The 57,671-nt window shown below is 57.7% G+C and carries 47 protein-coding genes (1 of these 47 running past the window's edge); 8 read left to right on the top strand and 39 right to left on the bottom strand.

Features of this window, described 5'->3' with window-relative positions:
- The first annotated feature begins 42 nt into the window (after nt 1-42).
- Nucleotides 43-384, top strand: coding sequence for a hypothetical protein (locus VAE57_RS00005; RefSeq protein ID WP_322819865.1), 342 nt, complete (start codon nt 43-45; stop codon nt 382-384).
- On the opposite strand, the gene VAE57_RS00010 is transcribed toward VAE57_RS00005, so the two are convergent.
- The gene (locus VAE57_RS00010) at nt 379-720 is read right to left on the bottom strand and encodes a cupin domain-containing protein (protein ID WP_322819866.1); all 342 of its coding nucleotides are present in this window, start codon (nt 718-720) and stop codon (nt 379-381) included. The genes VAE57_RS00005 and VAE57_RS00010 overlap by 6 nt on opposite strands.
- A gap of 293 nt (nt 721-1,013) precedes the next feature.
- Here VAE57_RS00010 and VAE57_RS00015 point away from each other — a divergent pair, with 293 nt between their 5' ends.
- The 3 genes from VAE57_RS00015 (at nt 1,014) to VAE57_RS00025 (ending at nt 3,401) form a co-directional block, all read left to right on the top strand.
- Nucleotides 1,014-2,420: a glucose-6-phosphate isomerase gene (locus VAE57_RS00015; RefSeq protein ID WP_322819867.1), complete on the top strand. Its 1,407-nt coding sequence runs from the start codon at nt 1,014-1,016 to the stop codon at nt 2,418-2,420.
- 70 nt (nt 2,421-2,490) lie between these two features.
- A complete protein-coding gene (locus tag VAE57_RS00020; protein ID WP_322819868.1) occupies nt 2,491-2,877 on the top strand; it encodes a hypothetical protein in 387 nt (128 codons plus the stop codon).
- Complete coding sequence (locus VAE57_RS00025; protein WP_322819869.1) at nt 2,874-3,401, top strand: adenylyltransferase/cytidyltransferase family protein; 528 nt, start codon at nt 2,874-2,876, stop codon at nt 3,399-3,401. The genes VAE57_RS00020 and VAE57_RS00025 overlap by 4 nt, the downstream gene beginning before the upstream one ends.
- 651 nt (nt 3,402-4,052) lie before the next feature.
- Here the strand turns inward: VAE57_RS00025 and VAE57_RS00030 are convergent.
- The 21 genes from VAE57_RS00030 to VAE57_RS00130 all read right to left on the bottom strand — a co-directional run bounded on the left by VAE57_RS00030 (nt 4,053) and on the right by VAE57_RS00130 (nt 33,910).
- Nucleotides 4,053-6,167 carry a WD40 repeat domain-containing protein gene (locus VAE57_RS00030; RefSeq protein ID WP_322819870.1) on the bottom strand — a complete coding sequence of 705 codons (2,115 nt, stop codon included), beginning with the start codon at nt 6,165-6,167 and terminating at the stop codon, nt 4,053-4,055.
- 235 nt (nt 6,168-6,402) lie between these two features.
- Nucleotides 6,403-9,510: a DUF6519 domain-containing protein gene (locus tag VAE57_RS00035; RefSeq protein WP_322819871.1), complete on the bottom strand. Its 3,108-nt coding sequence runs from the start codon at nt 9,508-9,510 to the stop codon at nt 6,403-6,405.
- 49 nt (nt 9,511-9,559) lie between these two features.
- Complete coding sequence (locus tag VAE57_RS00040) at nt 9,560-11,692, bottom strand: hypothetical protein (RefSeq protein ID WP_322819872.1); 2,133 nt, start codon at nt 11,690-11,692, stop codon at nt 9,560-9,562.
- Between the two features lie 16 nt (nt 11,693-11,708).
- Nucleotides 11,709-14,228: a putative baseplate assembly protein gene (locus tag VAE57_RS00045; RefSeq protein ID WP_322819873.1), complete on the bottom strand. Its 2,520-nt coding sequence runs from the start codon at nt 14,226-14,228 to the stop codon at nt 11,709-11,711.
- Nucleotides 14,225-16,735, bottom strand: a complete 2,511-nt coding sequence (locus VAE57_RS00050) for a putative baseplate assembly protein (RefSeq protein ID WP_322819874.1) — start codon at nt 16,733-16,735, stop codon at nt 14,225-14,227. Before VAE57_RS00050 ends, VAE57_RS00045 begins: the two co-directional genes overlap by 4 nt.
- A 2-nt stretch (nt 16,736-16,737) precedes the next feature.
- A complete protein-coding gene (locus VAE57_RS00055; RefSeq protein WP_322819875.1) occupies nt 16,738-17,088 on the bottom strand; it encodes a GPW/gp25 family protein in 351 nt (116 codons plus the stop codon).
- Nucleotides 17,088-17,408, bottom strand: a complete 321-nt coding sequence (locus VAE57_RS00060; RefSeq protein ID WP_322819876.1) for a hypothetical protein — start codon at nt 17,406-17,408, stop codon at nt 17,088-17,090. Before VAE57_RS00060 ends, VAE57_RS00055 begins: the two co-directional genes overlap by 1 nt.
- Entirely contained in the window at nt 17,408-17,893 is a 486-nt protein-coding gene (locus VAE57_RS00065) for a phage baseplate assembly protein V (RefSeq protein WP_012258034.1), read from the bottom strand. The genes VAE57_RS00060 and VAE57_RS00065 overlap by 1 nt, the downstream gene beginning before the upstream one ends.
- A complete protein-coding gene (locus VAE57_RS00070; protein WP_322819877.1) occupies nt 17,890-19,017 on the bottom strand; it encodes a hypothetical protein in 1,128 nt (375 codons plus the stop codon). Before VAE57_RS00070 ends, VAE57_RS00065 begins: the two co-directional genes overlap by 4 nt.
- Before the next feature lie 5 nt (nt 19,018-19,022).
- Nucleotides 19,023-19,319 (bottom strand): hypothetical protein, encoded by a 297-nt coding sequence (locus VAE57_RS00075; protein WP_322819878.1) that lies wholly within the window; start codon nt 19,317-19,319, stop codon nt 19,023-19,025.
- A gap of 11 nt (nt 19,320-19,330) precedes the next feature.
- Entirely contained in the window at nt 19,331-19,963 is a 633-nt protein-coding gene (locus VAE57_RS00080) for a hypothetical protein (protein WP_322819879.1), read from the bottom strand.
- 14 nt (nt 19,964-19,977) lie between these two features.
- A complete protein-coding gene (locus tag VAE57_RS00085; protein ID WP_322819880.1) occupies nt 19,978-20,925 on the bottom strand; it encodes a DUF4157 domain-containing protein in 948 nt (315 codons plus the stop codon).
- Nucleotides 20,926-20,939: 14 nt separating this feature from the next.
- Nucleotides 20,940-25,214 carry a DNA/RNA non-specific endonuclease gene (locus VAE57_RS00090; RefSeq protein WP_322819881.1) on the bottom strand — a complete coding sequence of 1,425 codons (4,275 nt, stop codon included), beginning with the start codon at nt 25,212-25,214 and terminating at the stop codon, nt 20,940-20,942.
- The gene (locus VAE57_RS00095) at nt 25,211-25,462 is read right to left on the bottom strand and encodes a hypothetical protein (RefSeq protein ID WP_322819882.1); all 252 of its coding nucleotides are present in this window, start codon (nt 25,460-25,462) and stop codon (nt 25,211-25,213) included. The genes VAE57_RS00090 and VAE57_RS00095 overlap by 4 nt, the downstream gene beginning before the upstream one ends.
- A 27-nt stretch (nt 25,463-25,489) precedes the next feature.
- On the bottom strand, nt 25,490-27,445 hold the full coding sequence (locus tag VAE57_RS00100; protein ID WP_322819883.1) for an ATP-binding protein: 1,956 nt from the start codon (nt 27,443-27,445) through the stop codon (nt 25,490-25,492).
- On the bottom strand, nt 27,442-28,749 hold the full coding sequence (locus VAE57_RS00105; protein WP_322819884.1) for a DUF4255 domain-containing protein: 1,308 nt from the start codon (nt 28,747-28,749) through the stop codon (nt 27,442-27,444). Before VAE57_RS00105 ends, VAE57_RS00100 begins: the two co-directional genes overlap by 4 nt.
- A complete protein-coding gene (locus VAE57_RS00110; protein WP_322819885.1) occupies nt 28,746-29,528 on the bottom strand; it encodes a hypothetical protein in 783 nt (260 codons plus the stop codon). Before VAE57_RS00110 ends, VAE57_RS00105 begins: the two co-directional genes overlap by 4 nt.
- 3 nt (nt 29,529-29,531) lie before the next feature.
- Nucleotides 29,532-30,161: a hypothetical protein gene (locus VAE57_RS00115; protein ID WP_322819886.1), complete on the bottom strand. Its 630-nt coding sequence runs from the start codon at nt 30,159-30,161 to the stop codon at nt 29,532-29,534.
- A 50-nt stretch (nt 30,162-30,211) separates the two neighbouring features.
- Nucleotides 30,212-30,736 (bottom strand): phage tail protein, encoded by a 525-nt coding sequence (locus VAE57_RS00120; protein WP_322819887.1) that lies wholly within the window; start codon nt 30,734-30,736, stop codon nt 30,212-30,214.
- Nucleotides 30,737-30,809: 73 nt separating this feature from the next.
- A complete protein-coding gene (locus VAE57_RS00125) occupies nt 30,810-32,390 on the bottom strand; it encodes a phage tail sheath family protein (RefSeq protein ID WP_322819888.1) in 1,581 nt (526 codons plus the stop codon).
- Between the two features lie 716 nt (nt 32,391-33,106).
- Nucleotides 33,107-33,910, bottom strand: a complete 804-nt coding sequence (locus VAE57_RS00130) for an alpha/beta hydrolase (protein ID WP_322819889.1) — start codon at nt 33,908-33,910, stop codon at nt 33,107-33,109.
- A 1,067-nt stretch (nt 33,911-34,977) separates the two neighbouring features.
- On the opposite strand from VAE57_RS00130, the gene VAE57_RS00135 reads away from it, so the two are divergent.
- The 3 genes from VAE57_RS00135 to VAE57_RS00145 all read left to right on the top strand — a co-directional run bounded on the left by VAE57_RS00135 (nt 34,978) and on the right by VAE57_RS00145 (nt 37,149).
- Complete coding sequence (locus VAE57_RS00135; protein ID WP_322819890.1) at nt 34,978-35,625, top strand: AP2/ERF family transcription factor; 648 nt, start codon at nt 34,978-34,980, stop codon at nt 35,623-35,625.
- Between the two features lie 481 nt (nt 35,626-36,106).
- Entirely contained in the window at nt 36,107-36,742 is a 636-nt protein-coding gene (locus tag VAE57_RS00140) for a cupin domain-containing protein (RefSeq protein ID WP_322819891.1), read from the top strand.
- A gap of 5 nt (nt 36,743-36,747) precedes the next feature.
- Entirely contained in the window at nt 36,748-37,149 is a 402-nt protein-coding gene (locus VAE57_RS00145; RefSeq protein ID WP_322819892.1) for a hypothetical protein, read from the top strand.
- A 725-nt stretch (nt 37,150-37,874) separates the two neighbouring features.
- Here the strand turns inward: VAE57_RS00145 and VAE57_RS00150 are convergent.
- The 6 genes from VAE57_RS00150 to VAE57_RS00175 all read right to left on the bottom strand — a co-directional run bounded on the left by VAE57_RS00150 (nt 37,875) and on the right by VAE57_RS00175 (nt 42,919).
- Entirely contained in the window at nt 37,875-38,735 is an 861-nt protein-coding gene (locus VAE57_RS00150) for a DUF2085 domain-containing protein (RefSeq protein ID WP_322819893.1), read from the bottom strand.
- A 209-nt stretch (nt 38,736-38,944) separates the two neighbouring features.
- Nucleotides 38,945-39,442, bottom strand: a complete 498-nt coding sequence (locus tag VAE57_RS00155; RefSeq protein WP_322819894.1) for a metallophosphoesterase family protein — start codon at nt 39,440-39,442, stop codon at nt 38,945-38,947.
- Nucleotides 39,443-39,445: 3 nt separating this feature from the next.
- Nucleotides 39,446-39,871: a low molecular weight phosphatase family protein gene (locus tag VAE57_RS00160; RefSeq protein WP_322819895.1), complete on the bottom strand. Its 426-nt coding sequence runs from the start codon at nt 39,869-39,871 to the stop codon at nt 39,446-39,448.
- Complete coding sequence (locus VAE57_RS00165) at nt 39,868-40,968, bottom strand: C45 family peptidase (protein ID WP_322819896.1); 1,101 nt, start codon at nt 40,966-40,968, stop codon at nt 39,868-39,870. The genes VAE57_RS00160 and VAE57_RS00165 overlap by 4 nt, the downstream gene beginning before the upstream one ends.
- Nucleotides 40,965-41,936: a GNAT family N-acetyltransferase gene (locus VAE57_RS00170; RefSeq protein WP_322819897.1), complete on the bottom strand. Its 972-nt coding sequence runs from the start codon at nt 41,934-41,936 to the stop codon at nt 40,965-40,967. Before VAE57_RS00170 ends, VAE57_RS00165 begins: the two co-directional genes overlap by 4 nt.
- Nucleotides 41,933-42,919 (bottom strand): GNAT family N-acetyltransferase, encoded by a 987-nt coding sequence (locus VAE57_RS00175; protein WP_322819898.1) that lies wholly within the window; start codon nt 42,917-42,919, stop codon nt 41,933-41,935. Before VAE57_RS00175 ends, VAE57_RS00170 begins: the two co-directional genes overlap by 4 nt.
- Before the next feature lie 1,587 nt (nt 42,920-44,506).
- On the opposite strand from VAE57_RS00175, the gene VAE57_RS00180 reads away from it, so the two are divergent.
- Nucleotides 44,507-45,190 carry an HAD family hydrolase gene (locus VAE57_RS00180; protein ID WP_322819899.1) on the top strand — a complete coding sequence of 228 codons (684 nt, stop codon included), beginning with the start codon at nt 44,507-44,509 and terminating at the stop codon, nt 45,188-45,190.
- A 541-nt stretch (nt 45,191-45,731) separates the two neighbouring features.
- Here the strand turns inward: VAE57_RS00180 and VAE57_RS00185 are convergent.
- The 11 genes from VAE57_RS00185 to VAE57_RS00235 all read right to left on the bottom strand — a co-directional run.
- Nucleotides 45,732-46,097, bottom strand: a complete 366-nt coding sequence (locus tag VAE57_RS00185) for a cytochrome C oxidase subunit IV family protein (RefSeq protein ID WP_322819900.1) — start codon at nt 46,095-46,097, stop codon at nt 45,732-45,734.
- Between the two features lie 9 nt (nt 46,098-46,106).
- Nucleotides 46,107-46,883 carry a cytochrome c oxidase subunit 3 gene (locus tag VAE57_RS00190; RefSeq protein WP_322819901.1) on the bottom strand — a complete coding sequence of 259 codons (777 nt, stop codon included), beginning with the start codon at nt 46,881-46,883 and terminating at the stop codon, nt 46,107-46,109.
- A gap of 81 nt (nt 46,884-46,964) precedes the next feature.
- Nucleotides 46,965-48,623 carry a cytochrome c oxidase subunit I gene (ctaD, locus tag VAE57_RS00195; protein ID WP_322819902.1) on the bottom strand — a complete coding sequence of 553 codons (1,659 nt, stop codon included), beginning with the start codon at nt 48,621-48,623 and terminating at the stop codon, nt 46,965-46,967.
- Nucleotides 48,624-48,626: 3 nt separating this feature from the next.
- Nucleotides 48,627-49,619, bottom strand: a complete 993-nt coding sequence (gene coxB / locus VAE57_RS00200; protein ID WP_322819903.1) for a cytochrome c oxidase subunit II — start codon at nt 49,617-49,619, stop codon at nt 48,627-48,629.
- A gap of 46 nt (nt 49,620-49,665) precedes the next feature.
- Nucleotides 49,666-50,505 carry an SCO family protein gene (locus VAE57_RS00205; protein WP_322819904.1) on the bottom strand — a complete coding sequence of 280 codons (840 nt, stop codon included), beginning with the start codon at nt 50,503-50,505 and terminating at the stop codon, nt 49,666-49,668.
- Nucleotides 50,506-50,538: 33 nt separating this feature from the next.
- The gene (locus VAE57_RS00210; RefSeq protein ID WP_322819905.1) at nt 50,539-50,943 is read right to left on the bottom strand and encodes a hypothetical protein; all 405 of its coding nucleotides are present in this window, start codon (nt 50,941-50,943) and stop codon (nt 50,539-50,541) included.
- Between the two features lie 13 nt (nt 50,944-50,956).
- A complete protein-coding gene (locus tag VAE57_RS00215) occupies nt 50,957-51,619 on the bottom strand; it encodes a cytochrome c3 family protein (protein WP_322819906.1) in 663 nt (220 codons plus the stop codon).
- 24 nt (nt 51,620-51,643) lie between these two features.
- Nucleotides 51,644-52,249, bottom strand: coding sequence for a cytochrome c (locus VAE57_RS00220; protein WP_322819907.1), 606 nt, complete (start codon nt 52,247-52,249; stop codon nt 51,644-51,646).
- Nucleotides 52,250-52,299: 50 nt separating this feature from the next.
- Nucleotides 52,300-55,422: a TAT-variant-translocated molybdopterin oxidoreductase gene (locus VAE57_RS00225; protein ID WP_322819908.1), complete on the bottom strand. Its 3,123-nt coding sequence runs from the start codon at nt 55,420-55,422 to the stop codon at nt 52,300-52,302.
- A 391-nt stretch (nt 55,423-55,813) separates the two neighbouring features.
- Nucleotides 55,814-57,214 (bottom strand): (Fe-S)-binding protein, encoded by a 1,401-nt coding sequence (locus VAE57_RS00230; RefSeq protein ID WP_322819909.1) that lies wholly within the window; start codon nt 57,212-57,214, stop codon nt 55,814-55,816.
- 19 nt (nt 57,215-57,233) lie between these two features.
- Nucleotides 57,234-57,671: the 3' portion of an FAD-binding oxidoreductase gene (locus tag VAE57_RS00235; protein ID WP_322819910.1), read on the bottom strand. It continues 2,196 nt past the right edge of the window; only the last 438 of its 2,634 coding nucleotides appear in the window; the start codon falls outside the window, past its right edge; its stop codon occupies nt 57,234-57,236.

Consider the following 57,671-nt stretch of genomic DNA (forward strand, 5'->3'; position numbering starts at 1 on the left):
TGAAGAGTATCACCAGTAAACAGATTGCCAGGGAGTGAACTCATGCAATGGTTGCGCAGACTCTTTGGGGGGCGGAGCGAAGAGGCACCGTTTATGCTGCTCCATGTGCGCTGTCAGCGCTGCGGCGCAGCGGTACAGGTGCGGATTAATCTCTACAACGATCTGTCGGCAGAGTACGATGACCGCGAGGAGATTAGTGGCTACTGGATACGTAAAGAGATGATGGACGACCGCTGTTTTCGTCTGATGACGGCGGAGTTGCGCTTCGACCGCCAACGCCGCCTGTTGAGTCAGGATATTGTTGGCGGTCAGGTAATTACGGCAGAGGAGTATGCCGCAGCTCGCCAGGCCAGTAACGAGCGCATGCAAAACTCTTCATCATGATCCGGCTTCAGCCTGTCGCTGCAAAAAGTCGGCTCGTATCGGATGGAAGAGATCGAAGAAGACGGAATCTTCTTCCATAATCGCTTCGTGTTCGACCCCACCGGGAATGTGGACAATCTCGAGCGGACCGAGTTCACGCCATTCCTCACCTACTCGAAACCGTAAACGACCACTGATGACAAGCGTCATCTGTTCGTGGGGATGACTGTGGGCTGGAGCAACTGCGCCCTTTGGCGCATCAACCCGCACTGCCATTAATTCCTGACCGGCAAATGGGCGGAGATTCATCAAGCCGATGGCAAAACTTTTGATGTCTGCGCTCTGAATGGCGTGCATAGCGACTCCTTCAGGTGATGAAATGCTATCGTTTGGGGATGACCGGGACTGCGTGTTTGTTGAATCATCTTATCGCTACCTGCACGGAAACGCAAGGGAGTGATTGTTAGTGCCTCACACAGCACGTTTCCGAGCCAAAGCCCGTCTATAGCACCATGCAGATGAGTGTTATACTGTGTGCGCAATAACAATCGGCGCTGATAGGCTCATTGTGCTCACATGCAAGTAACGGCACTGCTTCGCTTCTGCGTTTGCAGAAGTTGCGTACACACCGATTAGTGAAGGAGTTGAGTATGCGCTATGAGGATACCGCGTGGCGGGAGAAGCAACGCATTCGGCTCGATGTAAATAATGTGTTTGGAACGCATGGTTTGACCCCGGCTGAACTTGAAGCAGAAGCTCCACGCGCCGCAGCAGCGATTGCTGCCGTCCAGGAACGACGGGCCGATCTTGGCTGGCCGTTACTGCCCGATCAAGACGTAACGCCGTTTGAGCAGTTTGCTGTTGCCCACCGTGATCGGATTGACACCTTCGTCGTGCTGGGCATTGGTGGTTCGGCGCTGGGGAACATCGCAGTACAGACGGCAATCAACGGACCGTTTTATAACCTGTTACCACGCGAGCAACGTGGCTGGCCGCGGCTGCTGGTACTCGATAATTCGGACCCGGAATTGAATGCAGGTGCGCTACGGATGCTCGATCTCCGGCGGACGATGTTCAACGTCATTAGCAAGAGCGGCACTACCGCCGAGACGATGGCATCGTTTCTCTACTTTCGCCAGGCGCTGGTTGAGGCAGTCGGCGAAGACCGGCTCGGTGATCATATCGTGTTGACGACCGATCCCAGCAGTGGGTTTCTGCGCCAGATTGGGCAGCGTGAGGGATGGACAATGTTCGATCTCCCGCCAAAAGTCGGTGGCCGCTTCTCGGTATTGACCTCTGTCGGGTTATTGTCGGCGGCGATGACAGGGGTGAATATTCGTGAGCTACTGGCCGGTGCCGCCTACGGTGGCGAACTGGCCGCCAACCCCGATCCGTTGCGGAACCCGGCAGCCCTTGGCGCACTCATCAACTACCTCTGCTTCCGCAAGGGCAAGCCAATTGTGGTGATGATGCCGTATGCGAACCGGCTCCGTGATGTCGCCGACTGGTTTGCGCAATTGTGGGCTGAGAGCCTGGGTAAGGCGGTAGATCGTCAGGGTAGGCCGGCACGGGTCGGGCAGACACCGGTCAAGGCTTTGGGCGCAACCGATCAGCATTCGCAGGTTCAACTCTATATGGAAGGGCCGTATGACAAGCTGATCAATTTCGTCGCCGTTGAACAGTACGCCGAGACAGCCCCCATTCCAACGGCATACGCCGATCTGGAAGGCGTGAGCTATCTGGGTGGTCATACAATGGCCGAGCTGATCCAGGCCGAACAACAGGCTACTGCGATTGCACTGAGTGAGGCCGGTCAACCAAACATCACGCATATCTTCCCGGAGATCAATGCCTTTACGCTCGGTCAGTTCTTTATGCTGATGGAGATGCAGACGGCGATAGCCGGTGAGCTGTACGATATCAACGCATTCGATCAACCCGGAGTTGAGGCCGGGAAGATTAACACATACGCACTGTTGGGTCGGCGTGGTTTTGAGGAGCGGCGAGCGGCGATTGCTGCCCGTGCGCAGGCGCTTGATTCGCGGTGGGTCGTGTAAACATTGTGGGTACAGGCACTAACCGGTGAGGCGTCGTTGTCGATGTCTCACCGGCAACAGGGTGGCAACGATGGCAAAGTTCTTTCCGGCGCCACTGTGGGTATCGTCAGCGGTTTGTGTGGTGATCGGGTTGATCGGCGGGAGCGCATTTTGGTGGGCTTCACGAGCGTGGAGTATTTTCATTGCCGCATTTCTGTGGGCACTGATCGGCACGGTTGGAACGGTGATCGGGCGCAGCATCGGCGAGCGGCTGCGCTACGGTGACTGGCGGCACGCCGGTCGGCTGGTACCAATCCAGACGATCGCGCCGATGGGTGGATTTCTGGCAACTGCCCTCTTCGTCGGCGCACCACTGACGGGCGAGCAGATCGGTCTGTTGGTATGTGCGGTATTGGTTGTGATGGTCTTGTGCTGGCTGGGTTTACCGCTTACGTCACCGTTTCGTGAACGACGATGAACATCTACCCGCTACATGAACTGATCGCATTACGTGCTACCTGGCGGGCCGGTGGCTTGAAAGTAGTGTTCACGAACGGCGTCTTTGATCTGCTCCATATAGGACACGTTCACTATCTGACAGCAGCCCGTGCGCTTGGTGATCGGCTGATCGTTGCCATCAACAGCGACGAGTCAACCCGTCAATTGAAGGGTTCGCTGCGCCCTATCGTCCCGGAGGCAGAGCGGGCAACGATTGTGGCCGCGCTGCGCTGCGTTGATGCAGTGACCATCTTCAACGAGCGCACGGCGGAGGCCGTGGTAGCCGCGTTAGCGCCCGATCTGTACGTGAAGGGGGGCGATTACGGGCAGGGAACTACCTTTGACGCCACCCGCCTACCTGAAGCGCGGGTTGTGCAGGCGCTGGGAGGCGAGGTGCAGATTCTGCCGTTTAGCGAGGGGTACGCAACCACGCGGCTGATTGAGCGGATCGTTGAGCGCTACGGGGAAGGAGGGAACACGGATGGACGCGGGGCTGGCGGATGAACGCGGATGTAGCGTCCAGGTTGCCACCTTATACCACCACAGCGGTGCGGATCGGTGAGCGCTACAGGGGGAGGGGGGGACACGGATGGACGCGGGGCTGGCGGATGAACGCGGATTACCTTTACCCAAGTTATATCACCACAGAGGCACGGAGAACACTGGTACAGATGCTGCTGTTGATCATGGTACACCATAACCATCCCGGCGTGCAATACCAACCCGTGCTGGTGCAGTACGTCAGCAGCGTGACAGGGAGAGTTGTGGGAACCCTGCGATGGAGCATACGCGGAGCGCTCGTAACGCCAGTAGTAGAGAGCTTCAATCGATCTGGCAGTGGTCAGCAATCACGCGATCCGGTAAGCCTCTACTTCGCTGTGTACCGTGTTGCAAATAAAGCTGGCCGGCGGGTCGATCTTCTCCCGATTGGCAGTGGCAGTGCAGGCTGGTCTGGCCGGCGCGAAGGCGTAGGACAACGGGGGAAGGTTAGGAACCCGCCCCTACTCTCCTGCGCCCACGGGGGTTGCCGGGTGTGCTCGTTATCTGTTGGGCTGACTGTCTGAATACCGTTACCCATCTGCGACGGAAACGGTTTGCAAGCCGCACGCTACCGTTTACCAGCTATATGGACAGACATCCACCTCACCACAACCTCTACGGCTTGCCGGGACAGGTGGCGTGATACGGTATATCTGGCCCCAGGTACTGCACCCATTCCTCGGTCAGGTTGCGCGGCACGCGATTGCAGGCTTCAGCAAGCAGATCTTCGGGGTGCCAGGGCCAGACAAGAACGGTACCACTGTCATCATCGCCATCGCCGCTCACTACCCAGCGCCCGTCCGGGCTGAAGGCTGCAACCCATACCGGACTGGTAGACGTGATACGAGCAACTTCGCGCCCGGTGGTAATCTCCCACACATGCACGATGAAACCATCCACACTAAGTGTGTAGTTACCGTCCATATTTACAGCAACGTTGGTCACAACATTTTCATTGGTCAACTTCAGTAGCTCATCTCCGGTGGCAACATCCCAAACCCGCACAGTTTTATCATAACTACTACTGACGATGCGACGCCCATCTGGGCTAAACGCAACGTTAGTTACGCTGTGGTCATGGGACATTCTGGCAATCATTTCATCGGTGGCCGCGTCCCATACCCTCACCACGCCATCCCAGCCACCACTGACTACATAACGCCCGTCAGGGCTGAAGGCGATATGATTGACATCAGGCTCATGAGACATGCGAGTTATTTCACGGCCGGTGGCCGCATCCCACACCCGCACTTCACCATAATCATTCGCACTGGCTACCCAACGCCCGTCGGGACTGAACAGAGCGGCTTCTATCGAATGCTCGTGGTTCATTTGAGCAATGGTATGTCCGGTCGTCACTTCCCACACCCGCATTATGCCATCGAAAGCCCCACTGACGACCCACCGTCCGTCTGGGCTGAAGGCAACGGTAGACACCCAGCTATCATGGAGCAGACGGGAGATCTCCTGCCCTGTTGTCACATCCCACACCTGGACAGCACCTTCCTCACTCCCACTGACGACATACCGTCCATCTGGGCTGAAGGAAAGCGTAGTCACCTTGATTTCGTTGGGCATGCGCATAACTCGTCCGGTCTGTAGCTCCGATACCTGGGCAATTTGATCACTGCGACGGGCAATGTATTGCCCGTCTGGGCTGAAAGCAACGGTTGTTACCCTGCTCTGGTGGGAGACTCTGGCAATCGCAGAAGTACCTGACATATCCCATACCTGGACGGTACCATCCAGGCCGCCGATAACCAGCCGGCGTCCGTCTGAACTGAATGCAGCAGCATTCACCAAAGTATTGCTCATTGTGCTCAATACTATGTCTCCGGTCAAGGCATCCCAAACCTGAATGACCTCTCTGCCAGCGCTGACCACATATTGCCCATCCGGGCTGAAGGCAGCTATCGTCACCTTGTTAGCAAAATCCACACGAGTAACTTCGCGACCGGTCGCTGCTTCCCACACCCGCGCAGAGCCTTGTATGCAGAAGGTAGGAACTACCACTCGCTCTGTCCGCGTCCAATGATCGCAGCCTGCACTAACCACGTAAGTACCGTCGGGACTGAAGGCAACGGTATAGACATCGTGGGTTACGCGAGCGATCTCTTGTCCGGTCTCCGCATCCCAGACCAGAGCTGAAGCCCGACCCAGTAAACCAGAACTCCCACTCACCACCCAGCTCCGGTCGGGATGGAAGATAACAGAATTCACGCTATAATTGACAGTTGTCCTGGAAACCTCACGCCCGGTAGCCGTATCCCATACACGCGCTGTACCATCAAGACTTCCACTGATCACCCAGCGCGCATCCGAACTGAACATGACATCGCTTACCGTAGAGTCGTGGCTCATACGAACCAACTCACGACGCCTTGCCACGTCCCACACGCGAACGGTGTGATCATTACTCACGCTCACTACCCAGCGTCCATCCGGGCTGAATACCACGGTTGTCACCTCGTCATTGTGCGACATCCGTGCTATTTCTCGTCCCGTCGCTGCATCCCACACCCGGATAGTAGTATCTTTACTTCCTGTCGCTATCAGGCGCCCGTCTGCACTGAAGTCAATAGCAGTCACCCGGTCTTCGTGCTGCATGCGCACTACTTCTTGCCCTGTGGTCACATCCCAGAGATGGGCAGTGCCATCCCAACTCCCGCTCACAACCTGGTGTCCGTCGGGGCAGAAGGCGACAGCGATGAGGCTGTCATCGTGCTGCATGCGAGCTATCTCAGCAGGCAGAAAGCTCAATCCTCCTCGCACCATTTGATCGGCTTCTTGGCACGATCCCAGGTTTGTCACCAGCGAAAGGCTGGTGGGTTGTTGCAGACACGCCCCCACCCCAGCCCGCCCCCGCTGGGGGCGGGTGTGGACGGTTCAGGGAGGGTCAGTAGTGTGTAGTGTACAGGTGGGGAATGCGCCGGAAATGTTTATGTCCCCTACGCACGCATCGCCCTTATACGATTTGTATCTGGAGATTGGCGACCCGTTCGCTGAGGCGAGCGATGTCGAAGAGGGTTGCCTGTCCAGGACCTTGATTGCCAAGGTAGGTGGCCACATCGGCGAGACACCAGCCGAGGGGGGCAATAGCTGAACCGACGGCAGTGGTTGGGGGTGTGCGAGTGCGCGGGGCAGCCATGGCAGTGAAAGTATTGGCTTGCATGATCAGGTTGCGGCTGAGGGTGATGTTGAATACTCCTTCGATGATATTGCTATCGAGTAAGAGGCGAGCATAGATGTTTTCGGGTAGCACGGGGTTGTTTTGATCGGTCAATGGCTGCAATGTGTTAAGCAGGGCAGCACCGATGGTGAGGGCGACCAGATGATTGCTGCGCAGGTGGACTGTGCCCATGAAGGAGGTGTTGATTTGCAGACGTGATCCGCCCGGTTCGTTGGGCTGGCGATCAAACGCACGTAGCCGTCCGGCGAGTTCGGCGATCTGTTCGCGTGACGCCGGCATGCCGTAGAGGCTGATGACTCCGGCAATGCGGTTGTGTTCAAGCAGGATCATGTCGTCTTCGCCGAGAAGGTCGGCGACGAGGCCGAGATTTTCGCCGCTGAATAGCCGACGCTGGTGGAGCATGAGCGCGGTGCCGGGGCGGGATTTCACCGCCGATAGGCGCAGATCGAGCAGAATGTCGAAGAGTGTGGCCGTATCCGCCCGGAGCGCCTGTAACGCCGTGGTCAGTTTCGTGAACTGCACTATTTCGCCAAACGACAGGAAGTTCATGCGTTCAGAGACTTGGGCCGCTATGATACGGGCGTTTTGCTGACGCCGTTCGGGATCGAGGCGGGCCAGCTCTTCGGCAATGTTGCGGGCCGGTTCACGCCACTCCGGGAGCATAAGCCGATTTTCATCAGCGAAGAGATCGGCGAGTAGCGCCAGTTCCGCTTTCGCAAACAGATCGCGGAGTGGCGGGAAGGTTCGCTCAGGCATCGCTGCGACGAAGGTGTTGCCGCTCAGGCGAACTGTATCGCTATCAACAATGCTTAACAGTGCGCTACCACCGGGTTCATTATCTTGTCCGCTCACAGTCACGGTCATGCCGCTGAACTGGTTGTCGGTGATGATCAGGTAGGGGCAGCGGGTAAACGAGAGCGCAGCCGTTCCCGGTTCGGGGATGAAGGTAACGGTGATGGCAAGGTTGTGGAGGACGATGGAGTCAATCCCGATAAACTCCAGCGGTGCGGTCAGGCGCAGATCGGTGGCGAAGCTGCAACCTTTTAGCTCAAGCTGTAGGGGACGATCATTGAGCGAGGGATCGAGACGGAATCCACCAACTTCGTGCACGCCAGGACGCAGGCAGAAGGCGAGACGGCGTTCGTCGCGGGCCAGCAGTTCTTTGAGGGCGGTGTTAAGGTCGGGAAAGTCGCCGTCAACGCCAATGGTGACGCAACACCCGCCCCGGCTCTGCCGTTCGAGGCTGGCATTGAAGAAGATGCGGGGGAGTATCGGCTCGCCGGTATTATCGACAAACGGCTTGCCGTCGATCTCGACCAGAAATGCTTCGACCCGTTGACTCTGGGCGGTCGGGCCGAGTCGCCATCGGCACGAGTAGATGCCGTTTTCGCCGGTGGTAACGTCAATGCTGGTGCCGGTCACGCTCCCGGCTGTGAGCTGGCCAGCTGCGGTTGGTGGTACCAGTTGAAAGCGTACTCGGGCATTGTTTACCGGTTGCTGCCCGTTGGTGACGGCAACCTGTAACGGTTGTGGGAGTAGTTCGCCCGGTAGAGCGGATTGACCGTCACCGCCTGCACCGTAGTAGTGGATCGATTCGGTGAGCGGGGGAAAGAGCCGCCGACAATCTCCGCGCTTTGTCCAGGTTGTGCCGCTGAATGCGAGCAGTGCCAGTCGGCAATAGGCGTGGTGGACGCCGTGCGGTCGTTGGGGGATCGGCTGTTGAGCGGTGTCACGTGGCCATTCGATGTCGCCGGTGGCAACCCGCGCCGGAATAAGCCAGTAATCACCGGGACGAAAGGTGCCCGCTTTGAGCCGAATCTGCACACCTTGTTCAAGTTCAGTCCAGGCGGCAGCATTGGTGGTCACAATCACTTCGCCGTCGGGCATGTCCCAGCGCCGCACTTTGGGATTGTGCGTGAAAGCAGTGTAGGCAACAGTCTGACCGGCAGGATCGATGGTGATGACCTGACCTTCGACCTGGACGATTTTCACCAGTAGCCCTGACTCCCCCCGCCGCTCGCGATCGTCGTCGGTGAGTTCGACCCATTGGTTGGGCGCCAGCCCTAACACTTCATCGCGACCGGTACTGCTTACGGTAAGGCGGTTGGGATTGAGTGTATCCTGTCCGCTCCAACCAACCACGACAGAACCATTTTCGCGCGACCATTTGAGAGCAATGCGGGTCGTAGAGACAATGCGATGAACTTCAACCCGGTAGAGCTGGTTTTCTAAACCGCGATAACCGGCTGTGGCCGGCACGATGCAGGGGTCGGTCACCGTTGGATCGGGTTCGGCACGGGCTGCGAGCTGACCGGTACTACCGGCCAGCAAGGCTTCCCAGGCGGACGTGGTGGATGCACACGAAAGTGACGTTCCCAGGTCACCAAGGCGCAGGAGTTTGACCTGCGCCATGACGCGCAGGCGGGTGGTGGTATCGGGGCCGCCCAGGGCCACTTCGCGCAACGCAGGGTCTTCAAGCGCGGTGATGTGTCGCTCCCAGACATCGAGGTAGGCAAGGTAGGTGCCGGCAGGTAGCGCGGTGTCGGCAGGCAGGCCGGCCAGTTCGGACAGGCCGGCAACCGGTAAGTCGGGTTGTTCGGTGATCGGAACGGTCTGTTCGTTTTCAACCCGGATGCCGGCAACGTAGTAACGACCGGCGGTCACGGCGAGTGTACCGCCTGTTATCACTATATCAAAGCCGGCCTGCCCCTGGGGGCCGCCGCACAGACCTATCAGATCGCGCCGGACAGTGCGGTCATCATCAAGATCGATGGCAATCTGTTCATTCCAATCGGCATCGAGCGCGACCCGCCCCTGCTGATTGAGTACACCACTGTAGTGTTTGGTGCGGTTGAACGTCCAACGGGTAAAATCACCGCGCATAGGAGACTCCTTGTCGAAAAGAGAAGACAGTGCCGTTACACCGTATCTGCTATGTTGCTAACCAGACACCGGCAGCGAGACCAACGCGCAGGTATTCGTGCAACGCCTGGCGGAGATTTGCGAGGCGGAAGGCTTGCTGGATGAGGTAAAACGCCCCCATTTCGTTGCCGTCTTCAGCCCCACGGGTAATGGCGTCGGAGCAGGTGCGAGCGAGTTGCATGTAGGCCGGATGGCCAAAGCGTGTACTGGTGAATGATGGTGTGACTGAGAGAATGATCGTCTGGCGCTGGGCTGCAGATAGGGCTGAGACGGGGAGGCCCCGATCAGCCGCGGCGGCGGCGAGGGCCAGATCGGGCTGGCAGCGAAAACGGCGGGGGGCGCGCGATCCCGGCGCCAGGAAGCTGAACCGGCTGCAACCGATCTGGCGACGGGCGGCGATGACGCGACCCAGCATGATGCTTTCGGAAATGAGGTCGATCTGGCGCACCCGCACTTCGCCGTGTACCGTGCAGCGAATAAAGCTGGCCGGCGGGCCGATCTTCTCCCCATTGGCACCGGCAGCGCAGGCTGGGCTGGCCGGCGCGAAGGCGTCGAGGATTGTATCGTGGGCAAGCAGTCCATCAGAATCTTCCGCCAGATATACCGCACCGCTGATGCTGCGGTTGAGTTCGATCCGCAGATCGGGGTTGGGAGCGGCAGCCTGAATGGCGGGTCGGGTGGGGAATTGGGGGGCGCCGGTGCTATCGAGGTGCCAGCCGGGAACGAGGGTGCAATGGAGTATTTCCAGGCGTTCGAGGGCGCCGGCGGCGATGTCGATCCCGCCTGCGATCCAGCAGCCGTTGATTCTGAGGGTGGCTTTGTTGCCGTTGCCGATGATGCGGAGCGGGTTGGTGAGGTGGATGAGTGGGCGCTGGCCGTCGGCGGCCTGAATGACGAGGGTGCGACCGGGCGTCGTGGCGATGGTGAGGTCTTCGCGATAGGTGGCGCTGTCGAGGATGGTGATGACGCCAAGCGATGCCGATGAGGAACTCCAGGCGGTGAGTGCTGCGGTGAGGGTAGTGGCGTCGGCACTGCGCCGTTGGGCGACGGTGGCGGCAAAATCGCTGGGGGTTGGATTGATGAGGGTGGTGCGACGGGTGTAGGGGCCGCCGCCGATGTCGGCAACGAAGCCGTAGGTGTAGTTGACCAGCAGGTCGGTCGGTACGGTGCCACCGGGGAAGGTGAGCCGACCGAGTTGCGGGTCGACGGCGACTTGAAACGGGGCAGATGGCCGACGCCAGTCGCTGAGGTCGCAGATGAGGATTTGGGAGGGTGGGACGGGCACGAGGCTGCCGGTGCCGTCGGGTACCAGTATTTGAAAAGCGGGCCGGGCGGCGGGCAGGTAGGCACTTTCGCTGATGCTGCCCTGACGGAGCGCGGCGAGGTCGTCGTGGAGGGCGCGGCGAGGCAGGGGCACCGGTAGATCGGGTTCTTCGGCGAGGTGGGTGATTTCGATTTCGGTACGGGGCCGGTTGAAGAGGGGAATGTCGTTACCGAGGGGACTAAACCAGTAGCGACCATCGGGTGGGTCGGTGACCGGTCGCGGTGTGACGCCCTGGATGACGTAGGGTTGGATGCGCCATACGAAGAGGCCGAGGTTGGGGATGTTGTAGCGACCGCGACCGTTTTCGATCCGGCGGACTTCGGCGGTACGGTTGAGGGTTTCGAGCGGGCCACCGTTCAATTCAAGTCGGTTGGCGTCGCGTAAGGACGCCGTCGCCGGGCTATCCAGCCGGATATGGTTGAGATGCTGGGTGGTTGCCAGGTGGGTGAAGTATTCGACGACCCGACACGGCCAGCCGGTGACATCACGAGCGAGTTGTTCGAGGACGGGTGCTGTCCCTTTGCGGCGGCGGTAGCGCAGGGTATTGGCGACATAGGCACGCAGGCTGACATCGGTGACGGCGGTTAATTCACGGAGTGAGCGCACACCGAGGAGGTCGCCGATGTAGGGAATGACCCACGCGGCACAGGTTTCGATGAACCAATCGTCGTAGAGAGCGCCGATGTCGGTTTCGATCCGGGCCAGTTCGTCGCCGATGATGGTCAACAGCGCACGCAACGGTTCACCCTGTGCGGCATCACGAATGCGGTAGACAGCCGGCAACAGCTCGTATACGCGATCACGCGGATGGGTGGACATAGCAAGCCTTTCCCAACTACGGCAGAGCTGCCTCGATCAGTGTCAGGTTGATCCCGTTTGGATCGAGCACGAGCAGTTCGGCAGGCGCAATGGTGGCCCCGATCTGACGGGCAGGTCGGGCAACGAGGAGTGACGGATGGGGACCGGTGCGCCCGCTGGCATACGCCAGTTCGTCGAGGTCAACGGCGATAACGCCCGCAATTGACTGTATGCACGCAATGACTTCAGCGGCGGTCACCGGCTGAGCGAACTCGCGTGCGGCGAAGGAGAAGGTGGTGGTGAGCGCAGTTTCAATTGCCAGCCGGACATCATCGGCGCGATAGCGCCGGTCGTAGCGGACAGTGGCCGTGAGTCGGAAGGTGAGAGAGCTGAAACCGGCCAGTTCCATCAGTACCGCCGGATCACGAACGGCATCGATAGCGAGACGCAGGTTGGTCAAGAGTGGATCGGTCGCCGCCGGTGAATCGCCGCCGGCAGTCGCCACCGTCAGGTGGATGATCATCTGTTCACCGTGACGAAACGCGGTGGCCTGTGCTTTGCCGATTCCGGCGAAGGCATTGGCGAAATCGGTAACATCTTGCAGCGAGACGATGCGGTCGAGGGTCAGGACGGTCTGCGGGGCATTCTGGCGCGCACCGTCAAGGGTCTCCGGGTCTTCAGCACCGGTCGCCGCAAGGGGATTGGTGACGCTCCGTACACCGGGCGGGCGGGTCTTGAACAGGGTGAGTGCGCCTGCGTCTACTTCACCGGCCAGGCCGATCCCAAACCGATAGGTGGCGACAATGTTTTCCTGGCCGGTAGGTAAGCGAGCGCCGTGTACGCCGTCGCCGAACAGAACAGTTGCAGTACCGCTGTCGTCGATGCGCACGACATAGGATTGTTCATCAGGATCGGCAAGGTAGAGTGAAGGTACTTCTGTCCACAGTACGCCATTGACGCGCACCGTCAGGGTGGAAGCCGTACCGGTAGGAGTCGTCGCCGACACATAGGTCAAGGGTGACTTCTTGAGCCGGAACTGTTGATGGGAGCGGCTGCCGTCACCGCTGCCGATTGGCGCAGCAGTGGTTTCGCCGTGGGTGGCAGCGACCACGTTGGCGTAGATGACGGTGGTTGAGCGGATCAGGCTGATCGCATCCAGCCCTTTATCCTGTAACACGATGGTGGTGAAGTCGGCAGCGGGATGGACTGCTTCGACGAATACTACAGCAACGGTGGAATGTTCGTCGGTGAGGCTGCGCTTGCCACTGACGATGAGTGGTTGGCCGGGTTTGAGATCGCTAACGATACCGGCCACGTCGAGGTACTTGCCGGTCACCGGGGTCACGATTGGCTCGGCGGCGACGGCCAGTAACTCGCTTTCGGCCAGTACCAGTGTGGAGCGCCGGGTGAAGCGGTTGAGGTTTTCGGTCGTATCAACGGTTAGGCGCGTGACCTGACCGGAGAGGGCAAAATTGGCGACCCCAACCGATTCATTGCGGGTCACGCGGTAGAGTTCAGCGTAGCCGGGAGTGAGCAGGGTGATCCAGCTTCCCGGTACGATTTTTGGGTATGCGGCATCGAGTTCGAGCTGAGGGTTGCGGCTGTCGATGGCAAACCCCGGCCATTCGGTGGGCAGCGAGCTGGCCGAGCCGGCGTATTGGGCTTTAACATCCGCCGGCATTAGGCGCCAGTCAGGCGCGTTAAACCCGAAGAGGTGGGCCACACGGCGCAGGGCAAAGACCTGCGGTTGCGCAGCCGGGCGCATGGGCGGTCGATCCGAACCCAGGCCGGGTTCCCAGGTTACTACGGTGTAGCCGCCGTTGGGGTCGGGGTAGGGGGTTACCGACAGCACACGCCGGAGATCCCAACGCTCGTTGCCGGGATCACGCTCGCGTTCGCTGCCCACCAGGAGTAGATAGTCACCCGGTTGCAGGCGCGTATCAATACCGGCCAGATAGAGCGTTCGTGAACCTTTATCGAGCTGCTGCGGTTGGGTAGGTCGCGGACGCAGCAGATTCCAGGCTTTCCGAGCAACAAAGTCGCCAGTCGTCTCGAAGGTCTGAGGTAGCTCGCCCTGCTTTACCGGAATACTCTGCACCTGGGTTCCGGCAGGGATGAGGGTCTGGGCCGGTGCCGCAGGCGAGTCGTCGAGAGTGAAGGCGAGATAGGTCGAGGCAGCGACGCCGGGTTTGAGTTCATACCCGATAGCACGGGCCAGATATAAGACCGACTGGCGTTCGGTGGCCGTGCGGAGAAAGCCCTCGTTTGCAATCCGTTCCTGGTAGAAGGTGAGGACATCGGCCAGCATGGCGGCGGCATCGAGCAGTGCCAGTGTGGGATCGGCAGAATCGCGGGTGGTCAACATTGCGAGCGGACGGCGTCCGTCGGCAAGCGGTTGTTGGGCGAGACGGGCGATCATGCGACGGAGAAAGGATTGGTGGGTTCCCAACCGATAGTGGAGGGCAGGCTGCGCAGGCGGATTGGTATGCGGTGATGGGAACACGAGCCGTTCGTCACAACCGCACGGTGCGTTGGATGCGAGATGATCACTGCTCATTGGCCACCCTCCATAATGAACTCGATACGTCCGTGCTCAGGCCGGTTTGGATCGGTATCGCAACGAATAATCTCGCGGCGACCGACATCGATCTGGCCTTTAGTCAGTTCGCCACGGGAAGCCTGTCCCCAACGCTGAAAGCGGGTCGGTTTGCCAGGGCCGCCAGCGGTGTCGATCCAGCGCACACCCGGAATAGCCATCGCTGCGGCCACGATCTGGCTCAGATAGAGCGGTTGACCGAAGGTGAAGTTATCGGGATGGAAAAAGTTGCGCGGACTGAAGCGCTCAAGCAGGGCGGCTTTGACATTCGCTGCGAAGTAGCCGGGTTCCACACAGACGATGAAGGCCAGATCGAGGGCGACATAGATCGGTCCATCAATCTCGATATCCTGTCCGGCCATGCGGTAGCGTTCGAGAAATGCGCACAGGTCGGTTTCAAAACCGGCATCCACCGGCAAGCCACCACGCCGATCAACGGTGATAAAGATCGTATACCAGCTTCCCGTCCAGCGCCGGGTAGCAACTGCCCGCTGCACGTCGGGGTGGCGTTCGGCCATTACTGCATAGTCAGCAGGGATGACGGCCCGCTCCTGGCGACGAAAGGCTTGCGGTGCGTACTGACGAATCGCCGCACTGGACTCGGGTTCGCTCCCACCGCGAGCAGGCAGCGGATTACGCACCTGCTGAATCCCGCTTTCAGCGGTTACGATATGGGCCAGCGCGTCAGCGCCAATATTGCCGATAGTGCCACAACCGACGCGGTAGTGCGCAACAAGCGATTCAGCCGATGCCGGTGCCCGGCCATTGCGATCATCACCAAAGCGCAGGTACAAACGCCCATCCTGCTCTAATTCGGCGATAAATTCGGTTTGGAAGCGATTGCTGCCGAGCAGATCGGGCACCGGTCGCCAGAGACCGGCAGGGCTGGTGAGGTTGATTGCCGGCAACGTCGCGGGCGGTTGGGTATCGCTCACCAGACAGGTTGCCGGGATTGTGTGATCGGCTGGATCGAAGGGAGCGGTGAAGGTAATGCCGGTACGGCTCAACACGGGACGGTAGCGTAATGGATCACGCACTGCCGGTAACTGCTCGGCGGGCAACGTTTCACCGTGATCGGCGAGAACGATATTGCCCAACACGACACTGGCCGGCTGGTAAGGTTCACCGCTCTCATCTCGATCATCAGTGGGTACCGCCACATCACGCAGATCGAGGACAAACGGCAGCGCATCGGCTGCCAGCCATTCAATGTCGGTGAGCGCAACCGGATCGGCGGTCGGCGGATCGGCAAACTGGCCGCCGAGTGGATCGCTGGCAGCGGTGACGCGGGTCAGGCGAACAGCATGGCGGCGCTGCGGGTCGGCATCGGCCCGATAGCCGGTCAGCGGATGGCGCTGTTCGATGAAGACCAGCACATCGCCAGGGCGCAGGGTTGCACTCAGATCACCACGCAGCGTTGCCTGGGTACTGCCAACCGGTAAACAACAACCTTCGTCCCCCCAGGTGTATATCGTCATCTGGTTGTGCGCAGGAAAGAGCCGTGCATTATGCATCGTCTCGAAGACCAATGGTCGTTGCTGGCGGGCGAGAGCAAGTTCGGGCGAGTCGGGCAAGATGCGCACCGGAGCACCACCAACTCTGGTCAGCAGCGGTGTGTTCGCCGGCAAGGTCAATGGCGCTGTAACCTGCACCTGCACCCAGGTACGGGCATTGGCGCCATCGTGTGGCACATAGTCGAGTAGCCGGGCATGGCGACGCAGCGACACCCGCCGTCGGGCCGTATCGAGGTAGGCCTCGGTTGCCACTGCATCCTGGTAGTAGCTGAGGTAATCGCCGATGTAGGCCAATCCCTCGACAATCGCCACGCCAAGATCGGCAGGGTTGCGTTTACGCCAATCGGGTGCGACAACGGCCAGACGATCAAACAGCATCTGGCGCAGGCTGGCATAATCACGAGCCAGATAGTCGATGGGCGGATTCGTTGTTGGCTGGGGCGGGCACGGTTGATCAGGATCGCAATCGAACTCCGCCGGGCAATCGACCTTGAACGAAAACTCGACCATACTCAGCACCGGATCGAAGCCGGTGGGAGGAGAGGGGTCGGTCGGTGAACGAACCAGACGGAAGGTATAGGGGGAAAAGTCACCGGCCTGATTCACCCGTACCACCAGCGTGCGGTCGGCAGCCGGCAGTCCGTTGTAGAAAGATCGTTCGGCAGGGGTGATAAGGCCGGCAGCGACATCGGCAGGACTCGCATCAGCGGCACGGAGAACCCACACCACCTTGATCCCGGTAACGCGCACGCCGCCGTCAATCCGCACATTCAGCGCACTCACTCCCCAGGGTGCCGGCTTGATCATCTGCACGAGCAGCGTACGCTGACGTGGCACGCCAGGCGGCGCGTCCTGATCGAGCACTTCCAGAAAATCAATCCCGTTCAGCGGTATCGCGCTCGTGCCAAGCACTTGTGCCCGGCGCTCATTCGCACAGCGAAACTGTATGCCCATACTTAACTCGCAATCTCAACCACACGGCGCTGCTGGGTGCGTTGCACGACATACTGCACCGTCACCCGCAACCGCTCGTCTTCAGCCGCTATGGCCACCGTCTCGACCCGGATCAACTCACCCAGATACTCTTGCAACGCTCCCTGTACCATAAATTCCAGTGCCGTCGCCAGTTCGGTGCTGTTCGGTGCGAAGATTAAGCGGTGCAAACCGGCACCAAAGCCCGGTCGATTGACTCGTTCGCCGGGAGCGGTGAAGAGGAGTTGTTCGATCAAGTCGCGGATATGCTCATCATCGCCAGCCTGGGCAGTACGCCCGCTGCCGTCAATCGTGTACGGAAAGGCGATCTGCATCAGTTCCCCCTCACCCGTATCTGCGTCATCACAATATTGACCGGTGTGCCATTAGGGACGCACGTGGCCTGACTGTCCTGCAACAGGACCGGTACACCGCCGGCCCGTACCCGACTCGCGCCGGTTGTCCATTGGGCAGTGACGCACGGCATTGGCCCACTGGCCGTTGAAAAAGGACATCCAGCGACGGCATGCGGTGCGCTGATGGTAACAATCGGCTGCCCGCCCACCCGTACCCTGGGGTTGGGAGCAGTGGCCTGCGCCTGACCACCATGAGCACAGAGCACTGTCGCCCCGACGTGGAGAAGAAATCCCGGCATTATGTCACCTCCAATGCTCCATCATTGAGCGAAATCTGTGGCCCGGTTAGCTTGATCGATGCCCCCTGACCATTCACGATCTCGATCCCGGTGGCCGAGATTGCAATCCTGGCCCCGGTTGTTGTTTCAATCGTGATCCCGCCTGCTCCCGGCACATCGTTGATAGTGATGGTGGCCGTGGCCGTCTTCCAGACCTTCATCTCGGCCAGCGCAGGTGAGGCCGGCACTTCACCTGGCGCCCAAAAACAGCCGCTCCAGATCGGGTAATCGGGATCGCCCCCCTCGAATTCCACCCACACATTGGCGCCGGTCGGCGGGACGAGGAACAGACCGACACTATTGCCGGCAAAGGGCACACACGGCATCGCCCAGCTCAGGCGACCATCGCCGAGCACTGCCGGTACGCTCACCTGCACCCGCCCCTGTTGCAACGGATCGATATTGTTTTCAACTTTGCCACGGTATTTGCCGAAAAACTGATTCATGGCAGCACCACCGGTACCGTCGAACCAAGACCTTCGCGGGTCAACGTAAAGCTCTGCTTATACCCTTCACGGCTGATCTGGTGTTTGACCTGCTTGACGTAGTAGAGGCCATCGTAACTAAAGCCGGCACCGCGCAGACCTACCAGCCCACGCGCCTGCAACAAACTGCCGTACCGTCCGGTATCAAGGTCACCTTCGACCGTCAACACATCGCTCGACGCATCGGTAGCAGCCTGCGCCTGGGCCATGGCCTGTACCGCACCCAGACCGGCACCACGAAAGATGGTGCTGCGGGCAAACGAGGCGAGTGCCGGCAGGCTGGCAAGGGGTGGACGCAGGCTGGCGAACGAGCGCACCGGGATGCGCTGACCGGTTGACCGATCCTGCACCTGGCCGGTAAGTGTCGTTGCAGTCAGCGGGTCGTGTTGAAAATTGATCGAGGTGACATTCGTTGCCGAACCCATATTGACCGTTAGCGCCCGTTGGGGAACGCCGATCCGTACCGGTGGCCCCCAGTAGGCGGTGTTGGTCAGCGGTGCCGGGCCGGGCATCACGTAAAAGACGTAGGCAAACCGTTCGGCCATCTGACGCAGGTATGCCAGATCGGTTGCCTGTTGCACCGGAATCCGTTCGGTCGGCAACGGTGTATCAATCGTTGGCGGCGGAATGACCACCGGGATCAACCCGTACTGGGCATAAACGGCGATGATCTTGAGGGCAATCACCGCTTCAGGTTGGGCCGGATGCTCAACCGACTTTTCTTCCCGATCCATCGCCACACTCACATCTTCGCCGGTGATGGTGAGCGTTGCCGATCCGGGCTGATCGCCGGGTTGGAGCTGTTGATTGGTGATGAGACCGTCCATCAGCACCTGGGGCAATGCACCGAACCAGACGATCAGCACCAGGCGGTTGCCGGTGCGGAGCACCGGGCCGGCGAGCAACGCATAATCGAGCACATCACCCGCTTCCCGTCCGATCTGGAAGACGACCTGAAACCCCGACCGGCCTTCGTCGCGATGGGTCACTTCAACGCTGGTTAGTGCTGCCAGCAGTGGCGGTGGCGCAGGCACCGGAATCGTCGGGCCGATCAGCATCGTCAGGCGGGTACTACGTAAACTCATTGCGATTACCCCTCAAAGGTCGGCACTGCAACCCGCAATAGCCGCCCGATCTCAGCCGTCAGATCAAAGGGATTCATGGCATCGTTGGCATCACAGATTCGCCAGAACTGTTCGGGGTCACCGAAGGCGTTGGTAGCGATTAGATCGAGACGGTCGGCAACGGTTACTTCAATCTCGGCCAGGAGTGGCATTGCAGCACCCTGCGGTAAGAAGCGACGACGCAGATAGACAATTTCCCGGCCATCGGTATCGGTGTAGATTGCGGTTGCGATCCGATAGTAGCGGCTGTTGGAATTAAACAAGGTATTCCTCCTTACAACGACAGTGATCCGGCACCGGTCGCATCAAGCGAGCTACTCCGCGCCGTCGCTGCCATCGTCTCTTTGACAATCTGATGAGCGAGAAAGAGGTGGTAGCCGGGATTCGTCAGTGGCAGGTCGTTGTAACTCAGCACCCGCAAACCAAGCGAGACTTTTGCCCGAATGGGGTTGAGCTGCGGATCATGCGCCTCTTCACTAATGCTAAACTCGGTTAATCGAACCGGCAGCACGCGCTTCGGTCCCCAGATGAAGAGCGTGAAGGGCGCCTGTGGTGGCAGAATTTCAATCGTGCCGGCATTGAGCAGGGCCGTGTTTGCAATCACCAGACTGCTCTTTGGATAGATGAGTACTTCCAGGGCTGCCAGTTGTGGGTGTAAACCAACTGCCGCTCCACCCTGTTCGAGCTGGTCGGTTGCATCGAGTTCAACATCCAGCTTGATCGTTTCAACCGGTGCGCCCTTAATTCGCAGCGCATCACTGCCCTCACTGCCGGTTTGGGCTTCAAGGGTGCGCGACAGTGTGTCAGGGTTGTACTGAAAGATGATGACAGCCGGCTGCGGATTGGGTAGATCGAAACTGACCAGAGCACCTTTCAACAGACGTGGTGAACGAGGAAACGTTGTCATAGAGCATCCTTGCTTCAGGGGCAGCGCAATACTGCCCCACGGAATGGATCAATCGCGTTCTGGGCAGCCTGGGCATCAGCCTGCCACTGTTGTTGCAGAGCGGTCAACCGATCCTGTGCCTGTTGCATCGCATCCGCAGCATCACTGCCGGTAACCGTGAAACTGACGGCTCGAAAGCGTCCTTCCAGAATAGCCCGCCAGCGCTGGCCGATCCGGCGATGTTCGGCTTCGTGGGCGTCGAGGGTTGCTCGCATCGCCTGCCAGGCGGCAACCTCGGCGTCACGGTTGGGCCGATCCGTAGGTTCCCATTCAGGTCGGTCAATCGGACAGTCAACACCAACCGTAGCCGAAGGCGTTCCCCGTGCAGTCACCCGCACTCGTCCGTCACGTAAGGTCTCACTGCGAGTCTGCACACCACCGTTGAAATCGTAGGTACAACGGGTTTCGGCCCATTCCGGCGCGTAGGGTGAGTTGGCGTTCAGCCAGTCAACCACGTCGTGGCAGCGTAACGAACCGGGCACACGGTAGCACTGAAGCAGTGGCTGAGCCGGCTCCGGCAGCGGACGCAGGCGACGGATCGGTGTCAGCGTTGTTGCGGTGTTGGCATGCTGTTCAGCCTCCGCCTCGAGTGCGTGCAGACTCTGTCCGTGCCTCCCTTCAGCCTGCTGTACGACATGCGTCAACTCGTGGGCCAGCAAGCGTTGTCCGGCAGGTGTATGCGGAGCGTGTTGACCCGGAGCAAAAAAGACATCGCGCCCGATGGTGTACGCTGCGGCACCGAGACTCCGGGCAGTAGCCGCTGCCGAGCAGTCGTGATGAATACGTACCGAGCTGAGGTCGTACCCAAAGCGCGGCGCGAAGCGAGTGCGGGTGGCCGGGTCGAGGGGATGGGAATACTGCCTCACACCAGAATGGGGCACATATTGAGATTGCGATTGCAATTGACGGATGGCCGAGCGCATAATAATTCCTTACTTCATTCTTCATCACGTTGCTGAAAAACATCTCGTGCCCGAGAAACTGTCTCCTGACCAACCAATCCTTCACGAGACTGTCCAATTGTGAGTGAAAGACGAAGACGCGGATCAAAGGTTAAGTTAAAGAGAGGTTGATCACGACCATTATCAGAACGACGACCAACAGACACGACAATCGCTTGTGGAATGCACTCAAAAGCCGTGGCAGCAGCAACCTGTTGCGCAGCCGTCAACTGCGTTATTTCCGTCTCACCGAGCAAGCGGGCAAAAGGATTGCCTCTATACTGTGCTTCAACATCCGCATAAACGGCTTCGTCGGCATCGACGTGTGTTTGTACTCTCGCCTCAAAAGCACTAAACCAGCTCCTATTCATTCTCGCTTCCATCGGCACTAAATTGTGCCAGCGACCATCTCCACCGTAGCGACTGGCAATCAGGTGACCGGCATCAAACTGGGTGTTAATCGAGACTCCTTGATCTGCCAGATGTCGGATCGCGTCGTTGACCGGTCTTGATACACGTGCCTGGTCTTCAGCATCACGTGGTTGTTTCTTGCCCAGCCAACCGTGCGCCCGTTTGGCCCGATCCCCTTGTGGGTTGTATTGGATGACGCCAGGTGTGAAGTCGGGCGGCACATTGCTTGCCCGCACCATAACTGCTGACAGCGCTGCAATAAGCTGATCAAGTTGACTCTGAATATTGCCGCCGCGCTCCTGAGCGGCACGGGTTGCTGCCTGTGTTTGCCGTGTCTCAACTGTGGTTGATAGTTGCCGGGCATGGGCAAGTTGTTGAAGCAGGCGATTTTTGTCAGGACCTTCGGGTAGCACCTGGATGCGTTGCTCAAGCCCGGCAGCAAATTGATCAAAATCTTGCTCTTGACTGGCAATTGTCATCACGGCCCGCCCGTTGATGATGCGCACATAGAGGTGATGCTGACCATCAGCGGTAAAGGGAATTGCCAGCTCACCAGAGGGACGAGCCGCAGTTGACGCAGCATCCCCACCACCCCGGAACATACCCCGTACCCGCTCGATCAAGCGGTCGAGGGCGCGATCAACGACAGCCCGCACCTGTTCAATAATCTCGCGGACTCTCCTGCCGACATTACCCAAACCGAGCAGGCGCGCCAGCAGATCGATTGCCAGTGGTAACAACCGAGCCAGAACCTCTTCCACCCGCTGCGCTGCCGGCTGAATGACGCCACGGGCAATATCGCCAATGGCATTGACTACCGTCTGCACGACTTCGATAATGCGCGCTAACTGGTCACGCAAGAAGGTGAAAAGGTTGTAGGCGGCAATGATCAGATTGACAATCGCTCCCACCGGATTAAACATCGTCGCCAGTCGGGTAATCGCCGCCATGACAATCCGTTCGAGCAAGAAGTTTTTGATGCTATCGAACACCATATCGCGCAGACCGGCCAGATCGTCGCGTATCCGCTGCCAGAGCGCATCCCATCCGCCTTCGATCAACGTTTGCAGGTAACCGGCAACAAATTCAATCATGGCAACGGCCTGGGGGCCGATCAAGCGCACCGCCCGCTCGCGTAGCCGTTCCCAGGTTAAACCCAGGATTTGCTGGATCAGGCTCAGGACTCCCATGAGGTCAAACCGTTCGGGCAACGTAATTCCGGCCCCACCGAGCGCACCAGTTAGCCAGCCGATAATGCCGGCTTGCAGGTGGCTCAAGAAATTGTCGGCAAATTGCCGCACGCCGTTCAAAAATGCGTCGACCAGATTGCTGACAAAACCACCGGGATTGTCCAGAATCATCTGGAAGGTCTCCTGAGCGCGACCGATAAACTGGTAGAACGTCTCTGGATCAACCCCGGCCACCTTCAGCACCGCTTCCAATGCCATGCGTGCCAGCGCCGCCCAATCACCGGTAAGCACAGCCTGAACAACGCTGAGCGCAGCGGTGAGTGCAGCCTGATAGGCGTTGATGATCGCGTTCAAACCGGCGCGTAAGCCTTCGACAATCGCGGCAATTCCGGCTTTGAGGGTCGCTGCTACCGTGTTGACAACGTTCTGCGCAAAGGCAACTGCGTTGTCGATGGCAGCATTGAGTCGGGCTGCCAGTTCGGGGAAGATACTGCCGATCAGGGTGTCGATCAGCCCCTTCAGGAATGCCCCAAATGCGGCAATCAAGCCATTAATAAACGATACGGCAGCGTCGATCAGCCGCATTGCAAATGCTTTTGCTGCATCCAGAATGGCATTCACTGCCCGCCGCACCGCATCGAAGATCGCGCCGATTGCCCTGGTCAATGCCGCGAAGGCATCACGTATCGCATTGACTGCCCGATCCCACCAGCTCTGTTCTTCGGCTTCACGGGTAGCACGATCCCGTTCGGCTGCGGCCTGTCGCTCACCGTCTGCTACTTCAGCCTGGGCATCACGTTCAGCCGTAGCGTACTGCTGCGTGATCTGCTCTTCATCAGCCCGAACTCGCTCGTCAACCTGGCGGCGCTGAGCGGTACGCTCAACCGTTGCCTGTTGCTCGACGTCGGCCACTGCCGCCTGTTGCGCGGCCAGGGTCTCCTGACGAGCGCTCTGTATCTGGTTGCGCGCATCCATGACCCCGTCTCGTTGGCGGGCATCGGCCTGGGCCGACTGTTCCTGAGCCTGGGTTTGCGCCTCGCTGATCGCTGCGGCCTGTTGTTGATCGCGCTCGGCACTAGCGTCAACTACCTGCTGGTGGGCAGCGGCCATATTCGCCACCATTGCCGCTTGCTGCTGCTGATCGAAGGCTACCTGTACGTCCGGCGGTAGACCCAGCTCAAGGTATGCCTGCGGTCCTTCCGGCATGGTCGGTGCGGCAATAGTCGGTTGTATCAGCTCACCTACAGCGTAGGCTTCATCGAGGGCCACCGGTTGCGCCTGTTCAGGTCCTGGGCCATTGATCACAGCCTGCGCAGCCTCATCACGAAGCTGGCGCGATTGGCTGACACCTTCGTGCAGGTGATTGTCGATCTGCTCTGGATCGGCGCCGTCGGTCAGTGGTATCTGTGGTGGCACCCCAGGTGAGGTAACGACTAGGTCATCCTGAACCTGCACCGAGCGCAACTGTTCAGCAATCTGGGTCGCCCGATCTTCGGCTGTACCGCTCATCAGACGCGAGACATCGGCAGTGAGGCGGTCGTTGGCAGTATAACGACCGGGATCGGGCGTTGATGGTACTTCGCCACGCGGCAACGTTCCTTCAACGGTCAGTTCAGGGGGGCGGATGTCCGGTGATACCACCGTCAATGGTGGTGGCTCTTCGACTACTGAGGTGAGGGTGGCGTGGATGTCCGGCACGTCAGCATTGAATTGAGCGACTTCTGCCTTCGCCAGCCGATCCGTGTCGGCGCCCAGGGTCGCCGCAGATTGGGCTTTGAGAGTTGGTGGCGCGTCGGCAAACGCCGCCATCAATGCCTCCGGATCGGAAGCTGTACTCAGAGCGGCACTGGCTTCAACCATGGCCGCCTGCTGAGCCGCCACCTCGGCCTCACTGATCCCCGGTACCGGGGCTGGTGGCAATGCCAGTGGCGGCTGATCCGGCTCAAGCGCCGGCACCGGTAGCGTTTCAGCCTGGGGGGCAGATGCCTGGCTCTCTGCTGTCTGGCTCGGTGGTGATGGTTGCGGCATGCGGTCAACGGTGCGCTGAAATGCCGTTGTCGCCGGCTCAGTAGTCGGTGATGGTGGTGTGGTTCGCCGTAATGCCAGGACAGTAGCGGGGAGCGTGGTGGTAACTGTCAGATGGGGTGGTACCAGCGCTGTCGTTGCCGTGCGTTCGACCTGATCGGCCAGCGTTGCCGCCTCGTGTTCAGCCGGATCGTTCGCTGCCACCACTTGCTGGTTGGGCATGGGCGCAGCCGCCGATTGCATCTGAAGCGCGTGTACAACTTCGTGGGTGATCAGGACAAGTGATGGATGAGGATCGGCGAGAAAGATCGCTCCCTGATAGGTAAGCGCTTCAGCGTGCGCCAGCGCCAGAGCCTGCGCGGCAACCGGATTGGCATAGACCGGAATCTGCGCGAGGGGTTGGGCGAAGTGCGCCTCTAGCTCAGCAAGATGCGGCAATGGCACTGGCGGGAAGGTCATCGCCTGCGCCAACAGCCCCGTCAGCCCAACCGGTTCGTGATTGGAGGGTGACCGTGCCGCCTCAGCACCATCTTTATCGGTCTCGTTGACACGCCGGGACAGAGGCCGGGCAGGGGTGACCGGCCCCGGTTTCCGCCGGGCCACCTCACCGGTCTGGGCAGATTGACGCACAACCACCCTGATCATTGTATACTCCGCAATATGGTCAGCGCCATCTGCCGACCGATAGCCTCTGGCGTCATCCCCGTCAGGCGCAGGGTACCACCATCAACCAGATCGATCTCGCGATAGTGCCACGTTGACGCCACCCCCTCAGACTCCAGCAACAGTCGGGTCAATTCATCAACCAGCGCAGCTCTGACTCGTTCCCGGTCAATCCCAGGACAACCAACGAAGAGCACTTCCTCGATGTGCAGATCAATCTCAACAGCCATCAGGTGTTCCTCTCCCGGACGAGCCGGCTACCGGCGACTCTGAACTGAACGGGTGCGATCAATGGTCGAAAACCCGCGCAACTCTGTCTCCGTCAGCGGCTTTTCGAGTCTGGCGTATTCACTACGTGCAGCGCTCAAAATATGCGCCATCTGCACCGGTTCACCGGCCTCGGCAGCCAGAAACGCGGCGTTGAGCGCGATGCTGCGAATGTTTCCCCCGGCAAGATTCAACTGGGCCAGCTTGCCCCAATCCAGCCCGGCGAGGGGTGTGTGTGGAGGAAAGACGCGCTGCCAGATACGCTGGCGCTGAGCTGCATCGGGGAACGGAAAATTGACGATAAAGCGAATTCGTCGCAGAAAAGCGGTATCAATCGCCTGCTTCATATTGGTGGTGAGAATGGCTAACCCCTGGTACGCCTCCATCCGCTGCAAGAGATAGCTCACTTCCAGGTTGGCGTAGCGGTCGTGGCTGTCTTTGACCTCGCTGCGCCGCCCGAAGAGGGCATCGGCCTCGTCGAAGAGGAGGATCGCGCTGCCCCCCTCCGCAGCATCGAAAATGCGCCGCAGATTCTTCTCGGTTTCGCCGATATACTTGCTGACCACCGCACTCAGATCAATCCGATAGAGATCGAGACGCAATTCGTTCGCCAGTACCTCAGCCGCCAGCGTCTTACCGGTACCGCTCGGCCCGGCGAAGAGAGCGCTGATACCAAGCCCCCGCTTGTCGCGCAAACCAAAGCCCCACTCTTCGTACACGCGCACCCGTTGCCGTACCTGAGCCACCATCTGGCGGAGTGTCATCAGATGTTCTTCCGGCAGCACCAGATCATCCCAACCGACCCTGGTCTCGATTCGCTGCGCCAGACCATCAAGGCGGGGGCGCACCTGAAGCCGACAGGCTTCCCACCAATCGGCTTCACCATCACCTGTGGTCGTCATGGTGACGGCCCGAATCGCGTGTGCGCCGAGCGTAAACTGTTGTAATAACCGATCCAGATGGCCGTTCAGATTCCGTCCGTGCTCGTTCAGTATCTGTTGCCAGAGCGCCTGCTGCTCGCGCCGATCTGGCTGCGGCACCTCAAAGCGCACAACCAATCGTTCGCTCATCGACAACGGATCGGCACTGGATAGGATGACCATCCCCTGTACCCGTTCCAGCCAGTGCGCCAACGCCCGTGTCGGTTCGGCATCCCCCACACTGATCAAGAGCAACCCACCGCTCAACGCCGCTTCTCGCTCCCAAATCCGGGCCAGCGTCTCCTGTTCGATCATGTCCGGTGGTACATCCTCGGCCCGCAGCAGATACACGATGCGCCCCACATGCTCGCCAACCGCAACCGCAATCGCCTGCCGTTGCGTCGGATCGGCACCACACATCTGCACCGGCGAAGGTTCAGCTTCGCGTTCCCACAGCGCAACAATCCGCTTGACCAGATCGGCATGCGCCTGCGGCAGCGGGGTAGAAGGTCGCAGCAGACGCAGCAATGGTTGCAGGCGGCGATCCAGGGTTGCCACTCCCAACAGATAGAACAATACCCGCTCATCGATGCGGAGCGGGGTCGTCACCAGCGGTTCACCCTCAGCCATCTCGATCAACCGCCAATGTCGCAACGGTGCCGTTGGCGTGAACGCGCTCCAATGCGCACCCGGCAACAGCGATAACGCCAACCCAACCGTTGGCCGGAAGCGATGCGGATCGCCCTGCACTGCGGCACAGCTCGCCGCCAGCTTGCTATCAAGTTCGATACCGGCGCAAAGCAAGATCAAGCCAGTCTCAAAGTCAGATAGACCAAAGATGATCTGAAGTCGGTCCAGCGCCGATAATACCGGCATGTTAGCCCGCGCTGTCTCTAATGCCTGCAAGGCATGGGCGAGAGATTGATCAGCGCTGGCGCCGGCTACACGACAACGAAGCACCGCCAGCGCCGCCATCAGGTACCGGTGATTCGCTGCCAACCAATCAACTGTTGTTCCGGTCGTCATAGCACTGTCACCGTTGGCCCACTAAAGACGCCACCACTCATCTCAAGCTGGCTTTCAGCTCCATCAACCTGCACCCGTACCAGATAGGTTCCCGCCGGCACACTGGCCGTCGTAAAGGTCAAAACGTCATCGCTATCGTTAGGCGGCGGGGCCGCCTGCCGTGCCGGTAACGCGAACGCAAACGACAACGGTAATCGGTTGACCGGCGGTGGCGTTTCGTCAAGCAACAGTACGACTCGTTGTTGTTTGCCTACCGGCGGCATCAGGGTGATAGTAAAAGTGACATTCCCATCACCATCCCGTGGGCCGGCTGTAGCTGTGACAATTGGGTGTAAGACAAACGCCGCCACATTTGACTCAATGCCACGGTGCGGGGTGGGGGGCGTTCCAATCTGTAACCGATGCACAACCTGCACTGCCTGGATGCCGGCACGGAGCGTGGGCGGCAACGGCGCGATAAGCTGCGTGTCGGTCATCTGGTCGGGCACCACTTCAGTCTCGCCAAGCCGCAAGACAACGTCATCGCCGCGCAATTGCTGGCCACGCACCACCAGTCGATAACCGGGAAGGATCGGCTGCTGCACGCTAATCGGTTCGGTACTGTTGCGCTGTGAACCGATCTGCGTAATCCGTGGTTGCCGGAATGGCAACACGTAGAAGTTGCGCTGTCGCACCGGCAATGCCTGACGGGTGGGTCGCCGACTCTCGATCAAGACCACTGATGCCTGATAGGCCACACTGGGCCGGTACGGTGATTGCAGACTCGACCAAATCTGCGAAATCTCTTCAAGCGTCAACGGTTGCGGCGTGATTTTGACTTGCTCAATCTGGTCGGCCAGATCGGCAGCTACCAGGCTGGCCCGCGTCGTCCCCGGCAAGCCCACCCCACTGACCGGTGCCGGTGGGGCCAGCGCAGTCCGAATGGCATCACGGGCCAGGACAGGTGTTTCGTGCAGGAGTTGCATCGCATAGCCAAGCAATAGCTCGGCCAGGTAATCCTGATCGGTATACACGGTGAGCAGATAGTGCAGATCGAGCGCTAATGGCGGATCGCTTACCAGATCGCCACCGGCAGATCGGGAAGGAAGACCATAATTCCGCCAGCCGGCGTTGAGCGTTGTCCGGTAGAGAAAGAGATTGATCTGACCACTGCCCGGCGTGAACGAGGCCAATGCCTGCGCTGGCGACAGTACGCTCACCGTGACATCACCAAGCGTACCGGTGATGTCGTGGTCGATCAGACCATCTTGCAACAGATCGCGCAGCACGGCGGTTACCGCAGCGATTGCCAGCGCGTTACTCATCGCTTTCCTCCATCACGTCGCCGGAGATACTCATCAAGCGTGAGCGACGGTCGCGGTAGACGCGACCGTGGTTGCGCCGGTGGGATTGTCACCGGTGGCACTGCCCGTACCTCAATCCGCCCGATGGTGATCGAGATGCGCGGAGGACGCGGTGCCGGCGATGGCCCGGTTTCCGCCAACACAGCCGGAATGCGCGGCATCACCGGTTCCAATCGCTCAGGTCGCGCCTCTGCTTGCGGTCGTAGCGTGTCCGACTGCCCGACTGCTGAGACCGGTTCGTCCGGCGCGACGTGATGAGCCGACGCTCCAGCTACGTCAACCGGTAGCCAGGCCGCTCGTGCAGGATGCAGAGGATGATTGTCCGTTATCGCCGGATCGGTTCGTGGAGCCGATTCTGTCTGTCCCTGTGATGGAACATTCATCTGCGGTGTGACACCGGTTGGCGATTGTCCCCACGCCGCCGGTACACCGTCAATCGTCGGCAATGCCAGCAGATGCTTCGGCGGCGATAATGTCTCATCACCATGCACTGGCGAGGTAGCCGGTGCAGTCGCGCCTGGAGCGGACGACGTGATGGGTGGGGAGATTGCCGGCACCTCCGGCGGCATAGGCGGCAATGCTGAGTCCGGCACCCCTGTCGGCTGAGCGGATAGTACAGCCTCATAGGCGTGATCTGGCGCTACAGGTACCTCAAATCGCGATGGCAGACGTGGTTGAACACTATCCGTCAGTTCACTGCCAAAGCTGCGGGCCAACAGATTAGCCAATGGATCGTTCATCGTTCACCAACCGCAGATAAAAAGCCCTCGCCAGGGACTGAGAGCCAGAATGTCGCGTTCGCCCCAACCGTAAGCGCGGGCCAGCGTATGCACATCGTGCAATAGTCGGCGTGACCAGGCATCGATCTCTTGCCAGACAAACGCCGTCACATCAAACGGCGCCGACCACGCATGACCGCACTCCGGACAGGTCAGCGCAATGCGGAAATCGAGCAACGGATCGGCCTCCGCCATCGCCGTAGCTACGGCGGTCAGGGCATCACCCGACAACACGGCCGGTGCCTCAAGCAGACAGCGTTCGATGATCAGCCGTGGCGTTGCCGCACCCGTCGGGAAGGCCAGCAGATCGTCACTCGTCGGCAAACGAAAGGTGATTGTCTCCCCTGCGTGATCGACCTGATGCACGGTTGTGGTTGGGGACAGCGCCCGCAGATCGGTTGTCACCAGCGTAAACTCAAGCCGTGCCGCGCATTGCTGACACCGCACCACACAGGGCATCTGGGTGCCAAAGAGCCACTCTCGCACCATCAACAACAGCGCATCGCGAGCACCGACCGGCAGCCCGGCCAGCGGCTGATCCTGGAAAAACGGCGTCAACAGCGACAGCGCCCGCACAACCGGCGGCTGCGCCATACCCGTCTCCCAGATATGCAGTACGGTTGAAGCCGAAACCGTCATCATTGCTACTGCGGCTCAGTAAAGGTCGGTTCGTCCGGTTCGCCGATGTCGTAATCGCGCTCCCAACCCTCGTTTTCCAGTTTGATGCTCTGAATAGCGACGGCATTGGCATTCGCATCGAGTTCGGGCAGCGCCTGATACTCCGACACCCAACAACGGTAGAGTTTGTACGCAATCGCGAGCTGACCGGCTTCGTTGTAGACCTCGATGATGATGTCTTTGCGAAAATCCTTCAGCGAAACCTCTGCTCCCAGCCCGGAGCCGTAATTCCACACCTTATTCGCCCACTTCTCAAATTCGGTGTCGTGGGTGACACCGCGCTCAAGTGTGATCGGCTCGTACTTGGTACGTCCCGGCGACTTGCGCACGTTGCTGGCATCACCGCCTTCGCGATGCTCAACCACCTCGGTAGTACGCTTCAGGGCAGAAACCTTACTCACGCCGGCCACATACCGACCATCCCACTTGATGCGGAACTTAAAATTCTTGTAGGGATCAAAGCGCTGCGCATTCACGCTAAACTGAGCCATAGAGTATCCCCTTATCGCTGCAAATCCAACCGCTCACCCCCGCTCCGAAGTGGCAAGCTGAAGAGAGTTCCCATCAGGCTGCAATCTGACCGGCCAACTGCTGAATCTTGATAATGACAAATTCAGCCGGTTTGAGTGGAGCAAACCCGACCACGATATTGACCACGCCCATATTGATGTCGGTTTGGGTCGTTGTCTCACGGTCACACTTCACCAGATACGCTTCACGCGGGGAGCGACCCTGAAACGCACCCTGGCGAAAGAGCGTTTGCATAAAGGCACCGACGTTCAGGCGAATTTGTGACCACAACGGTTCATCATTCGGCTCGAAGACCACCCATTGCAGACTACGGTAAAGCGTCTCTTCGATAAACAACGCCAGCCGACGCACCGGAATGTACTTCCATTCCGACGCCAACTGATCGGCACCCCGATACGTGCGTGCTCCCCAAACCACATTGCCACTGACCGGAAATGAACGCAGACAATTCACTCCCAACGGATTGAGCTGCCCTTGCTCGCCATCGGTAAGATTGACGGCTAACGCCCGCACGCCGAACAGGACCGCGTCCTGACCAGCCGGTGCCTTCCACACCCCACGCTGCGCATCGGTACGGGCAAAAACACCGGCAACCGCACCACAGGGAGCAAATTCCTCCAGGCGATTCTCGCGCAACGGATCGGGTACCCGCACTCGCGGAAAATAGATCGCCGCGTGATCATCCCGCGCCACTGCCGTACTGAACGTACCAATCCCACTTACCGCTGCTGCAATACTCTTCCAGCCAGATGGCGCATCGATGATCAGAAATGCTCGCTCCGAGCGGCAAAATTGCAGAGCCTTCGTCCAGACCGCCTCGCTCACATCCGTATCACGGGTAAACGGCGGGATGCAGAGCAAATTGAATAGATCGGCCTTACGCAGAGCATACACACCGGTCTTATCATCAAAACTACCCTCGTATTGCGCACTGGTCAGTGGATTGCCATCAGAACCGTTCGTCGTTGGCGCGGTGAAGGTACTGAGATCACCTGCTGTACCAGCAACCGCCGGACGCACCGTCGGGAACGTACCGGCATACGGATCGGGCACCCGTAACAGCAGCGACTCCTGAGCCAGCACCGTTCCCACATAGCTCGGCGCCGTCGGATCAATCGAGACATTACGGAACGTTTCCCGCCGCGCTGCCTGCAACGGACTGCTCCCCGGCACAACCTCAACCACGGTCAGATTAAAGACCTTATCAGCCTCGGCGCTGCTCAAAGGACGGGTATCGTGATCAATCGCAATCCGCAAATCATTACCCCAGGCACCCTCACTGCTCGCCTCCAACACCAGGTTGTCTGTGCCACTTACCGGTGCGAGGCTGAACTGCGCCCGCTGCGCACCGTTGGTCAGACGCACGATGAGCGCATCGGTACCCCCATTGAGAAAAAAGTGTTGCACCGCATAGCTCATCGTACTGGCTTCCCACAAACCACCAAAGAGGCGCTCATAATCACCAAAATTCTGGATCCGTACTGGATCATTCACCGGGCCGCGCCGCGCCCGCCCAACGAAGGCGGTAATCGATGTCGCCACACCGGTGATAGTACGCACGCCACTCGGCACCTCTTCAATGTACACACCCGGATAAGACAGCGTAACCGGCATATAATTGCTCCTTGAACAGACCGACCTCTCCACCACCCAGACTCACCAGCCCACCCCATCTCATCAGCGCAACTCCGTGGCGTGCAGCAGTACTACCGCTCCTGCCTTCGATCACACACTGCGGGCACACACTGCGGGCCAGCAGGCGTAGATTGCCCTGCGATCCGTTTCATGGCCGGCAATGTAGCCAGCGGTGCGCCATAGTCAGCCACCGCAGGAGTGCGGGATCGTGGCTTCCGCATCCACCGTACTCAATACCAGGCCCCTGCTGCACCGGTCACCCCGCCACTCACGGCATCCACCATCATCTGGCCTGTCACTGAGGATTGATCCGACCTTCCTATCACGACAAGCCAGCGGTCGCAAGCGGTACCCTGATACGTGACCCATCATTCCAGATCAACAGAGGCAGTGGCACGCCCAACGTGTTAGAACAAACATCTTCCTCGATTGAGACAAGACCGGGAAAAGAGAAGGAAGCGAGAGGAATGAAGGTGATTAAAGTTGAAAAGAAGTTATGATTGAAGATATATATTTCCCGGTATTCATATCGCGCTTACATTATAACCATCTTGTCAAGACCAATATTCCAAGAAATTATCAACTTTTCTTTAACTTACAAGTATTTCAATTGTATTTTTATTCACAAACCATCGAATAACCCTCTGATTTATTGAACATATCTGAAATTTGCTACTAAATCAACCCATGAAAACTCATGACAATTCATCCAACGCTACCCGAATCGCATGATGGTACATCGCAGATGTCATCAAATTGTTATGATCACCACCAACAATCGGATAAAAGGCCAGCGGCGCTGTCACTTCGTGCGCCAGTCGTTCACCATCGGCGAAAGGCACCACCGAATCATTCGTGCCGTGAATAATTACCACCGGACAACGCACCTGACCGATCCACTGGTGAGAACGCAGAGGATACTTTAGCAAAAAGGACGGTACCCACGGAAACTGCCGACGGGCAATTGCTTCAATACTGTAGAAGGGACTCTCAAGGATCAACAGCTTCGGTTGATACGTCGCTGCCAATCGCGTGGCCAGCCCGCTCCCCAGTGATCTGCCATAAAGCACAATCTGCTCTTCAGGATAGCGTTGCCGCACCCATTCATAGACAGCGGCAGCATCGGCGTGCAACTCCGCCTCACTCCCAATCGTACCGGTGCTCTGACCATACCCGCGATAATCAACCATCACCATCTCGTAACCATACTGAACCAGCTCCGGCGCCACCTCTCCCCAGGTACGCAAACTCCCGGCATTCCCGTGAAAATAGAGGATCACCCCTCTGGCCTGAGACCGGCGAAACCACAAAGCATGGAGCTGTGCCCCCTCAACCGGAATCAAGACCTCTTCAACCGGAATACCAAACTCATAATGTGTACCGGGCGGGTCGCGATCAGGAAAAAAGATCAGACGTTCTTGAAACATATAGATCACTCCGCAAATCGTTACATACCCTGGAACGAGAATGATGATGAGACGGAGGATGGTTGGGAGCATGTTACAAATCCTTACCATCAGACAATGAAGAGTATACGCTAAACATTATATGCATGCCTGAGTAGAACTTATTTCATAAAAGCTGTTCTGTCGTGCTACCCGATCACAGCACAGGTACAGGAACGCTTGCCAATCACCAACGACAGTGTATTCTGTGCCCAGCCTGTCTGTATGGAAACGAGGAGGTCTGACGACCATCACCAGGGCCATCACTCGTTGGATTGGCGCCGTACCCGCTCGTCATGCGCGTGTCGCAGTGTTTGGAGTGCGGCAGCATGGCTGCCGCAGCAGCCGTGCTCACGATCCGGCGCGTGGCGCACTATTACCCCTCCTGGTCACGGAGATACTACATGTGCTCGTGACGATCATCGAGTCGGTCAGGAATGAATGAGCTACCTGCTCGTAGACGTTTGTTTGCAATAGGTTCTCGCCTGCACACTAGCGGCCACGGCCAGCACTTGACGGGGTGGCGGCGATGACTAGACGTGGGCTGGAAGTCCACGCTACTGGAAACCCGCGCCACGGGGAGCGCTTGCAGCCCGGCCTAACGCAGCAGGGGGCCATTGATTGCATAACCACATGGTGTGCGTGACTCACGATGCGCCATGTCCAGCACACTGTGCTATGAAGCGTCATACCGGCTGCTGGATGACATGGGGTAATGCATAGCGCACAGCACTGCGGGAGTGGGAACAGAGATGAGGGCGTTCCGCACCTACCACAACCCTATCTTCCGCATACGCTTGCATGTGCTGTCCGTCCCTGAACTTCTAACAGAACAGTATTGCACAGTCCCTCCAACTCCTTCCCCCGCCAACTGTCGAAAAGGAAACTTTTCCTTATCGTAATTGTGATAAAACCCACAGCTTTTTCAAAATTTGTGCAACAAATCACAAATTATATCGCGGTAAATTAGGCGCTCCATCCAGCCAAATTTGTACTTTTTTGCCCAGGATTTCTGTGCAGTTGGCGGGCAAAATATGGTAATATAGAAATCAGAGGTTTCAACCTTCGATATAATCATCAAGGAACAGGGCTATCTGAGGTTTCAAAAGGAGCAATCAGCAATGCCTCGTCGACACGCTGTGCGACCGGTGAATCTGCCGGCTTCTGAGCCGACAACCGCTAATGGGCATCCTCAATCACATCCTGACAATGATCCGATGTCCGTCCTGCGCTATGAGCCGCTCCCCGATCTCGATCCAGATCAGGCTCGTCAGTTGCTATCGGCGCCGACCACACCGGTTGTTGCTGACACGAAGAAGTTGCCTGCCCGTCTCCGCCCAAAGACGACAAAGCACAAGGGGATTACACGCATTGACCACCCGGCCAAGCGCACGTTCGGCTATTTTGTGCGCGTCATCTGGAATAAGCAGCGCCGCAGTAAGTTCTTCTCCGACTCGGTGTACGGTGACAGGCTGGCCGCACTCGCCGCGGCTATCGAGTGGCGAAACGCAACCGAACGCGAGCTAGGCAAGCCGCGTACCGAGCGTCAGGTCATCGGTGTTGCCCGCACCAGCACCGGTATTGTCGGTGTACGGCGCACGATCAAAGATGGTCGCGAGGTTTACGAAGCGACCTGGCGTGACGGCAATCGTATTCGCCGCACCTCTTACTCGATTGCCAAGCACGGTGAACGCCGCGCCCTCGCCCTGGCCCGCCGCGCTCGCGAAAAGTACGAGCGGCAACGCCAGCGCACCCCGGCAGCCGATTAGGTCCCTCCAGGTCTTTGTTGATTGCTTCCCCCCTGCATCGTGGTATGCAGGGGGATTTGTACATGTTGCACAATGTCTGATCACAGGCTGTCTGTCACACCCACTGGCATATTGCCCGCATCCCGCCTGCGCCACCAAACCACGCTACGCCAGGGTGCGCTACTGCCAGATGTCACCGGCACCGGGTATGGTTTCCAATGCTGGCCCAACAACGTTAGACAGTACGATCCCACCCTTATCTGACCGGCCTTGTCGCTGCCATCCATCTTGCTTGGCGAACAACGCACGATCACTGCGGGCCACCAGCACCTCACGGTTTGGTTGGTCTCAGACAGCGCTGCCACATGCGTATCAAAAACACCACTCTCGCCGTTGGTTGAGTTACTGAAAGACAACCTTTTTGTTGTGTGAAAATTAGAAAAATGTCTTATAATAATGAACAGATCAAGCTGCCGAGTTAGAAAGATAGCCGGTGCCATCTATGGTTGATCCAGTGAGTAGTCCGCATCTCGTTGGTGAAATTGGCAATGTAGACGTTGGTACACGCATTCGGACCCTGCGTGAACAACGGCGCTTATCAATCCGCGCTCTCGCCGAGGCGAGTGGTCTTGCCGTCAATACCCTCAGTCTGATTGAAAATGGTCGCACGTCACCGAGCGTCAGCACCTTGCAACGTCTTGCAGTGGCTCTACAGGTTCCGGTTAGTGCCTTCTTTACGCCCGATGTGCCACAGCAACGTATCGTCTTCACCCCGGCAGGTCAGGCCATCGCCAACCTCTTCCCGCACGGTGCCCTGGCCGATCTCGCCCCAGGCATGATCAACCGCACCCTCGAACCGCTGCTGGTCACGCTCGAACCCGGCACCGGTAGTGGCCCTGAAGCAATTGTCCATACCGGACAGGAATTTGTCTTTGGTTTAAATGGGCAGATTCAGTACACCGTTGCCGATCAGATATTCATCATCAATCCGGGTGATAGCCTGCTGTTCGAGGCCGCTCTCCCCCACCGCTGGCATAACCCCGGCCATACGCCAGCCCAGGTGCTGCTGGTCTTGTGTCCGCTTGAATTACCCCGGAGCGTGATTGCCCGTCATAGTCCTTTATTAGCGAAGGAGTAGAAACGATGCCAGTCCGAACCTTACACCTGAGTGAGGATGGAGTCAGCCGTGCCGAACAAAACATCACGTTAACCCGGATTGCGCCTGGTCAGATTACGCTCAATAATCAGCAAGTGCTGGCAATCCACGCTCTTGATCGCTGCACGCTTGCTCTCGAAGTTCTCGGCGAAACCCATTACCTTGCTTCCGCCGATTACTGGCGTGCTGCATCCGGTCACAGCCGTATCGATACTCGCCAGGCCGGTTGTCTGTTAGGTTATCTTGATAGCCTGGCAATCGCTGCTCGTCAAGTGCTGACGGCCTTCACCGATCAAGCCAACCTCTCCCCCCAGGCCCAGGCCGCCCTGACCAACCTCCGCACAGCGTTGACTAGTCTGGAACTGGAAGCGAAAAAGAATGGTCATTAATGCAATCTAACTACGATGCGTACACCGTCACGCCGCGCTGATCACATATCGCTGACCTGCTGTACTATCATCACCTGTTTGCATAATAAGAAGCGGGTGGGGAACCCGCTTCTCTGTCGTCTTTTCAATCTTGCCGGACAAGGTAGCGTCTACTCAATAGCACGCCCGTGCCAGTTGGGAGAGTGACCTGGGCGAATCGATTACTGGCAGTCGTCTCCTGCATTCACACCAAAAAATTATTATGTCAATTTTTATTAAGCAAGCGCCAGCGTCCCCCTGGAAACACGAGCCGCCAGCTCGCCCGTAACATGACACAGCATGCACTACAGACCCACACTGAACCGTTCACACCCAAAGCATATCCTGCTCCCAGTCTGGATAGGTTGCCTTGCCCGCCCATCATACCCGTGTCGCACAGTATGGAGTACGGCAGCATGGCTGCCGCACCAGCCGTGCTCACGATCCGGGTCGTGACCTACCGTTCACCCTGCGGGTCACGGGGATGCTGTGTACGCTCGGTCAGGAATAAATTGAGATAACGGCTAGCAGGTGTTTTTTAAACTAAGTTCTACACTAGTGACACCCCACCAGCAACTCGCCAGTAGTACACCCGATAGCAATTCAGTACCGGTATGATGCCCGAACGATGCGCAAGCGCAGTAGTACGACACGCTGTATCCCTACCTCGTACCACCACATCAACGCTCGCCAACGATCCAACTCCGCTACGGAATGAGTGGCGGCGGTAAGACACCCTGGACTTCCAGCTCTACCTTCCAGCGTGCCAGCAGTGCCAGTAGTAGTAGCGTGACCAGGAAACCGGCAATTCCTGGTAGCAACAATTGCCCTGGACGACGAACCCGGCCATTCAAGCCGGCGAAGGCACTCACCGGTAACCCAATCGCAAACGTCATGACCCCCGTTACCCCAACCACGCTGATTAGAACTAGCGGCCAGGCCAGCAGAGCCTGGTCGGAAGCTATCGCCAGCACGACCAGCGCCAGTGCGCCAACCACCCACCCCATATCAGCCCAACTGCCAATCGGTGCCTGTGTGGTATCGATGAGGTCGGGAGCAAGCAGTGTTTGATTCGCCACCAGCAACAAACCGACCGCCATCGCTACCCCAAACCCCAACCCGGTAATCAAACGCAGATCATTGCGCGGCGGATAGGCAGCACCCCATCCCAGTTCGGCCACAGTTGAATTCAGGCCATCGACAGCCATGATCACAATCAACCCCAGCAGTGTCAGACTAACCGGCAGTGGCGGTAGCCGTCCGGCCCGCCAGTGCCCACGCCAGGCAATCACACCCAGGGTTACCATGAGGCCGAGATAGATCCCACTGTCACGGGCACAGAGCGGAAACTGCACACCACCCACTTGAAGGTTGTGACTCTGGGCGCAGATTCCGTGGACGGCAAAAAAGAGGCGTCGTTCCAGGTCAAGGGTTGCCGCAACCAGCGGCAACAAACCGATTGCCACTATCATCCCGACCAAAAGGCTACCGATTCGCCAGCCATTGGGTTGACGCAAACCGGTTACCAACCGTTTTCCGAGCAGAGATTGTCTATTCTCACCTCGCATACAACCTCTCTTCTCGTGGTTTAGAAGCTTTTTCGTCTATTCCTGTCGCACCCGAATTGACTACTTTCCCCCACGCAGTGATCCACCTGTCTGCTGGGTGACATGCAACAGCCCTGCGCCCACTTCCACGCTACTCAACACCCGCCACGTATCGCACCCATTACTATCCTGACCTCTGACTGTTCAGCGATCCGCGCAGTGTCTGCTCGTCAACGTACTGCCTGCGGGCTATCCGTCAACTGAATGATCACCGCCTGCGCCGTACCATCATGCACCGTCAGCCGGGCAACTGACAGACCCGCACCCCGTGGCGCACCAGCCGTCCCCGGATTCAGAAACAGAACGGAATTGTGTACTTCGCACAATGGCCGATGGCTATGACCAAAAATGTAGACCTGTGGAGATCGCGCATCAGCAGTCTTCGGTAACGATTGCACAAGATGGTTCGGCTTGCCACCGATATGGGTCAGATAGATCAACACACCCTCACGCTCAATCCAGCGACTCGCTGGATACGTCCGGGCCAGTTCCGTCCCACTATCAGTATTCCCGTGAATAGCAATCACCGGCGCTACTGCCTCAAGCTGCGTCAGCACCGCTTCATTCCCAATATCGCCAGCGTGTACAATCAACTGAACCCCAGACAACACCTGCAAAGCTGATGGTGCCAGAAAACCGTGAGTATCAGAAATAACCCCTATCTCCATTATTCAACTCCCGCTCAGCTCCTTCTGCAATGCTGCGATCCCTGCCTCAATCCGTTGAAAAGCCGGCTCAGGCTCCAACACGTCGGTATCAGGTACCTGCCAGTAGGCAATTCGATCAGCCCATGCCGGAAAACGCTGCTGCATCAAAGGCCGATGTTCAGCTTCGTTCAGTGCAATCACCAGCGTTGCCTGCGTCAGATCGGCCTCGCTCAGCGTTCGTGGCAAAGGCAGTTCATCCGACGTCGTAAATCCGCACTGTTGTAGCCGCTCAAGCACCGGAGGCCAGATCGGCCCGCGATTGCGTGGCGAGAGTGCCAGGCCGCGTGACCTAGCCTGCCAGCCTTCAACCTGCATGGCATTGAAGAGCAGCTCAGCATAGCGACTACGATAGTAGTTTCCGGTGCAGACGAAGAGCACAGTCCTCTTCACCTCGCCACCTCCAATGCATATCGCACATCGGCATGCTCACACGGTGGCCCGTCAGTTGCATACAACACACCGGCAGTCACGTCCATAATCACCGAGGCGACCGTTTCATAATACTCATCAGGTGGATCGGTAGGATCAATATGAAAACAGACCGAATAGGGGAAATGATCGTGATCACGCAAGGCCGCCTGCACCTGTGCCAGCGATTGTGGACGAGTAGCCAGCAGCGTGCGTAATCGCTCTTGCCGCCAATATGAATGAGGATAACGCTCAATCTGCCGCTCCACAATACCGAGCGCTGCCGGATCGGTAAAATGGTTGGCGTGAACCAGACAACCGTTGGTGCAGCCACTGATCGCCAGCGCCGCCGGTGCTGCTTCAATATTGACTACCCGATCAGGTACCTGTGCCAGCAGAAAATTGGCTGAACCGGCCCGTTCTTCGCTCGTGATCACCGCCTGCGCTTCGGTCAGTGTGCGTGCCTGCAATATCTCATAACAACGCACATGAAATGGTCGGCGCAGACTGGCCCAATCATCACCCGTACTACTCAAGCCATTGATTAACAGGGCCAGACCGTCAGCATTCAAGCCAATCTTCCCCCCAAAAATACCGGCCTCGGTGAAAGCCAGCGTGCGATGCCCATCTGGTGCAATCGTGCGCAGAATCGCCCCCCGCACCCCCTGAATCCAATCCCAGTTTTCGCCCACCAGCAAATGACCGTTATCTGTTTCTGACGGCAACAACGCAAAAGCGGTACAACCATCAGGCTTACCGGTACCCCGCTCATACTCGCGAAAGAACTGATAAAACAGCTCATAACGCACATTCAACGCCGCAATCGCTGCCAGATCAACGCCTGCCCCCTCGGCAATGCCGCGCATACCGGCTGCATAATCCTGATTTTGTTCAGCGATCACAGCCGCATAACGCAGCGCCCGCTGCCAGACCTCGTCCTGTGGTATCCGCAACTCACGCTCGAATCGCGTCATATAGATGCGAAGGTTGGCAGCAATCGCCTCGCGCAACGCACGGCCATGCTGCCAACCCTGAGCATAGGCATCACCACTCAATTCAACTAACGGCAACCCGTTCACGTCACCTCCTCATTCTGCGCACAGCGGTGGAGAACAATCCACACCGGCCCACGCCGAAAACCTAACCGTTCATTGATATGCCACATCGCCAGATTCGTACTATCGTTATCGGTACGAATCCCACTCAACCCCTTCGCCCCGGCATACGCAATTGTACAGAGCTTCAGCGCCAGTGCAATACCCCGTCCACGATAATCACGCCGCACCGCCGTAAACCCAACCTCAACATCAGTACTATCATCAATGGTTTCTAACGTACTGATCCCCACGATCTGCCCCTCGTGCACCGCAGCAAAGCTGCCCTCCCACAGCGCACCGTGGTCAGGCTGATAGAGCTTGATCCACTGATCGTAGGTCGGCATCGTGACCGGAAATGGCGACGGTACATCACAGGTTGTTTGTCGTTCAAATTCGTACAACTGCTGCCAGAACCCCTTATCGGCTGTTGCCAGCGCCGCAAAGCTGATCAGCTCAATCTGCTGCGCCGTCACCCGCTCAATCGAACCGCTGAAAGGTGTCGGATCAAAGGTTGCCAGATCGAGCCGGGAAACCCAAACCCGCCGACTCTCGTGGAACTGCCGCCGACCAGCAAACATCAACCCGGCCTGCCAGTCCTCACGCACCTTGAGCCAGATATGGTGCGGTTGTAGCGGCTGCCAGGCCATCTGAAGATGCTGCCAGAGTGCCCGGCCCAAACCTCGCCCCTGAAAGGCCGGATGCACAACGATCTGCATCTCCAGATGGGTGGGATTGGCACACCATATCGGCTGATAATATTCGGCATACCCACCGGCCCTACCATCCAGCTCGCCAATCCATCGGCAGAGTGGCAAATTCGGATTGTGAATTTCATCACGAATACGCCATTCTATCGCCGATAGCGGTGCATCTGGAGCCAGCGCATTATAGACATTGGCCATCACGCGATAATCTGCATCCTGGTGTTGGAAAGGTCGTATATGGATCATACACTATCCAGGTCCTTCACAAATTCAACCCAGGCCGGTTGTTTAACAAACCCCAGCACATCATTAATCTGCAACATCGACCGATTGGTCGTTGCATTATAGGTACGCACTTCGCGATAGCCTGCAGCCTGCGCACGGGTCAGCGCGTGTACCTTAAGCGCCATTGCCAGACCACGCTTACGATACGCTCGTCGTGTCGCCGTCAGACCAGTCATCAACACATCCGGCTCAGCCGATTTCCAGAGTTGACTGAGCGCAGCAATCTCTTCCCCGTCCAGCGCCAGAAAATATCCTTCCGGGTAGAGCGTTGGGTCGTTGAACAGAGACTGTTCCCACGAAGCAAAATCGGGCGGCGTAAACGGTTCCGGCTGCGGCACATCTGCCCGCATCTCCATCGTGGCACGGTACAGGCGCTGGCGAGCATCCGGTAATCGTGTCAGCAATTCACGCAAATTGCAGATCGTGAAACCCTGGGCCACGACACGATCAATGGCAGCGCGAAACGGCGCCGGATCGAAGGTGTGCAGATCAAGTCGCGACTCCCAGGTCCGCATCTCTTCCCGAAAACCACGTCGGGCAAGAAACTGCATCCCGCGTTCCTGATCCTCACGGCAATTCGCCCGCACCTGTAACGGATGATGGCGACTCTGCAAATCACCCATCAATACGTCGTAGCAATAACGACCAATACCCTGGCCCTGCCACGTCGGAAGAACGGCAATACTGACAAAGAACTTGCGTGGGTGATACATCCATTGTGGCTGAAAATACTCGGCGACCCCTACCACCTCCCCGTGCACCTCAGCAAACCATCGCTCCTGAATACAGTGAGCTGGTCGCCTGGCATCCCAGTGTTGAACCTGTTCAACCATTTCAAGATTATCGGGAAATACAGCATTGCCAATTGCAACCAACAGAGCATAATCTGCCGCCGACCCATCAAATGGTCGTAATCGGACATCCTGATCAACATTGATCGCCATAACCTCTCCTTGAACGCACCGTAGCAGGATTCCAGGTGGTGAAACTGTGCTCTGTGGTAACCACCACCTCACGGGCTACCCCGGTGATAAAACGATCCCGGCCTGTATTGTACGCTGCGCACCTGCTGCTGCCATCAGTCCATCGGCTCAATATATCGCGCCATCGTGGTGCAGCGAAGGCCAGAACCTGCAATCAACGCATATATCAAATCTGGTGTTAGAGAATTCATGACGCGTACTCCGCCGATCACCACGCCACCACACCTGAGCACAGATGCGCCGAACAGCGTTATCGCTCTGCACGCAGCAGGATCGTGTTTCAGAGCAGATACCGTTACCAGACCGATTGCCCTTTCCGCGTCGTGTGGCGTGCGGTAGCCATGCTGCCGCGCCAGCCGTGCTCACGATCAGGTGCAAATCGTAGCGGTTTCCTGGCCAACCATGAAGACGGCATCCATGCCGGAACGCCTGTCTGGTTTAACCATTCCGTGCTGATCTGCCTGCCCGCAAACGATGGCGAGAATTAGAGAGCAGGTGTCCAGTATGGCACGCCACCTACCATCACCCTCACCCAACGATTGTAAGCGCCCCTGCTGCGAGCACACGCCTCCGCCTCGCTCCCCACTGGACAATTTACCGAGCCTGCCGCCAGCGGAGTATCCCTCCCCTGAACCCGCTCGCGACAGCGGGCACCCTCTGTCACCGAGGTTCCCGCCCCCGCTGGAGGCGGGGCAGGGTGGGGGCAATACCCTGCGAGCGCACGCCTCTGTCTCACTCCCCACCGGCACCAGTCTGCGCTAGCGAGCACCATCCGGCACCGGCAGTTCTCGCCCCCAGCGGCTATGCATTACCCATACCTGGTGTCAACCACGTGCGTATCAGCGGGTATGATCGCTATGGGTGCTGTCTTGCTGGATGGATTGCCGTACCCGCTCGTTATGTGCGTGTCGCACGGTGTGGAGTGCGGCAGCCATACTGCCGCTCCAGCCGTGCTCACGATCCGGCGCGTGGCATACCGTTCCCCATCCTGATCACGGGGGTGCTGAATGTGCTCGTGCCGATCATCACGTCGGTCAGGCATGCATGCGATCCCTGCGTGTAGACGGTTATGTTGCAATAAGTTCGTGTCTGCACACCAGCGGTCATGGTCAGCACCTGCCGGCGGTGGCGATGATGCCTCCACGCGGGCTGGAAGCCCGCGCCACGGGGAGCACTTGCAGCCCGGCCTCACGCAGCGTGACATGTGGGTAATGCGTAGCTCGGCGGAAGCGGGTCAAGGTAGGGGCATCTCCCAGCGCACTGCACGACGCAGCACTACCGTCACCCGCTCATCACCCATCACGCGGACGAACGACACGTGCACCAGTTTGTGCACCGCAAAGATACTACCAGTGGCTCACCAGTGGCACGTCTGACAATGCTCCAGTACGGTTCTAAAAACCTGTACGATGGACAGTCTCGGTCAAGAGTTGATACAACAAGCGCCCACACAAGCTTGCGTGAAACAACATTCACATCAACTCAAGTACAATGAGTGTGGAATCTATCGTTGGTAGCAACAGATCGCTACATACGAAGGAGAGCTGAATGCCGATCCATGCCCTCATCTTCGACTTCGATGGTCTGATGGTCGATACTGAGACACCCGCCTTGCAAAGCTGGCAAGAGATCTATGCCGAATACGGCGTTACCCTAAGCGTCCACGATTGGGCGATCACCCTCGGCGCAAATGCCGGGTTTGATGCTCATACCCATCTCGTCGCCTTACTTCAGCAACGCGATCCCCAGTTGGCCGAACAAGTTATCGCTGCACGAGATACAATCATCGCTCGCCGCCAGGCCCGTAAGGATGAACTAAGCGCCCCACAAACGCTTCTGCCCGGTGTTGCTGAGTTGCTAGCCGAAGCACACACAAAGGGCTTACCCTGTGCAGTTACCAGTAGCAGTAGCCAGCGCTGGGTTGAAGGCTGGCTTGAACGTCTCGGCACACGCCACTTCTTCGCAACAGTCGTCACGGCTGATGATGTAGCAGCAACGAAACCGGCACCCGATCTCTTCCTGGAAGCAGCCCGCCGCCTGGGTCTACCACCGGCAACCTGTCTGGTACTCGAAGACTCCCCTAACGGCATCCTGGCTGCCCGTGCAGCCGGCTGCCCGGTCGTTGCCATCCCCGGCGCGATCTCTGGGCAGGTTCCGCTACCGCCTGCTGATCTGACATTACCCAGCATGGCCCACACCACACTTGCCGACCTGCAAGCTATCTTTCGCTAGCGATGCCCGGAGCCCTTCTGCACATCCATGGCGCAATCACGCGCTATATTGGTTAGCTTTCACCGGCAAGGATTTACGTGTCGCATGGGGGCGAAAAGGTATGCCCTGGATCGCGTACCACGTAGTGGATTGTATCTTCGATAAACCCTTGCCGCTTGTGTGGTGATAGGGGCGGGTTCAGAACCCGCCCCTACGTCGATGGACGTTGCCTGTTCCCGTATCAGATTGAACTCAAGTTGCCACATATGCTGTGAGCAGACCATGGAGGCTGACTTTCAGGACGAACTGCACGACGTTTCCCTCAATACCGTATGGCGTACCGCATAACGATGTAGGGAGCAATCAGTTCCTAGAACATGCTACGTCACGTCTCACGGAAACAACCCGAGTTATCCACATCCTCTGTGCCCTCTGTGTCTCTGTGGTGACAAAGGTTGCAACTTGGGTTATCAGATTTAATACCCCCCCACATTGACAGGCACCAATAACAAAAGGACCGGTCATTGTCTGACCGGCCCTCACCCACCACATCCGGGAAGCGTTACGGTAACGGCCCAGCTTGCGGTGGCCAGCCACGGGCAACGTAATCGCCCATAGTAATCACAAACAGAATAATCAGCCAGACAAATGCACCGGCAGCGTAGACCTGAGAGATTCGGCTGCTGACCTTCACATGCATAAAGTACAGTACAATCAATACCGTCTTGGCAATTGCAATGCTCATTGCAATTGTCACCGCCAGCCAGCCCGGAATATGGATCAGGTTCTTCTCCACCCACCAGGCAGCGACGGTCAGCACCATAAGCACCATCAGCGCTCCGAAAACCCGATAATAGGTCCCCCGCGAGATATGGGCATGCCCGGCGCCGTGGTGGTGAGCATGTTGATGTTCATGTCGCTCGGCCATCGCGCCCTCCTAAACCAGATAGAAGAGTGGGAAGAGAAATACCCAGATAATGTCAATCAGGTGCCAGTAGAGACCACCAATCTCAACCGGCGTAAAGTAGGTCGGCGAGAACCGATCCCGGAGTGCCATTGTCGTGATCGTCCCCATTACGCTCAGACCGATGAGCATGTGGATAGCATGCAGACCGGTTGCACAGAAATAGAGAAAGAAGAACAGTTGATGACCGGATTGCAACAGACCGGTGGTCGTTCCATGGCCAGTATTTGCCGCGCCATGTTCGGCAGGAAACGAGAAGCCACGTCCTGGCACCAGACATTCATGGCTCTCGCGCAAATCAGTGCCGGTAATCCAACTGATCGGGTCTTTCGCACCGGCACAGTGGGCAAACTTCTCGCTATACTCATAGCCCTTAATGACCAGGAAGGTCACTCCAAGCAGCATCGTCAAGACCAGCATGGTCAATAACCGACGCTTGTTACCCTCTTCGGCAGCATTGACTGCCAGCGCTACAGTTAACGAGCTGACCAGCAGCACAACGGTATTTACGGTGGCCAGCGGTGTATTCAGCAGCGCCGCCGACTCTTTCCAGGCTTCGGGAAAAGCCCATCGGTAGGCAATGTAGGCCATGAAGATACCACCGAAGAGCATAATCTCGGTGACCAGGAAGGCCCACATGCCTAGTGTTGCAGCCTCTTTCTGCTGTTCCGGCGTCTCGAACTGATGTTGCAGTTCAGGGCCGTGCGTATGGGCGTGTGCCTCTTCGTGAGTGTGAGTGATCGTTGCCAACGCTCTCTCCTCTACTTTTACCTATCAACGCCACTACCGACAATCCCGTATCTGGTATTCGGGCTACCAGCACCCTCAACCTTATAGAGGTGAACCCGGTCGCCAGGACGCTGCATCACGCTCGGCAGCTTCCGGCGGATACGCATACGCCTCTTCGGTCACAATCGGCGTCTTGTCAAAGTTATAGGTGGGTGGCGGCGACGATGTCTTCCATTCCAGACCGGTCGCACCCCACGGGTTGTCACCGGCAATCTGCCCCTTCCACAGCGAGATACCAAGATAGATAAGCGGCACGATAAAGCCAATCGCCAGAATACTGGCACCAGCCGTGCTCATCACGTGCAAAATCTGGAACTCCGGCGGATAGACGTGATAGCGTCGTGGCATACCCAGGTAGCCGAGAATAAACTGGGGGAAGAAGGTCATATTAAAGCCAACGAAAATGATCATCGCCGCAATGATGCCCCAGGTTTCGTTGTACATACGACCGGTCATCTTCGGCCACCAGAAGTGAATGCCACCCAGATAGGCCATAATCGTACCACCCACCATCACATAGTGAAAGTGAGCGACCACGAAGTAGGTATCGGTCACGTGCAGGTCAACCGCTACCACACCGAGGAAGATACCGGTCAGACCACCAATCACAAACAGACCGATAAAACCGAGCCCATACAGCATCGGCGTGCGATAGCTGATCGAACCTTTGTAGAGCGTTGTCGTCCAGTTGAAGACTTTAATCGCCGATGGGATTGCAACCAGCATAGTGATAAACGAGAAGATCAGACCCGCGTACACCGACTGGCTGCTCACGAACATGTGGTGTCCCCAGACTAAAAAGCCCAGGATGGCGATGGCAATACTCGAAAAGGCAATGAACTCGTAGCCGAAGATGCGCTTGCGCGAGAAGGTGCTGATCAACTCGCTAATCACCCCCATTGCCGGCAAAATCATGATATAGACTGCCGGATGTGAGTAGAACCAGAAGAGGTGCTGGAAGAGGAGCGGATCACCACCTAGCGCCGGATCATAGATACCGACACGCCAAACTCGCTCGACGATCACCAGCAACAGCGCGATACCCAACACTGGTGTTGCCAGAACCTGAATGATACTGGTTGCGTAGTTCGCCCAGATGAAAAGTGGTAGCCGGAACCAGGTCAAACCAGGTGCCCGCATCTTATGGATGGTGACGATGAAATTGAGACCGGTCAGAATGGAGGAAAACCCCATAATAAACGCACCGGTAATCGTCATCGCCACGTTCGAGTTGGAATAGGTTGAGCTGAAAGGCGTGTAGAATGTCCAACCGGTGTCAACGCCACCGAAAACGGCTGCGATCAGGGCGAAGATACCACCGATCATGTAGAGATACCAGCTCAACAGATTCAACCGTGGGAATGCCAGGTCACGGGCACCGATCATCAACGGCACCAGGAAATTACCCAGCACCGCCGGGATCGCCGGAATCAGGAAGAAGAAGACCATGATCACGCCGTGCAGCGTGAAAGCCCGGTTGTAGACATCCGACGACATCAGATCGCCCTGCGGGGTGATCAACTCAATCCGTACCACAGTAGCAGCCAGGCCACCGAGCAGGAAGAAGAAGTTAATCGACAACAGATACAGGATTGCGATCCGCTTGTGATCAACCGTCAGTAACCATGACTTCAGCCAATCAATAAACGTTCGCGAACGATCATGGATATAGCTCGTCTGTGGAAGAGAAAGCGTACTCATAGGCTAATTCCCCGTGTCGGCGAGTGACTTAATATACGCAATCAGTTGGTTAAGCTGATCCTCGCTGATCTGACCCTGATACGACGGCATAACCGCAGGATAGCCGGCCACAGTCTTTGCATTCGGATTGAGGATCGACTCACGCAGATAGTTCTCATCAGCCGTGACTGTTGAACCGTCGTTCAGTTGCTCTGTTGCTCCATACAAACCCTGAAGGCTCGGTCCAACACCTCCACCGGCCATCGCGTGGCAGCCGGCACAACCCAGACTGGTGAAGAGTTGGCTACCTGCCGCAGCCATTGGATCGCCAAGATTTGCCGTTATCGTCGGCTGGCCAGTATCAATCGAACCATCAGGTAACACCACCGGCCCAGGGGTCGCCAGCCAGCGTTCGTAATCGGCTAACGGCATTGCGACAACCCGACCGATCATCAGCGAATGTTCGGTACCGCAGTACTCGGCACAGAACAGATGATACTCGCCGGGTTTGGTCGCCTCAAACCACATGATTGTGTAGCGGCCTGGCAACACATCTTGCTTCACGCGGAACGCTGGAATGTAGAAGCTGTGAATCACATCTTGCGATGTCATTATCAGCTTCACAGGCTGGCCGATCGGAACGTGCAGCTCATTATTCTCGCGCTTACCGTTGGGATGCTGTACGTGCCACATCCATTGCTTGCCGATCACATAGACATCCAGAGTGCTTGCCGGCGGCGTTCGCATCTGTACGTACAAAAACGCACCCCAGAAGAAGACCAACATGACCAGCCCCAATGGGATGATTGTCCATGTCAGCTCCAGTTTAAGGTTGGAGTCAACCGGATTACTTCGATCAACCTTCTGACTACGGTGATAACGAACGATCAGATAGAGAATGACAAACGGTAACACCCCGGCAAAAATAAGGCTCAGGGCCACCAGAAAAAAGTAGAGCTGATCAACCTGGGTCGCAAAGGTTGATGCCTGATCGGGAAATAATGGAAAATCGCGCATACCTTCGTCCTGTCCGGGGGCATTGCCGCCCCAGTCGCAACTACCACTAAGCCGGCACCGATTCACGTGGTGGCGGCAAATTACCGCCGGGTGTTGAACGACTCAATGTCACAATCAGCGTAATAATCCCGATCACCGTCAGGACGCCGGCAATCCGAAGGATCGTCATAATTGCCGGAGTGTAACTACCGGTAACCGGATTGTACTGGTAGCACAGCAGCAAAATCTGATCAATCGCACTACCGACCTTACCAGACGATGCTTCGACAATCCCAAGTCGCACATCAGAGGCATTGAACTCAATCCCAAAGAAGTAACGAGCTGTTTTACCTTCTGGAGTCAGCACAACGAATCCGGCTGCGTGCGCGTATTGATCAATGGTTTCGTCATAGACATACCTGAAACCAATGGCATCAGCAACACGCCGGATCTGCTCTTCACTACCGGTGAGAAAATGCCATCCCTGTTCGGCATCGGGCCGGGCATAGCGTTGCAAAGTCAAAGTTTTCACATTGGCCGCCATCATTGGCGTCTCAAGTGGATCAATACTGATGTTGATCACCTGAAAATCACGTCCGGCGGTAAGTGTCACCTGTTGCAGTGCCGCCAGTACCCCTTCGCGCACAAATGAACAGAGCATGGGGCACTCGTAGTAACTCATCACCAGCACGACCGGCTGACCGGAGGTGAAGAACTGCTTCAGGCGAACCTGCTCCCCTTGCTCATCGATAAAGACGGCATCGAGCGGCACCTGTTCGCCCATGCGCTGCTCGAAAGCGACATTATCAGCCGGATTTGGGCGGCCACCCTGCGCTGACACCACTGCGGGTGCCAGCAACAAGATGGCAAACCAACCAATCAGCGTGATGAACGTCCGGCACTTCATGACAACATCTCACGATCTAGTGGTTGACACCGGCTACTTGACGGCATCCAGGCCGTGTTCAAGGATTAATTCCATCGCTCGCTCGATAGGAATATGCGCACGACCGGCTCGTTCATTTACCCAGCCATAACTCTCCAGGCGCTCGGTAGCCTCGGTGATAATCCGATTACCATCAACGCGCGGATTTTGTTCGAGTTGTGGCGCTGGTGGTAACTGCATCTGCGATACCTCGCTATTCGAGAGAGTATTGCTGGCATCGGTCACCGAACCGGCAGTAATAGCCAGAACCCCCGCCATCAGGCCAAAGGCCAGCAGCAGTACAACACCAACCATGACCACGCCCCAAACAACGAGCTGAGCGCGAGCATCACTCACTTCATGATTGAGCGCCAGACTCTCGGCGGAAGGACCTTCACTTTGGGCATGAGCGTGACTCATAGGACTATCTCCTCTAGCGATGGCACACGAAACAGTTGGTGAGACGGCCATCGGTGGGAATCTGATACTCGATCACCAGTTGTCGCCGTTCGGCCAGTGACAGCGCATTCACATCCCACTCCATATTGAAGACCTCTTCGCGGGGGCGAATGTAGTCTTCCGGCGCCCGGTGACACCCAAGACACCAACCCATGTAAAGTGGTTGGGCTTTAGCTGCCAACTGTTGCTGATCGATTCGTCCGTGGCACGAACTACAACCAATACCCTTGGCAACGTGTACCGAGTGGTTGAAGTAGACAAAATCGGGTAGGTCGTAGATTCGGTTCCAGACCACTGGCTTGCCAGTCTGATAACTATCGCGCACCACCTGCAGCAAGGGGCTGGTTGTCCAGACCTGCGAATGGCACGACATACAGGTTTCGGTTGCTGGGAAACCAGCCGTGGCTGCCTTTTCGACGGTTGCGTGACAATAGCGACAATCGATCTTTAGTTCGCTAACGTGGTGTTTGTGGCTGAAGGGAACCGGCTGGGCTTTGGCAACTCCTACATCAGTATACCATGGAGAGAGGTAGAAGCCGACCATCGCCGCGATGATTCCGATCACCAACAGCACCAGGCCGAAGAGACTGGCCAAAAATATCGCATTTGCATTACGCGGAAAGATTTGAGCAGACATACGTCACGTCTCTCGCTCTCTAGCCTAGCGGCCGGCTCGTACTTGCTCTAGCTCAGCCTCACTCAACAGGGCAACATCGGCATTTTGGCTTAATTGCAGCGCACGTACATATGCTGCAATTGCCCAACGATCTTCGGGTGGAATACGTGCAGCATAGCTGTACATCCTGCCGACACCGTTGGTGATCACGTCGAAGAAATAGCCTATCTGCACAGTACGCAGTCGATCTTGATGCAGACTCGGCACTGTTATCGGCCCACGATAGGCAATCACTCCTTGACCATCACCGACCAGACCGTGGCACGGAGCGCAGAAGGCATTGTAGCGTGATTGACCATGCGCAAGTAGGGCAGCATCTAGTTTGATCTCTGGTGGCAACTGATCGGCCAATTGCCCTTCGATCCGTCCGGTCATCAGAGGCGACTCGGGATTATAACTATTGAGCGGTACAGTATTGGCCGGCGGCGGCTGCATCGCCCGGCCGTCAGAAAAGAAGGTGCTGACATCGTTTGGCTTGTACTTGGGTTGGTCGTACATATCAACGTGACACGCCACCAACAGAAAGCAGAGTGGCAGCCACGCCAACCGTATCAGCCGGGTCAGGATTGATTTACGAACAGAGTACACCATACGCCAATACTCGCTTCTAGTGCTGGCCAGATATACTGGCCAGCTTGCTGCTACCCTGCATGACTCCCGCCATCGAGTGCCTCGCTGGGATTACGTACCCGTGCCAGATAGCTCGTGCGCGGCTTGAGATTCAGCTCATCGAAGACGGTATAGTTGTGTGGCTGCTGCTTGATCTGAGCCACCTGACTATTCGGATCGTTGATGTTACCGAAAACAATCGCCTGGGTTGGGCAGACCTGCTGACAGGCGGTGACAACCTCGCCATCACGGATTGGCCGATTACCTTCGACCTTCGCCCTGATGCGTGCTGCACTGATCCGCTGCACACAGTAACTGCACTTCTCCATCACACCCCGATTACGGACTGTCACATCGGGATTGCGCATCAGCTTCAATTTTTCACTGGTCAGATCGCTGTACTGCAAGAAGTTGAACCGACGCACCTTGAAGGGGCAGTTGTTCGAGCAGTACTTCGTACCGACACAGCGGTTGTAGACCATGTTGTTGATGCCCTCAGCATCGTGCACTGTCGCTGCAACTGGACAGACTAGCTCACAGGGAGCCTGCTCACAATGCGCACAGGTCATCGGCATCAGGTAGGCTTCTGGATTGTCGAGATCTTCGCCAGCGTAGTAGCGATCAATCCTGATCCAGTGCATTTCACGACCACGCGAGACCTGATCCTTACCGACAATCGGGATGTTGTTTTCAGCCTGACAGGCAATCACACAGGCATTGCAGCCGATACACGCCGACAGGTCGATGACCATGCCCCACTGGTTACCAACGCTGTAGTCGTAGCCAGGAAGTGATCCGGGCATCAATGACTGATACTGTGGCTTCTGCTCAGGTGAACCGTACTTTTCAGTGTAGACCTCTTTGGCAATATATTTCGGGTCTTCCTTAAAGCGGGCAAATTCACCGGCACGTACCACATCACGCCCTTCCAGCGTCCAGTGATCCTGGGTGCTGACCAGCAGGTAGCGTTCATTGGTCGCTGTTGCACTCACACCGCCGATCAGCCAGGGGGTAGCACTCACGCGCAGACGATAGACGTTAAACCCGGCACCGGCGGCTACCCGACCACCACGCTCGCGGCCATAACCAAGGGTTACTGTGATCGTGTCATCGGCATGGCCCGGCACAATCCAGATCGGGAGGGACAGGGTACCAACCGGTGTTGTCACATCGATCATGCGACCATTTTCACTGGCCAGACGTTCCAGCGCCTGCTCACGCGCCCGCCCCGGCGCAGCCAGACTGGCCGGGTCGAAGGGTAGATTGAGCAGGCGAATTGCAGTCCGTGGACTGACAAGGGCCGCATTATCCCATGTCAGCTTCGTCATCGGACGTGGCAACTCTTGCAGCCAGCCATTGTTGGCGAAGCGACCATCCCAAATCGCCGGATCGGGACGGAATATCAACTCAAGCCCTGTTGAAGGTGCCGGTGCTTCCAGGCGCAGACCACTCACCAGCGCAACCTGCACAGGGGCGAAGCGCGAACCTTCGATCACGCCTGTGCTCAGAGCACGCTTGAAGAAATCGTCAAAAGCCGCATCTTCAAGGCCAGTCTGCTGCTGCCAGTAAGCACGCACGATGTCGTAATCGGTCACTCCAATAGTACCATTCAACACTGCCAGCAGCTCGTGTGCCGAGCGCGAACGGTACAACGGACGGATCAGTGGCTGAACGATGCTCGCTGTACCATCATAGGCACGTGCATCCGACCACGACTCGAGAGGATGGGTCAGCGGAATAAACCAGGTCGCCAGCACTGCTGTCTCATCTTCGTAGGGATTCAGTACCACGACCTGTTTAGCCTGGCGCATTGCCTCAGCAAAACCCAGGTCTGCCGGCGCGGTGAAGACGGGGTTGCTGTCAATGATCACCAGCAACTCGACGCTCCCGGTGCGCAGATCGTTAACCAGGGTTACCAGATCCTGCGGATCACTCGGCTGGGCTACCGGCTCGGTGTACTCCACCGTCGTCCCAACGGCACCGAGCTGAAGATTGATGGCGTGGGCAATCGCGTGCACAACTGGTGGCTGCGCTTCACCAACCACCACCACCGCCCGATTGCCAGCCCGGCGCAGATCGGCCACCACCGCAGCAACCCACTGCTGCTGAGCTTCGTTCAGACCGGTCGCCGGCGCAACTGCAGTTACGCCCAACTGCGTCGCGATAGCGGCTGCCAGTTGGCCAACCATACCGGCAGGTACGGCCAAGCGGTGATCGGCAATCGCACCGGTCGGTGAGAAGACCGGTTCAGCGACGTACAACCGACTCATCGTAGAGGTCTCCGCCCGCACTCGTCGCCGTTGCATCAGATCGCGAGCGTAGCGCACACGACCGGGGCCTTCGCTGACAAAATCGGCGTCCAACGCCAGCACTACATCAGCCTCGGCAAAGTTATAGCGCGGCTCATACGGCGACCCAAACGCCAACCTGGTTCCGGCATAGGTATTGCTACGTCCAACCGGATCGTACTGAATCCAGCGTGCCGCCGGGAAATTGGTCAGCAGCTCGTTGATCTGAGCACGGAGCGTCGGCGAGGTGATCGTCGGGGTCAATAGCCGCAGACCCTGTCCCTGCAACGCACGTTGCGCCTGCAAGGTCTCGGTAATCGCACCAACGAACGTCTCCCAGGGTCTGGTCAGACCACCACGATACACTGTCTCAGGCCGGTCGGGATCGTACAATGCTAGCAACTCGGCCTGCGCAAACGCATCGGTTGCACCAAGGCTGGCCGGATGCACAGGGTTGCCTTCGATTTTGGTAGGACGCCCCTCGTGGCTCTTGACCGTCACACCAAGAGCAAACCCGTCGAGCATCACAGCGGTCGCGTAGTAATTTGGAATACCGGGAATTTGATCACGCGGTGCACGGGCAAAGGGAGCAACCTGCTCTTGCGGCTGTTTGAAGGCAAAGGTACAGCCAGAGAGGCCAGCAAGCGCCAACGACGCCCCCATCAGCTTGAGGAATGTCCGACGAGAAACCGGATCAGCCAGTTCACTCGCTCCCTGTGGAAATTCACGAGCAACCAGCTCTCGAAAGGCTGGCGTATCGACCAGTTGATCGAGTGAACGCCAGAACTGTTTGCCACGCGCCTGCTGTAGTTGGGCGCGAACGGCCTCGATCTCGGGTTCGGCAGGGTGAAGGTTCATCTCACTCATTTGCGTGGCCAGACTAGATACGTAGCGGATCCAATTCCGCCCTCAAACTTGTGAATTCAGGCACATTTAACCGATCCGAATTATAACAGAAAGCTACGCTGTCAATACCGTATCTTCATACCTTCTGCATCCAGGTTTGGTATCCGCCAGGAATAGCGGAAAACTCAACACTTTTCGGTCAAGATATTCGCCAGAGGATTGACAGTAGTCGTAGCCAACGAAATGCCGGCATCGTGGCCAGCTGCGGCGCGATCTTTGTGCCTGTTAGTGCAATTATAGTAGCATACTTTGCGGAAAGTGCGCAACATGAACAAGCCCTGTGCAGATCATCTGTTGACACAATGACTGCACAGGGTTGTGAGAAATCTCTGATAATCACTGATAGCTGTTGTCAGGATGAGGCTGCAAATACTCGATACGATTCATCAAGCAATTCGATAATATAACGCACCTGGACATCTTTGCCCCGGCGGCGCAGTTCACCAGCCAGTTGGAGAGCACAGCCGGGGTTGGCGGTGGCAATAATCTCGGCACCGGTCGTGAGCGCGTTGTCGATTTTGCGTGCACCCAGGCTCATTGCCATGTCGGGCTGGGTGACATTGTAGATACCGGCACTTCCACAACACAATGACGACTCCGGCATCTCTTTCAGGGTCAAGCCAGGAATTGCCGTGAGTAATACCCGCGGCGGCGCACTGATTCGTTGGGCATGCACCAGATGGCACGGCTCCTGATAGGTGACGGTGATGTTGAGCCGCCCCAAGACGCTGCGATTGAAGTCGATACCGGCGAGAAATTCGTGAACATCTTTCACTTTAGCGCTGAACCGTTCGGCGCGTTCCCGCCACGCCGGATCGTCGTGCAAGAGGTGTCCATACTCTTTGAGTGTGCTACCGCAGCCGGCAGCATTGACGATAATCGCATCGACGCCCAGCCCTTCAAACGCGGCAATATTGCGCCGGGCCAGCTCACGCCCACCGTCGAGATCGCCCCCATGCGTATGTAGCGCCCCACAACACCCCTGATCTGGCGGCAGAATAACCTCACAACCGTTCTTGCGCAGTACCCGAATTGTTGCTTCGTGCACGTGGGCAAAGGCAGTGCTCATAATGCAGCCAGTAAGCAGGGCCACACTATAGCGACGTTCGCCCTCAGCGGGAAAAATCTGACCCTTCGGCACGCTGTAATGCGCACTGATCGGGGGCAGCATTGCTTCGGTATCAGCCAGACCAAGCAGCTTGAGGAGACCACTCTTGCGGGCCAGCCACTGGATACCACTGCGCTGGTAGAGACGCATCGTGGTCGAGAAGAGGCGAAATAGCTCCATGCGCTTGAACAGTAACCCGAAGACGGCACCGCGCAAGGCACGCTGCCAGAGTGGCCGCGGCGGCAATTTCGGTTCAGGTGCACCGGGTGTGGCCGGTGGCCCGGCGTTACCGGCTCGCGCCTGCTCGATCTGTGCCCGGCTGGCCTCGAGAATAGCGCCGTACTGCACCCCCGACGGACAAACTGCCTCGCACGCCCGGCAATTCAGACAGAGGCTCATCTGCTCTTGAAACACTTCACTGGCGAGGCTGATGCGCCCTTCATCAACGGCTTTCATCAGGTAAATACGACCGCGTGGCGAAGCCATTTCCAGCCCGGTTTCGCGGTACGTGGGACACGACGACAGACACAAACCGCAGTGAACGCAGGTATTGATGATGTCAGAACTGGGTTTATCTTTGGCGCTAAAGCCGATGAGTGGAATTGTCGGCTGCGCCGATGATGGCGAAGATTGAGTGACAGTCACAGGTGATTCTCCTCTTGGCTTATACACGGGTATCGCTAAACCAGAATGCCGCTGGATTCATGTGGTTGTGCGGATCAATCGCTACCTTGAGCGCCTGCATGCGACTGAGAGCTGCCGGTGGCTGCCCCCATACGGATGCCTGGGGAACGAACATCGGTGGCGCCGCCAGTATGCGGGTGTGTGGGAAGGCAGCGACCAGGTCGGCGTGAAAGGCAGCAATTGAGGTGAAATCGCCGGTTGTTTGGATGTAGATGATTCCGGACAACGCATGCGCCGTTATCTCAATCGCAACCTGGTGCCGGGCTGCACGCTGCGTGATAGTCTGGATCGCAGTTGCACATTGGGCCGGCCAGACACCCACTCGTAGCAAGACGCTGTTGGCTATTGGCGCATAACGGGTGACTGTCTGTTGCCAGAAAGACATCTCATCAACGTCCCGTAACACTCTCACAGACGC

Origin of the sequence: Chloroflexus sp. (assembly GCF_034434295.1) — a bacterium.
In the GTDB taxonomy this organism is placed as follows: Bacteria; Chloroflexota; Chloroflexia; order Chloroflexales; family Chloroflexaceae; genus Chloroflexus.

What these genes read in the sequence shown, in the direction of transcription:
- VAE57_RS00005 (WP_322819865.1), top strand. Translation starts at nt 43, where the DNA reads ATGCAATGGTTGCGCAGACTCTTTGGGGGGCGGAGCGAAGAGGCACCG.
- VAE57_RS00010 (WP_322819866.1), bottom strand. Translation starts at nt 720, where the DNA reads ATGCACGCCATTCAGAGCGCAGACATCAAAAGTTTTGCCATCGGCTTG.
- VAE57_RS00015 (WP_322819867.1), top strand. Translation starts at nt 1,014, where the DNA reads ATGCGCTATGAGGATACCGCGTGGCGGGAGAAGCAACGCATTCGGCTC.
- VAE57_RS00020 (WP_322819868.1), top strand. Translation starts at nt 2,491, where the DNA reads ATGGCAAAGTTCTTTCCGGCGCCACTGTGGGTATCGTCAGCGGTTTGT.
- VAE57_RS00025 (WP_322819869.1), top strand. Translation starts at nt 2,874, where the DNA reads ATGAACATCTACCCGCTACATGAACTGATCGCATTACGTGCTACCTGG.
- VAE57_RS00030 (WP_322819870.1), bottom strand. Translation starts at nt 6,167, where the DNA reads ATGCAGCACGATGACAGCCTCATCGCTGTCGCCTTCTGCCCCGACGGA.
- VAE57_RS00035 (WP_322819871.1), bottom strand. Translation starts at nt 9,510, where the DNA reads ATGCGCGGTGATTTTACCCGTTGGACGTTCAACCGCACCAAACACTAC.
- VAE57_RS00040 (WP_322819872.1), bottom strand. Translation starts at nt 11,692, where the DNA reads ATGTCCACCCATCCGCGTGATCGCGTATACGAGCTGTTGCCGGCTGTC.
- VAE57_RS00045 (WP_322819873.1), bottom strand. Translation starts at nt 14,228, where the DNA reads ATGAGCAGTGATCATCTCGCATCCAACGCACCGTGCGGTTGTGACGAA.
- VAE57_RS00050 (WP_322819874.1), bottom strand. Translation starts at nt 16,735, where the DNA reads ATGGGCATACAGTTTCGCTGTGCGAATGAGCGCCGGGCACAAGTGCTT.
- VAE57_RS00055 (WP_322819875.1), bottom strand. Translation starts at nt 17,088, where the DNA reads ATGCAGATCGCCTTTCCGTACACGATTGACGGCAGCGGGCGTACTGCC.
- VAE57_RS00060 (WP_322819876.1), bottom strand. Translation starts at nt 17,408, where the DNA reads ATGCCGGGATTTCTTCTCCACGTCGGGGCGACAGTGCTCTGTGCTCAT.
- VAE57_RS00065 (WP_012258034.1), bottom strand. Translation starts at nt 17,893, where the DNA reads ATGAATCAGTTTTTCGGCAAATACCGTGGCAAAGTTGAAAACAATATC.
- VAE57_RS00070 (WP_322819877.1), bottom strand. Translation starts at nt 19,017, where the DNA reads ATGAGTTTACGTAGTACCCGCCTGACGATGCTGATCGGCCCGACGATT.
- VAE57_RS00080 (WP_322819879.1), bottom strand. Translation starts at nt 19,963, where the DNA reads ATGACAACGTTTCCTCGTTCACCACGTCTGTTGAAAGGTGCTCTGGTC.
- VAE57_RS00085 (WP_322819880.1), bottom strand. Translation starts at nt 20,925, where the DNA reads ATGCGCTCGGCCATCCGTCAATTGCAATCGCAATCTCAATATGTGCCC.
- VAE57_RS00090 (WP_322819881.1), bottom strand. Translation starts at nt 25,214, where the DNA reads ATGATCAGGGTGGTTGTGCGTCAATCTGCCCAGACCGGTGAGGTGGCC.
- VAE57_RS00095 (WP_322819882.1), bottom strand. Translation starts at nt 25,462, where the DNA reads ATGGCTGTTGAGATTGATCTGCACATCGAGGAAGTGCTCTTCGTTGGT.
- VAE57_RS00100 (WP_322819883.1), bottom strand. Translation starts at nt 27,445, where the DNA reads ATGACGACCGGAACAACAGTTGATTGGTTGGCAGCGAATCACCGGTAC.
- VAE57_RS00105 (WP_322819884.1), bottom strand. Translation starts at nt 28,749, where the DNA reads ATGAGTAACGCGCTGGCAATCGCTGCGGTAACCGCCGTGCTGCGCGAT.
- VAE57_RS00110 (WP_322819885.1), bottom strand. Translation starts at nt 29,528, where the DNA reads ATGAACGATCCATTGGCTAATCTGTTGGCCCGCAGCTTTGGCAGTGAA.
- VAE57_RS00115 (WP_322819886.1), bottom strand. Translation starts at nt 30,161, where the DNA reads ATGGCGCAGCCGCCGGTTGTGCGGGCGCTGTCGCTGTTGACGCCGTTT.
- VAE57_RS00120 (WP_322819887.1), bottom strand. Translation starts at nt 30,736, where the DNA reads ATGGCTCAGTTTAGCGTGAATGCGCAGCGCTTTGATCCCTACAAGAAT.
- VAE57_RS00125 (WP_322819888.1), bottom strand. Translation starts at nt 32,390, where the DNA reads ATGCCGGTTACGCTGTCTTATCCGGGTGTGTACATTGAAGAGGTGCCG.
- VAE57_RS00130 (WP_322819889.1), bottom strand. Translation starts at nt 33,910, where the DNA reads ATGCTCCCAACCATCCTCCGTCTCATCATCATTCTCGTTCCAGGGTAT.
- VAE57_RS00135 (WP_322819890.1), top strand. Translation starts at nt 34,978, where the DNA reads ATGCCTCGTCGACACGCTGTGCGACCGGTGAATCTGCCGGCTTCTGAG.
- VAE57_RS00140 (WP_322819891.1), top strand. Translation starts at nt 36,107, where the DNA reads ATGGTTGATCCAGTGAGTAGTCCGCATCTCGTTGGTGAAATTGGCAAT.
- VAE57_RS00145 (WP_322819892.1), top strand. Translation starts at nt 36,748, where the DNA reads ATGCCAGTCCGAACCTTACACCTGAGTGAGGATGGAGTCAGCCGTGCC.
- VAE57_RS00150 (WP_322819893.1), bottom strand. Translation starts at nt 38,735, where the DNA reads ATGCGAGGTGAGAATAGACAATCTCTGCTCGGAAAACGGTTGGTAACC.
- VAE57_RS00155 (WP_322819894.1), bottom strand. Translation starts at nt 39,442, where the DNA reads ATGGAGATAGGGGTTATTTCTGATACTCACGGTTTTCTGGCACCATCA.
- VAE57_RS00170 (WP_322819897.1), bottom strand. Translation starts at nt 41,936, where the DNA reads ATGATCCATATACGACCTTTCCAACACCAGGATGCAGATTATCGCGTG.
- VAE57_RS00175 (WP_322819898.1), bottom strand. Translation starts at nt 42,919, where the DNA reads ATGGCGATCAATGTTGATCAGGATGTCCGATTACGACCATTTGATGGG.
- VAE57_RS00180 (WP_322819899.1), top strand. Translation starts at nt 44,507, where the DNA reads ATGCCGATCCATGCCCTCATCTTCGACTTCGATGGTCTGATGGTCGAT.
- VAE57_RS00185 (WP_322819900.1), bottom strand. Translation starts at nt 46,097, where the DNA reads ATGGCCGAGCGACATGAACATCAACATGCTCACCACCACGGCGCCGGG.
- ctaD (WP_322819902.1), bottom strand. Translation starts at nt 48,623, where the DNA reads ATGAGTACGCTTTCTCTTCCACAGACGAGCTATATCCATGATCGTTCG.
- coxB (WP_322819903.1), bottom strand. Translation starts at nt 49,619, where the DNA reads ATGCGCGATTTTCCATTATTTCCCGATCAGGCATCAACCTTTGCGACC.
- VAE57_RS00205 (WP_322819904.1), bottom strand. Translation starts at nt 50,505, where the DNA reads ATGAAGTGCCGGACGTTCATCACGCTGATTGGTTGGTTTGCCATCTTG.
- VAE57_RS00210 (WP_322819905.1), bottom strand. Translation starts at nt 50,943, where the DNA reads ATGAGTCACGCTCATGCCCAAAGTGAAGGTCCTTCCGCCGAGAGTCTG.
- VAE57_RS00215 (WP_322819906.1), bottom strand. Translation starts at nt 51,619, where the DNA reads ATGTCTGCTCAAATCTTTCCGCGTAATGCAAATGCGATATTTTTGGCC.
- VAE57_RS00220 (WP_322819907.1), bottom strand. Translation starts at nt 52,249, where the DNA reads ATGGTGTACTCTGTTCGTAAATCAATCCTGACCCGGCTGATACGGTTG.
- VAE57_RS00225 (WP_322819908.1), bottom strand. Translation starts at nt 55,422, where the DNA reads ATGAGTGAGATGAACCTTCACCCTGCCGAACCCGAGATCGAGGCCGTT.